We start from the raw sequence: 57039 nt of genomic DNA on the forward strand, positions 1-57039 counted from the left end.
TTCCGCAGATGAACTGCGCGGCATGGGCTTCGACACGCAGGACGGACGCTACACCACCCCGGCGCCCGACGAACACATGCTCGGGGAACTGTTCGGCGACCTGGCCGGCGAAGTCCGCGCCACCTGCATGAAGGAGGGGCGGTTACTGCCCGCCTATGCCACCCAGCGCAAGGTCGCAGCCCGCTTCCCGGGCGACGACGAACGCCAGACCCGGCTGCGGGAAGGGCTCATGGCATTGCTCGACGACGTGCTCTTCATCGAAGACCCGCGCCGCAAGGGCTATTTCCACCCCCGCATCGCCCCCCACTCGACGCACGCCTACCGCCGGCTCGACGGAGAGCGCCGTGCAGCTTTCGACCGGCTCTATACCGACTTCTTCTACCACCGGCACAACCGTTTCTGGCAGGAATCCGCCCTGCGCAAGCTCCCGGTGCTCCTCTCGGCGACCGAGATGCTGACCTGCGGCGAAGACCTGGGCATGATTCCCGACAGCGTCCCCGAGACGATGCACGAACTGCAAATCCTCTCGCTCGAAATCCAGCGCATGCCCAAGACGCCGGGGGAACTCTTCGCCGACCCGGCGCACTACCCCTATTTCTCGGTCTGCACCACTTCGACGCACGACATGAACCCGCTGCGGGCATGGTGGGAGGAAGACCGCGAACTCACGGCGCGCTTCTACCACGAAGCACTCGGCATCGGGGGCGACGTTCCCTATTTCTGCGAGCCGTGGATATGCCGGCGCATCCTCGACATGCACCTCAATTCCCCGGCGATGCTCACCATCCTGCCGTTGCAGGACTGGTTCTCGACCGACGGGGAACTGCGCTACCCCGACCCGGCCAAGGAACGCATCAACGTCCCGGCCGTCGCCCGATACTACTGGCGTTACCGAATGCACCTCCCGCTCGAGGAACTGCTGCACAAGGAGACTTTCAACGAGTCGCTGCACGACATGATCGCCTGCAGCGGGCGCCGCTGACGGGCAGACTGCGGCAGCGCCGACCCCGGCCGCAAAAATAAGGGGCGCCCCGGAATTTCCGGAGCGCCCCTTTTATCATGCCGCCGCGCCATCCTCCCGGGTGCCCCTGCGGAAACCTTCCACGGGAATCCCTTCCTGGGATCTCTCAACCGAAGCCCTCGAAGGACGCCTCCGGAGGAACGCCCGCAGCATGATCCTTCAAAGTGAACTTTCAGTCCTCGGCGGAAAATTCCAGAGGAACTCCTCTGCGGAACTCCCCTCTCCCGCCGGAACCGGAGCCCCCGCCCGCCGCAGGAACGGTAACCCGGAAGGCCGGAGGACAAAACCCGGAAACGGAGGGGGGGGGCCGAAGACCTGCCCGTCGCGACCAAGGCTCAGCCATTCCCCTCCAGCCACTTCAGGAAGTCGTCGACCCGCGACCGGCTCACCACCATCTCGAACTCCGGACGCGGACGTGCCGTGATCTTCAGCCGGTTGCCCAGGTATTTCACGATGCTGACGATCGCCGGCATGGCGATGATGCAGCTGCGCGATATGCGGAAAAACCGCCCGGGATCCAGTTCGTCCGAAAGGACGTCGAGCGACTGATCCATGATGTAGCGGTTGTTGTCGTTCGTGACAAGGTAGGTGTTTTTCTCTTCCGAGTAGAAATAGGCGATGTCGGTGGTCTGCACCGGGACGATCCGGTCGTTGAAACGCACGACATAGCGCTGTTTGTATTCGCGCGGGCTGCGGATTGCGTTCAGCAATACGTCGGGGTCGATGCCCCCGCTCCGCACACGGCAACGTTCCACGGCACGCCGCAGCGCCGCGAGGTCGATCGGTTTGAGCAGGTAGTCGATGCTGTTGACCTCGAACGCCCGCACGGCGTAATTGTCATATGCGGTGGTCATGATGACCCGCGCCGTTACGTCCGCCTGGCGGAATATCTCGAAGCAATCCCCGTCGGAGAGTTCCACGTCCATGAAAATCACATCGGCACTGTTCCCCGGCGTGCGCAGCCAGAGCACCGTTTCCCTGACCGAGCCGGTCGTCCCGACGATCCGTACGTCGGGAAAATGCTGGGTCAGCGCTCGCGCCAGGTTTGCCTGGGCCATCATTTCGTCTTCTACGATCAGTACGTTCATATTACAGCAACGGTAAGGTGACACAATATTCGGTATCGGTACGGCGTATCCCGATCGGGATGCCCGACAGGTCGAGGTACTGCTGGCGGATGTAGTTCAGCCCCACACGGGTCGAGGGGTTGCCGGATACCTTCAACTGAAGGTTATTCGACACCGTCACGGCCTCGGCCTCGGCCTCGGCGACGATGCGGATCACCAGCGGCCGGTCGGCCCCCACCGAGTTATGCTTGATGGCGTTTTCGATCAGCAACTGCACCGAGCAGGGCAGAACATGGCGATTCATGACCTCGTCCGAAATATCGGTCTCCACGCGAAACCCTTCGGGGAAACGCACCTGTAACAGGTCGACGTACATCCCCACGAAGGCCATCTCCTCGCGCAGGCGCACGAGTGTCTCCTCCTCGTTCTGGAGCATGTAACGGTAAATGCCCGCCAGTTTATGGATGTAGGCGCTGGCCTGCTCCGTGCGCTGCTCGCAGACCAGGCAGTCGAGGATATTGAGCGAGTTGAACAGGAAATGGGGGTTGACCTGCTGTTTGAGTTTCATGTAACGGAACTGCGCCTGGTGCGCCTTGCCGCGCTCGGCACGCAGCACGGCACGTGCGACCAGGGCGTAATCGACCATAAATACGACCGAATAGAGGGTCACCTCGACCAGCAGGGTGACGATCCACAGTTGCAGGAACTCCCGTGCGGTGAACGAGCGGTCGAAGGCGAACGGCAGGTGCAGCCCCGTAATGAGCGCCACGCAGGCCGACGTGAGCAGCACGAACAGAAGGAAGGCCGCGATTTCGGCGATCGGGCCGTGTCGGGTTTCACGCCTGCGCGTATGCCGGACATAGATGATATTGACGCACAGCAGGATAATCAGTGCCGCGGAATTGGAAGCCAGCAAGTCGGCCATGTGGTAGAGGCGGTCTGTGGAAAAGGAGGGCGAGGCGAAAAGCTCGACATAGGCCAGCCTCAGCACGAAAATCCCCCCCCACGGCCAGCAGCAGCAACCCGATGCGGGGCGTCCAGGCCGAGGAGCGGCTCGCCGTGTCGTCGCCGCGGCGGAACAACTTGGTGAACCACACGATGCTCCAGCCCAGGATCTCGGTGGTGATGAAGGTCGAGACGGCATGCACCACGGGCGAGGCGTGCAATAACAGCTCGATCAACTGCGCACCGCCCGTACCCAGCAGGTAGCCGATCACGTTGACGACGATCACGCTGGCAGCGGTGAACTCCACGTTCAGTCCCCGTTTGAGGCAGATCAGCACGATCAGCACGATCGTCAGCAGCGTCAGCACCAACTCGTCGTTGATCCCCGCCAGATGGCACGAAAGGGCGACCACGGCATGGAGCACGGCGAACAGGTGGATGATTCCGGACACTTTGAGCGATCGCATATAGGCTGACTGAGGCTGTATTAAAGTATATACGGGTTTCGTTTATTACGAATAAAGGTAGTGTTTTTCCGCGGAAATTCCAAATCGTCCCCCGCGGGCTACCGTTCGTCGCAAAAATCCGCCCGTTCATCCGGCTGAACCTTCCGTTCGTCGCCCTGCGGTTCGCCGTCCGGATTTTTTTATTAAAATTTGTATAACCTGAAAACCAACCGAAAAACCGAAATGACCAAGCCTAAACTCTCATTTTGGCAGATTTGGAACCTCAGCTTCGGCTTCCTCGGCGTGCAGATCGGATATTCGCTCCAGAATTCCAACACGTCGAGCATCTTCGAATCGCTGGGGGCAGATGTCAGCCACCTGAGCTACTTCTGGCTGGCGGCACCGCTGGCCGGCATGATCGTCCAGCCCATCGTGGGGCTTTTTTCCGACGGCACCTGGACGCGCTGGGGCCGCCGCATCCCCTACATCCTGGGCGGGTCGCTGATCTCGGCGCTGGCGCTGGTGCTCATGCCCAACTGCCCCAAACTGCTCGCCTTCGCCCCGCTCGCCATGGGGGCTTTCATCCTGCTGTTCATGGATTTGTCGTTCAACGTCACGATGCAGCCCTTCCGGGCGCTGGTGGCCGACATGCTCGACGATTCGCAGAAGACACAGGGCTACGTGGTACAAACCTTCCTGATAAACCTCGGTGCGGTCGTCGGCGCTATCCTGCCGCTCGTCATGACATGGCTCGGCGTGTCGGACGAGGCCGCTCCGGGGCATGTTTCGCCGCACATCGCCTACTCCTACTATGCCGGGGGCGCGATCCTGCTGCTCACGGTGCTCGTCACCTCGTTCAAGACACGGGAATATCCGCCCGGGGAGTTCGCCCGCTACAACAACCTCTCCGAGGAGGACGCCAAACCGATGAGCTTCGTCGGCCTCATGCGCAACGTCCCCGGCGTGATGGTGCGGCTGGGCGTCACGCAGTTCTTCTCGTGGGCGGCGCTCTTCCTGATGTGGACTTACCTCAAACCCGCCATCACGGGTGTAGTCACCGACCATGCCACGGGCGAAGTGCTCTCGGCCGGCGCCACGCAGACATGGGTCGGCGTGCTCAACGGCACCTACCCCATCCCCGCCTGCATCGCCGCCCTGTTCCTCGGGCGCGTCGCCGCGCGCTACGGCAACAAACCCGTCTACGCTGCCTGCCTGCTCGCCGGGGCGCTGGGCTTCGCGGGGTTGTGCCTGCTGCACGACCAATACGCGCTGATGCTCCCGATGGTAGGGATCGGCATCGCCTGGGCGGGCATCCTCGCCATGCCCTACGCCATCCTGTCGCGCGCGGTCGAACCGCGCCGCATGGGCGTATACATGGGTATCTTCAATTTCACGATCACCGTCCCCCAGATCGTCATCGGACTGACCGGCGGTGCCATCGTCAAGTACTGCTTCGCCTCCGACGCGGCCGACATGCTGGCGCTCGCCGGGGTCTTCATGCTGCTGGCCGCCGTGTCGGTCTTCCTGGTCAAAGAACACAAGGCCGAATGACCTACAATCCATAAAATCAACTTATAAACTAACCAAAATTCTTATGAAACGATTTTTAACTATGTGTGCGGGTATCTTGCTCATATGTCAATTTACCCCCCCCCTCACGCTGGCACAAAACGCTGGTTATGAGGTAAAAGGCGTAGTTGTCGACAAGTCTGGGATGCCGATTTTGGGCGCTACCGTCGTCGAAAAGGGCACGACCAACGGTGTCTCGACGGGCATCAACGGCGACTATGCCATCCGCGCCGCCGGCCCCGAGTCGGTCATCGAGGTCAGCTATGTCGGTTACAAGACCGTCAGCCTGGTGGCCAGTTCGTCGCTGCTGGTGCACCTCACGCTTGAAGAGGATGCCATGGGTATCGACGACGTGGTGGTGATCGGCTACGGTACAATCAAGAAAAACGACATGACCGGTTCGGTCGTGGCGATCAAGGCCGAAGAGTTCAACCGCGGCGCCGTGGTCTCCACACAGGACATGCTCAAGGGTAAGGTTCCGGGCGTGCACATCATCCCCGGCGACGGAGGCCCCGGATCGAGCGCCACCATCCGCGTGCGCGGTGCGGCTTCGCTCAACGCCTCGAACGACCCGCTGATCGTGATCGACGGGGTGCCCATCGCAGTCGACGGCGGCAAGGGTATGGCCAACCCGCTGGAGACGATCAACCCCAACGACATCGAATCCTTCACCGTGCTCAAGGACGCTTCGGCGGCGGCCATCTACGGTTCGCGCGCCTCGAACGGCGTCATCCTTGTCACCACCAAGAAGGGGCGCGGCAACACGCCCCGCGTATCGTACAGCGGCAGCGTGAGCGTCCAGACCAACTCCGACGAGCTGCCCGTGATGTCGCCCGGCGAGTTCCGCACCTACATCGACCAGGTATACCCCGCAGGTACGACCACGGGCGACAAGGTGCAGTCGATGCTCGGCGACAAGAACACCAACTGGCAGGACTTGGTCTTCCGCACCGCCATTTCGCATGACCACAACGTCAGCCTGATCGGCAACATCAACGATAGGATGCCCTACCGCGCATCGGTGGGCTACACCAACCAGCAGGGTACGCTCGAAACATCGAAATACGAACGCGGGACGCTCGACCTGAGCCTCTCGCCCAACTTCTTCGACAAGCACCTCACGGTCAACCTCAACGCCAAGGGCGTCATCACGTCGCAGCGCTACGCCTCGGGCGGCGTGGTGGGTTCGGCGGCCTTCTTCAACCCCACGATCGACCCCTATTTCCGCAACGACGACGGTTCGATCGACTACACGACCACCAACGGATACTGGAACTACGGATCGGGCCGCGGCGAGGACTTCACGCCCAACACCCTGCTGGGCGCAGGCCCGCTCTCGCAGCTCTACGACCGCGACAATACGGCGCGTGCCAAGCGTTTCATCGGCAACGCCCAGATCGACTATAAGGTTCACGGCTTCGAGGCGCTGCGCTTCAACCTCAACCTCGGCCTCGACGTATCGAGCGCCAAGACCTACGACGGCGTGAACCCCGGCTCGTTCCAGGCATACACCGACACCGAGGCCCGCGGCTGGGGACAGTATTCGTGGACGACGAACTTCCGCCGCAACCAGCTGCTCGAATTCTACGCCAACTTCAATAAGGAGTGGGGCATCCACCACCTCGACGTGATGGCCGGTTATTCGTGGCAGCATTTCTACAGCTCCGACCACTCGGTATCCTATTTCAACGAGACGCACGAGCAGAAGGGCGAGGATTCGCGCTACCCGTTCAACCGCCAGGAGAATTATCTGCTCTCGTTCTACGGACGCCTGAACTATTCGATCGCCTCGAAATACCTCTTCTCCTTCACACTGCGTGACGACGCCTCATCGCGTTTCTCGAAGGATACCCGCTGGGGCCTCTTCCCTTCGGGCGCCTTTGCGTGGAACATCGCCGAGGAGAATTTCCTGAAGGATTCGCGTGCCGTCTCGGCCCTCAAGCTGCGCGTCAGCGTGGGGCAGACCGGGCAGCAGGAGATCGGCTCCAATTATCCCTACCTGGCGCGTTACTACATGTCGACCGACGTCTATAAGACCTATTACATGGGCAGCGCCGGGCACATGTTCTACCTCACGCCGGGCGCCTACGACCCCAACATCAAATGGGAGACCACGACGACCTACAACGTCGGCCTCGACTTCGGGTTCCTCGGCGGGCGCATCAACGGCAGCGTCGACTGGTACCTGCGTCAGACGGACGACCTCCTGAACAACGTCATCACCCCCATGGGCTCGAACTTCGGCAACACGGTGCTCACCAACATCGGCTCGATGGAGAACAAGGGCGTGGAGTTCAACCTGAATTTCATCCCCGTGCAGACCAAGGACTGGAACCTCACGGTCGGCTTCAACGGCACGTTCCAGCACACCGAGTTCACCAAGCTCAACAACACCGACGACCCCGACTACGCCATCCAGGTGAGCAGCATCACCAAGGGTACGGGCAACCTGCTCCAGCGCCACATGGTGGGTTATGCACCCTACACCTACTACTGCTTCCAGCAGGTTTACGACCAGGACGGCAAGCCGATCCAGAACGCATTGGTGGATCGCAACAAGAACGGCCAGATCGACCAGGGCGACCGTTACATGACCGACAAGAGCCCCAACCCCGACTTCTTCTACGGCATCAGCCTCAAGCTGAGCTACAAGAACTGGGACTTCGGCTTCAACGGCCACGGTTCGGCGGGCAACTGGGTCTTCAACGACTTCGCCTCGGCCAACTCGACGTCCAACATCGACATCAACGCCGGCAACCTGCCCAACTTCGCACGGCTGGTCAAGAAGACCGGCTTTACGAAGGCCAACAGCGGCGAGCAGTGGTATTCGGACATGTTCCTCGAAAACGCTTCGTTCTTCCGCATGGACGACATCAACCTCGGGTACACGTTCAACAAGATTGGCAACTGGAAGGGCTCGATGCGCGTCGCCTTCGGCGTGCAGAACGCATTCGTCATCACCGATTACAGCGGCGTAGACCCCGAAATACCGGGCGTCAACGGCATCGACGGCTCGATCTGGCCGCGCCCGCGCACCTATTCGCTGCGTCTGAATGTAAACTTCTAAAAACGAACGAACCATGAAAATCGACATAAAACATTTCGCCTTGGCGGCGGCAGGCGCAACGATGCTGCTCACTTCGTGCATCGGGGATCTCGACACCCTGCCCCTCAACCCGTCCGACTCGACCTCGGAGACCGTCTACGGGAAAGACGAGAACGGCTACCTGGCCGGGCTCACCAAACTCTATTTCAATTTCGTCTCGAACGACACCACCGACCTGCAGGTCAGCGACGGCGGCGCCTCGGAGCTCATCCGCGCATTCTGGACGATCCAGGAGGTTACGGCCGACGCCTGCAAATGCGCCTGGGAGAACGACGCCTGGGTTCGCGCCATGAATACCGACACGTGGTCCGACGCCGACAACGACGCGACCTACGCCGTCTACGTACGTACGTTGCAGGGCATCGCCTACGTGAACGAGTACCTGCGCCAGACCGCCTCGGACAAACTCTCCGACCGCGGCGTGAGCAGCGAACTGGCCGCCAGGATCCAGAGCTTCCGTGCCGAGGCCCGTTTCCTGCGCGCCTATTTCTACTGGATCGCCCTCGACGTGTTCGGCGACGTGCCGTTTACGACCGAGACCTCGCCCTTCGGCGGCGGTGTGAACCCCAAACAGGCCTCGCGCAAGGATGTCTTTGACTACTGCATCTCGGAGCTGACCGACCTGGCTTCGGACGAAAGCGCGATGCCTGCCGCACGCTCGAACTACCCGCGTGCCGACAAGGGTGCGGTCAACGGCCTGCTGGCCCGCATGTACCTCAATGCCGAGGTTTATGCCGGCACCCCGATGTGGACGGAGGCCAAATCCGCCTGCGAAGCGATCTTCGGCATGGGCTACTCGCTCTGCCCGGAGTATTCCGACCTCTTCCGCGGCGACAACGGCGAGAACGCCGACGCCCTGAAGGAGATCATCTTCGGCGTGGCATACGACGCCGAGCAGACGCAGTCCTACGGCGGCACGTCGTACCTGACGCTGGCAGCCATCGCCGCCACCGACGTGACGGCCGAACAGAAGATCAACGGCGTGAACAACGGCTGGGCCGGCATCCGCGTACCCTACGAATACGTACAGAAATATTTCAACGCCCGCAACGCGGACTACACCACGGGCGAATATACGGTCAACGACAAACGCGGCGGAATGTTCTACATCAAAGGCCGCCAGGAGTCGATGAACGATGCGCTCTATGTCTTCCTCAACGGGTGGACTTGCCTCAAGTTCAACAACATCCCCCACAACATGACCAACGACGAATTCCTTGCCACGGCTGCATCGAAGGCATACAGCGACATCGACTTCCCGATGATCCGCCTGGGCGAGATCTACCTGATCTACGCCGAGGCCTGCATGAACCTGGGACAGGCCAACACCGCGCTGCCGAAGCTCAAGGAGCTGACCGACCGCGCCGGGGTATCGGCCCCCTCGTCGGTCACGGCCGACTACCTGCTCGAGGAGCGTGCCCGCGAGCTGATGTGGGAGGGGCACCGCCGCACCGACCTGATCCGCTACGGCAAGTTCACCACCCCGTCGTTCCTCTGGACATACAAGGGCGGCACCTTCACCGGACAGGGGTTCGATGATTACATGAAAATCTTTGCCATCCCTTCGTCGGAGCTCGCTTCCAACCCCGAACTGCACCAGAATCCCGGCTACGGAAACGCAACCGATAAATAACCAACCCTAAAAATCGTACGACTATGAAAATTACACGATATGCGATGATGCTGGCGGCTGCGACGGGGCTCCTCTCCGCCTGCCAAAAGCTCGACGAGGTAAAGGCCTACGACCCCGACAAGGTCGTGGCGCCCGTGCTGCATGCGCTGCCCGGGGAGATCGTCATTACGCCCGACAACATGGGCTCGACGCAGACCTTCACCTGGGACGCCGCCGACTTCGGCGTCCGCACCCAGATCAACTACTCGATCGAAGCCTCGTACAACGACGGTGCGAAACTGGTGCTCTTCACGGGAATGAACGGCACCTCGTCGGAACAGACCTATGAAAGCCTCAACAACATCCTTGCGCTGTCCGTGGAAGACGGCGGCCTGGGGGTTCCCTCGGGCGAACCTACGGACGTGGATTTCTACATCAGCGCCACGATCGGCACCGACTTCGAAAAATTCTACTCCGCCCCCGCCACCGTCCGCATGACCGTGACGACGGCCGAGCGTACCTATCCCCAGGTCTGGGTAATCGGCGATTACTGCGGCTGGAATTTCGACAACGCACAGGGACTGTTCTGTTTCTCCGGCGACGAGGTCACCTACGAAGCTATCGTTGACTTGGGCGAAAAAGCCGCCAACGGCTTCAAACTGAGCGGCGAAGCCGGTTGGAACGATGCCTGCAACTGGGGCACCGACGGTGATGCTGCGGCTCCGGAAACGGAAGCCCCGTCGATCACGCTGATCTCCAGCGGCGGTTCCGGAAACATCATGGTCTATTCCAAGCGCTTCTACCGCTTCGTATTCGACCGTTCGACATTAACGTTAAGCAATAAGCTGTCGTTCAACTCGATGGGTATTATCGGCGATGCCACTCCGGGCGGCTGGGACACCGACACGGAGATGAATTTCGACACCCAAAAACAGCGTTTCTGGGTCGACGTCACACTGACCGCCGGGGAATTCAAATTCCGTGCGGACAACGACTGGGCGATAAACTTCGGCGGGGCGGACGGACGCCTTTCGCAGAACGGCGACAACATCAAGGCCACGGCGGGCAACTACCGCGTATACGCAACCCTGAACAACTCTGCGGAGATCACCTACGAACTCAATGCCGGCGACTACGGCACGGGCGGCGGCGAAGAACCCGACCCGGGGCCGGAAAAGGCCGACTGGTACATCCACGGCCAGACCGTCGCAACCCCCGACTGGGGCCCGACGGCCATGGAGAGCGCCAGCTCGAACATCGTGGCCTACAAGGCCGCAGGGGTCGAGGTAGCCGCCAACTCGGAATTCCTCTTCAAGAGCGGCGACGAGTCGCAGTGGATCGGGGCCGACGCCGCATTCGCCGGCAGCAGCCCCTACACCTGCACGATCGGCTCGGCCTTCAAGGTTTCCGCCGACAAGGTCAATGCCGTGATCGCCGAAGCCGGCACGTACGACTACTGGCTGCTGCCCGAGGCGGGACGCGCCTACGTGATGGCCGCAGGCGCCAAGCCCGAGCTGGTCGCCGACACATGGGGACTGGTCGGCAACATCACCGGATGGGGTGACCTGGGCGATTTCTCCATGAGCGAGGAGGGCGCCTACCTCGTTCGCAAAGGCGTAGTCCTGACCACCGCCAGCGAATTCAAGATCCGCTTCAACAACGCCTGGGACGACTCCAAGAACTACGGCACGGCGTCGGGCGGTGCGGTCGACATCAACAAGGCCGTCGACATCATCACCAGCGGCGGTTCGCAGAACATGAAAGTCCAGCTCGACGGCACCTACGACATCTATTTCGACCTCGCGAATTCGCAGATATACATCATGTCCGAGGGCAAGACCCCGGCAGAGGCCGAATAACGGCCACCCTTTCACGGGACGGCACACAGAGATTGCCGTCCCGTTTCTGGCCTGCCGCCCCTGACCGGACAGCAGGCCCCGAAACGAACTTTAACCGAGATTCCGCTATGAAAAAATTTCTTTTCCTGCTGCTGGCACTCGTACTTTCCGTATCCGTGTCGTGCAGCGACGACAAGACCGGCGATACCGGCGGCAGTATGCTCTCCGTGACCCCCACGGAGATAGAATTCGAAGCCGCAGGCGGCAGCCGGCTGCTCGACCTGCGCACCGATGCGGGCGCGTGGTCGCTGACGCAGAGCGACAATACCGCATGGTGCACACCGGCCCTCACATCGGGCAAAACCTCCACGTCGTTCGCGGTCACGGCGACCGCAAACGAGTCGTCGAAACGCTCCGCGACGCTTACCTTCACCGCCCCGGGCTGCGATCCGGTCGTCGTCACCGTGACACAGAGCGGCGATGCCTCCCAGGATTTCGAGGGCGAGCAGGTCGTCGCCCAGCCCGATGCGTGGGACAACCGCAAACGCGCCGACATAAGCTACCAGCTGCTGGTATACAGCTTTGCCGACGGCAACGGCGACAAGGTGGGCGACCTGCCGGGGCTGACCCGGCGGCTCGACTACATCGACGCACTCGGCGCCTCGGCCGTGTGGCTCTCACCGATCCATCCGGCGGCTTCGTACCACGGTTACGACGTGCTCGACTACGAGGCGGTCAACCCCGCCTTCGGGACGGACGCCGACCTGAGGGCATTCATCGACGCGGCCCATGCCCGCGGCATCCGGGTCTACCTGGATTACGTGCTCAACCATACAGGCAAAGACCACCCGTGGTTCAAATCGGCCGCCGCGTCCGAAGGGAGCCCTTACCGTGACCGCTATATCTTCTCCGAAGACCCGCAGGCCGACATCGCGGCCGGGCGGATCGACCAGATCGCCACGGAAGGCGCCGCAGGCTACGATGCCGGACAATGGTTCTCGACCGACACGGGGGCGGGTGCCGCCGGGCGCTTCAAGTTCGTACTCGACTGGACAAATGCCGACAGCCCGACGGTGACCGTTACCGAAACGACCGATGCCGCGGATGCGGACAATACGCAGGGCGGCGCGGACGACAAATACCTCTATTTCGGCAACGGTACGAGCAAACGCTTCTACGCCAGGGGCGGCAACAGTTACGAACTGACGCTCGACTTCGATTCCGACTGGGGATTCCTCGTCCGCACCTCGACCACGTCGTGGGCCGCAGGCACCAAATACGGCGCCCCCGACAACCGGACGATCATCCGGTTCGGGGAGCCCTTCACCCTGATGTCGAACCGCTCGGCCGATCCGGCCAACGTGCAGTTCTCGCTGCCGACGATGTACCATTCGCACTTCTGGACGGCGGCATTCGCCGACCTCAACTACGGCAAGGCCGCCGAGGCCGAGCAGTCCGGGGCGTTCAAGGCCGTCACCGAAGCGGCCGACAAGTGGGTACGCATGGGCGTGGACGGGTTCCGCCTCGATGCCGTGAAGCACATCTACCACAACGCCTACAACGACGAGAACCCCACGTTCCTCAAGAAATTCTACGACCGCATGAACGAGAGCTACAAGGCCGCCGGCGGAGAGGGCGATTTCTACATGGTGGGCGAGATGCTCGACGAAGCGGACAAGGCGGCACCCTATTACCGGGGGCTGCCGGCGCTGTTCGAATTCACGTTCTGGTACAAGCTCAAATGGGCGCTGCAAAACGGCATCGGATGCTATTTCGTCAAGGACATCCTCGACGTGCAGCCCCTCTACGCACAGTACCGCAGCGATTATATCGAAGCCACGAAACTTTCGAACCACGACGAGGATCGCACGGGCTCCGACCTGGGACAGTCCGCCGAAAAGATGAAGGTGGCGGCCGCCGTGCTGCTCACGGCGCAGGGCGCACCCTACATTTACCAGGGCGAAGAGCTCGGGTACTGGGGCACCAAATCCAACGGCGACGAATATGTCCGCACCCCGATCCTGTGGGACAAGGCGGGCAACGAACTGGCTTCGGGAAGCCTCTCGGGCAAGATCGACATGCAGATGCTGACCCCGGCGATCTCGGTCGAGGCACAGGCCGACGACGACGGTTCGCTGCTCAACCTCTACCGCACGTTCGCCCGGCTGCGCAACACCTACCCCGTGCTGGCGCAGGGCAAGATGGTCAAACACCCGGTCTACAACGACGGCAACACCTCGCAGCAATCCATCGCGGCCTGGTACCGCGAGCTGGACGGCGAACGGATGCTCGTCGTGCACAACTTCGGCCGGGAGGAGCAGATACTGACCCTTACCGACCAACCGGACAAGGCCGTAGGCGTCTCAGGTGAAGTGAAACTTCAGCGCGGCGACGCTTCGTCGAAACTGCTCATGGGCGCCTGGTCGTCGGTGGTATTCACGCTCTAAACGACACGCCATGAAACGCTTGCCCGCATTACTTCTCGCAATGGTACTGGTTGCCTGCGGCACACGGCCGCAGCAACCGGCCGCCCACCCCGACTGGAGTTACAACTCGGTCGTCTACGAAATGAACGTGCGCCAGTACACCCCCGAAGGGACGCTGGCGGCGGCCGCACGCCACCTGCCCCGGCTCAGAGAACTGGGCGTGGACGTCGTCTGGCTGATGCCCGTCTACCCCATCGGCGTCAAGGAGCGCAAGGGAACCCTCGGCTCGTACTACGCCATCTCCGACTACGAAGCCGTCAACCCCGAATTCGGCACGCTGGAGGATTTCGACCGGTTCCTGGCCGAAGCCCACAGACTCGGGCTGCGCGTGATCCTGGACTGGGTGGCCAACCACACCTCGCCCGATGCCCGCTGGATCGAGGAGCATCCGGCCGACTGGTATGTGCGCGACTCGCTGGGCAACACCATCGTGCAGTACGACTGGACGGACATCGCCAAGCTCGACTACGGCAACGCGGACATGCGTGCCGCAATGGCGGCCGCCATGCGTTTCTGGCTCAACCGCGGCATCGACGGATTCCGCTGCGATATGGCGTGCGAGGTACCCATCGACTTCTGGCAGCAGACGCTGCCCGCACTGCGGAAGGAGTACCCCGGCATCTACCTGCTCGCCGAGGGCGAAGCCCCCGCATTGCACGACGGGGCGTTCGACGCCTCATATGCGTGGGAACTGCACCACCTGCTGAACGACATCGCACAGGGACGCAAAAGCGCCGCAGACCTGCGTGCCTACGTCGCCAGAGACTCCGCTGCCATGCCGCGCGAGGCGTTCCGCCTGATGTTCACCTCGAACCACGACGAAAACTCGTGGGCCGGGACGGAATTCGAGCGCATGGGCGACGCGGCACGCGTGATGGCGTTGCTGACCTTCACGCTGCCCAACGGGCAGCCGCTCGTCTATACCGGACAGGAGATGGGGTTCGACCACCGCTTCGAGTTCTTCGAGAAAGACCCCGTACCCGCGTGGGAACATAACGGGTTTACGGATTTCTACACCGCACTGATCCGGCTGCGCCACGAGAACCCGGCGCTCGCAGCCGGGGAACGCGGCGGGCAGGCCGCATACCCGCTCGGCGAACGAACACCCGACGGCCTGATGCTGTTTTCCCGTACGGCCGGCGGCAACGAGGTGACAGTCGCTGCGAACCTCAGTGCGGAGGAGGTCGCATTCGACCTGCCGTTCGAGGGCTCGCGCCGCGAGTTCTTCACCGGGAAGGAATACACGGGCGGCACCCGCACCGTGCTTCCCGCATGGCAATGGCTGGTCTTCGCACAAGACAGGAGATAAAAGTTGCGGACATGCGCCGGGGATGCGCGGAAACAGCGACGGGAACCCCGATAGCACCCGACGGGAATAGACAGTAAACCATCCGAAAAGCACGGGGATGCGCATGAGAAGCACAAGGATGCCCCGGGCGAAACGGGAATCGCTGGAAACCGATTTTTTGCTAACTTTACAAACGACGATATTTTGAACCGATTTTTCATGACACTCGCAGCAGCCGGCCTGCTCTCCTGCACAGGGACAGGGCAGTCCGTATTCGACCCCGCCTCGGTGGCAGACGCCTCGGGCGAGGTTACCCGCGTCGAACCCCTCTCGTGGTGGACGGGAATGCAGACCCCGCTCCAGTTGCTCGTCAACGGGGCCGGCATCGCGGCATACGACGTCCGCATCGAAGGCGGACAGGGCGTCGGGGTGAAGGCCCGCCACAAAGCCGACAGTCCCAATTACCTATTCGTGGACGTGAAGGTGAAACCCGACGCGGAACCGGGCACCTACTACCTCGTATTCTCGCAGGGGGAACGGCAGTTCAAGGTTCCCTATGAGATCGCGGCACGCGCCGAAGGCTCGGCCGCACGCAAGAGTTTCACCACGGCCGACATGATCTACCTCCTGATGCCCGACCGCTTCGCCAACGGCGATGCGTCGAACGACTCGACGCCCCACACGCGGGAGCGCGCCGACCGCAGCGCCTTCTTCGGCCGCCACGGGGGCGACCTGCAGGGGATGATCGACCACCTGGATTACATCGCAGGGCTGGGCGCCACGGCCGTATGGCCCACGCCGCTGTTGCTGGACGACGAACCCGAAGGTTCGTACCACGGCTACGCCTGCGGCGACTACTACCGCATAGACCCCCGGTTCGGCTCGAACGAACTGTATAGGGAGTTCGTAGGCAAAGCCCACGAGCACGGGCTGAAGGTGATTATGGACATCGTCACCAACCACTGCGGCACGGGCCACTGGTGGATGAAAGACCTGCCTTTCAGGGACTGGATACACCAGTTCCCCGAATACACCGGGACGAACGTCTGCTTCTCGACGAACATGGATCCCAACGCTTCGCGCTACGACCTTGACCTGCAGGAGAGCGGCTGGTTCGTGCCGTCGATGCCCGACATGAACCTCGACAATCCCTACGTGCTGCAATATTTCAAGCAATGGGCCGTGTGGTGGATCGAGTATGCCGGCCTGGACGGGTTCCGCGTCGACACCTACCCCTACAACGAGAAGGTGCCGATGAGCGAGTGGTGCGCGGCCGTACGCAGGGAATACTCCGATTTCAACATCGTGGGCGAATGCTGGACGTCGTCGATCCCGCAACTGGCATACTGGCAGGGCGGCAATCCCAACAAGGACGGCTTCGACTCGCACCTGCCGTCGATCATGGATTTCCCGCTGCAGGAGGCCATCTGCCGGGCGCTGCCCACCGACTCGCTCCGCTGGGGCGAGGGCATGACGCGCGTCTACGACTGCCTGTCGCACGATTTCGTCTACCATGACCTGTCGAAAATGATGATCTTCGTCGCCAACCACGACACCGACCGCATCGGCGACATCGTACGCGGGAACCCCGACCGGCTGAAACTCTCGATGGCGATGCTGGCCACGATGCGCGGCATCCCGCAGATATTCTCGGGTGACGAGATGATGTTCACCTCGAAAGACCTCTCGCAGGGACACGGCGGGCTGCGCGTGGATTTCCCCGGCGGCTGGGAGGGCGACGCGGTGAACCTTTTCGACCCCGCGCAGCGCGATGCCGTACAGGCGGGGCTCTTCGACTACACGCAGCGGCTCTTCCAATGGCGCAAGTCGAAGCCCGTGATCCACAACGGCCGCACGATGCACTTCCTCTCGCGCGACAACACCTACGCCTATTTCCGTTATGACGACACCGACGCGGTATTCGTCTTCATCAACAACTCGCGGGGCAAGAAACAGGTGCCGTGGTCGCACTATGCCGAGATCGCCTCGGGGCTGAGCGACGGGCGCAACGTCCTGACAGGCGAAGCCACGGAAGTGGACGATACCACCACGGTCGGCCCGCGGCAGGCGCTGATCGTAGAATTCAAACGTAAATAACAAGACCGAACCATGAAGAAAATATTTTTATATATCTCCGCGCTGCTGGCCGGTGCAGCCTGCACGGCACAGGAGACGCTCCTCTCGCCCGACGGCCGCCTCCGCCTGGAGTTCAGCCTGGCGGATGGAGGCCGCCCCACCTATACGCTCGATTACAAGGAGCGCCCCGTGATCCTGCCCAGCGGCATGGGGCTCGAACTGCGCGGCGAAGCCCCAAAGCTGGAATTCGGGGCTGAAATCCGCAAGGGCGAACCAGGGCGCCCGGTATCGCTCTACGACGGGTTCACCCTCGGGCAGGTGGCCCGCAGCGAGTCCGACCAGACATGGCGTCCCGTATGGGGCGAGCAGGCCGAGATCCGCGACCGCTATAACGAAATGGCCGTCACGCTGCGGCAGGCCGCGACAGGCCGCGACATGACGATCCGCTTCCGGCTCTACGACGACGGGCTCGGATTCCGCTACGAATTCCCCGAACAGGAGTCGCTGACCTATTTCGTCATCGGCGAGGAGAAAACACAGTTCGCCATGGCGGGCGACCACACGGCGTTCTGGATCCCGGGCGACTACGACACGCAGGAGTACGACTACACGGAGTCGAAACTCTCGCAGATACGGGAGCTGATGCCCGGCGCCATCACGCCCAACTCGTCGCAGACGCCCTTCTCGCCCACGGGCGTACAGACGGCCCTGCAGATGAAGAGCGACGACGGGCTCTACATCAACATCCACGAAGCGGCGCTGGTCGACTATGCGTGCATGCACCTCGACCTGGACGACCGGAATTTCATCTTCACCTCGCACCTTACGCCCGACGCACAGGGGTGGAAAGGCTACATGCAGGCGCCCTGCCATACCCCGTGGCGCACGGTGACGGTCTCGGACGACGCCCGCGACATCCTCGCCTCGAAGCTGATCCTGAACCTCAACGAGCCGTGCGCCTATGACGACACCTCGTGGATCAAGCCCGTGAAATACATGGGCGTATGGTGGGAAATGATCACCGGCAAGAGCGACTGGGCCTATACGCGCGACGTGCCGTCGGTACAGCTCGGCGTGACGGATTACGCCCGATGCAGGCCCAGCGGCCGCCACGGCGCCGAGAACGAGAACGTGAAGCGGTACATCGACTTCGCGGCGGCACACGGGTTCGACCAGCTGCTCGTCGAAGGCTGGAACGTCGGCTGGGAGGACTGGTTCGGGCACACGAAGGATTACGTCTTCGATTTCGTGACCCCCTACCCCGATTTCGACATCGCCGCACTGAACGAATATGCGCACGGGAAAGGCATCCGGCTGATGATGCACCATGAAACGTCGGCTTCGGTGCGCAACTACGAACGCCACATGGAAGCGGCCTACCGCCTGATGGACAAATACGGGTACAACTCGGTCAAGAGCGGGTACGTGGGCGACATCCTGCCCCGCGGCGAGCACCATTACGGGCAGTGGATGAACAACCACTACCTCTATGCCGTCCGCCGGGCCGCCGACCACAAGATCATGGTCAACGCCCACGAGGCGGTGCGCCCGACGGGCCTCTGCCGCACCTACCCCAACCTGATCGGCAACGAGTCGGCACGCGGCACGGAGTACCAGGCGTTCGGCGGCTCGAAGCCCCACCATGTGACGATCCTGCCCTTCACGCGCCTGCAGGGCGGCCCGATGGACTACACGCCCGGCATCTTCGTGATGGACGTCGCGGAGGTCAACCCCGGCAACCACTCGCACGTCAACGCGACGCTCGCCAACCAGCTGGCGTTGTACGTGACGATGTACTCGCCGCTGCAGATGGCGGCAGACCTGCCCGAGCACTATGAGAAATACATGGATGCGTTCCGTTTCATCGAGGACGTCGCACTGGACTGGGAAGAGAGCCGCTACCTGCTGGCCGAACCGGGCGACTACATCGTCGTGGCGCGCAAGGCCAAAGACACGGGCGAGTGGTTCGTGGGCGGCGTGACGGACGAGAACCGACGTACGGTGACGCTCCCGTTCGACTACCTCGATCCCGGTAAGGAGTACGTGGCGACGCTCTACGCCGATGCCCCCGATGCCGATTACCAGACCAATCCGCAGGCATATGTCATCCGCACCGGGAAGGTCAGACAACGCACGGAACTCGACGTGGAGATGGCGCGCGGCGGAGGCTTTGCAATCTCCATACGCGAGGCAACCGACGCAGACCGCAAACTCTGCAAGCTGAAATAACGGGCGATGCCTGCGGACGGCAATCATGCCGGGGCCCACACAGCCCCCTCAAAAAATCCTTTGCCCCTCGTTCTTTTCAAGAACAGGGGCTTTTTTATGCGTATTTTTAAAACGCAAAAGTTCGCCCCTATATTATTGACTCCAAACCATTTACGCCCACAAATCCAAGATTAACACAACTGCTTGATTTTCAAAACAACATGGAGGTGGTCAATCAAAATTAACGAATCATTATAGCGGGGAAAATAAATTATTTTCCCCGCAACTGTGCTGCATCATCAAGTAGCTTTTTCGCTTTGCGCTCTTTGCTTGCAGCCCGCTCTAGTTGTTCTGCCCGCCGCCTTACGGCTTCTTTGTACCGTTCAACTTGGTTTCGGACGGTATCGCGTATGGCCGTGTGCTGCTCATCCCTGAATATCGTTTCCAACTCCATAAGCTCCTTTTCTTTGATCTCACCACGCATTTTCACGTAGCGGTATTTCAGGTCGTTCGCAGCTAACAGCCGATTATTCTCTGAGATTCGGTAAATGAATGCGCCTTGCAGGAAAATACATCCCAGCATGACGAACATCGTCAAAAATGTTTTCGAAGAACTGATATCGAGCGTATAAGTATGCCGGTGCTCCCGCACTGGCAGGTTTTCGGGCTTTGCCGCTGCTTCGACAGCTTGCCTCACCTGCTCTATCAATGTATGTGTCTGCCTGATCTCTTTGTCGATCACCTCCAGCCTACCCGCTAACTGCGCCAACAGAGCGTTGTATTTGTCGGTAAATTCCCGCTCCTGCTCGGTTTTTACTCCCGGCAAGGCCGTATGCCGTTGCAGTTGTTCGAGCATCTGTGCGACCTGCCCCTGCGAGAGCTCCGTGGCCTCTATCAGCCGCTCGATCCGTTCCAGCTGTGCATTCTCCAGACCCGCGTTGGCTTTGGTGCTTTTGACAGCCTTGACGAGCGTTTCTTTGAGGTCTTCGTACATTTCGATCGAGAGTCCGATCTTATTTTCGTCGTTCATGATTTTTGAGATTTTCTAATTCGGTTACAGTTTTATTTTGGCTCTTCTTTTCTGTTCTTCCATCCTGCGGCGGTGCTCCATCGCAGCGATGGCCATCGCCTCGGCCGCGGCGTTGAGCAGTGCCGTGATTCGTGCTATATACTTTTCGGGGCTTTCTCCCGGCTTGCGCTGTAACTGCTTGGCGGACACTCCGCCGGGCGAATCGGCCGGCGGCAGTGGAATCCCGCCTGCCTTTCCGAGGTTTACCGATGACGGCTCTTCGCGCGTGCCGCTGCTACCCATACCGCCGAACAACCCTGCAAATGCTGAACGGTAATTGCCTGCCGCCGCCGAGAGGTTCCCGAAGAGCGTTGCCCGGTGTTGGGTTTGTTGTTGAATATTGTTGAACCGGTTGTCGAGTTTCGTAAAGTTGAAAGCCCGGTCGATCTTCGATCCGGAGAACTCGAAGCCGTTTTTCGAGAACAAAACCCCTTGTTTGCGGTCAGTCGAACCGCAATACTTGTAACGGATGCCGATGCCCTGTTTTTCCAGTTGCTTCTCCAGCCCTTTCCATCCGGCGCATCGGGGCAGACACCTTTTGATCGCATCGTGGATTTCGTATCTGGTCTTGTCGGGTTCGCGCAGCCGCTCCCGCCGCACGTCGTCCTTTCCCGGTGCGAGATACAATCCGCACTTCTCGGTCAGCTCCCGGCATACCTTGGCGCTGCGGAGCTTGATGTTCTTGTCCGAAATGGTCTGCCCGTTATTCCCGACCCGGTTGTAGACCAGATGGCAGTGCGGATGGGGCTGGTCGAGATGGCGCACCAATAGGTATTGCGTATCGGTGATGCCCATCTTCTGCATGTACTCCTTTGCGATCTGCGTCATCAGGGCGTCGGTCATCCGCGGAGCGTCCTTGGGTGAGAAAGACAGCGAGATATGCCCGACGGTGTTTTTCAGCCGCGGATTCAATAAGGTCTGGTCTTTGAAGTCCTGCACCATGTCCTTCACTTCCGGAGGCGTAATGCCTTCAGCTTCCAGTATCCGGGATTCCTCTTTCATCACGTAGCCTACCGTCCCCGAAAAGGACGAAGCGGATATGACCTTACCGACCATCGCATATCTGCTTCAGGAGTTTTTCGATGGCCGTGACGATCGCCGCATGCCGTACCCTGACAGCCGCCAGACCTTTGGCATTGGCCAGCCGGGTCAGTTGGTTCAGATTTCGGGCGATGCCCTTGAGTTGGGCCATGAAATCCAGCTGTTCACGGGTGATCCGCGCCCTCACCGTTCCTCGGTCGATCAGCTGGCGCAGGACTTCGGCCGGCGGTTGCCCGGCCTCGCGGCAAAGGGCCGAGAATCGGAGTTTCCGTTCGGGGCTGAGTCGTGTGCTGACGACGTATTTGCAGATGCGGCCGATGCCGACTTTCGGCCGACCGCCCTGTTTGCTGTATGTTTTCTTCGGTGTTTCCATGACAGGTTGTTTCGATAGATTGTTCATGCTATATAGGTTGTTCAGACCAGCGGGATTTTACGCCGGCCAGCGGGGAAGGCGCAGTTTTCGTCTACGAAAACACAACCTTGCCTTCCTTAAACCTTTATCCCTTTCCGACGCGGTGGTTCAATTTCCTCCGGTTCCGCTTTCAGGGCTTGCAGATTATTCCGACAAAGGTGACCCTGCCGGTCGGATGTCGTTTTCGGGAGATTCGGCCGGTCTTTTATATGGGCGATCAGATAGTCATTTACGTCCTTGTAAAACTGCTTTGGTCGATTACCTCGCTGCGGGGACAAAGACGGATCAGATCGGCAGTTGCCTTGCGTCCTGCTTCGTCGTTGTCGAAGAAGGTGCGGATCACCGGATGTCGGGAGATAAACGGAACGGCTTTGGGCAGGTTGACGACCGAGTTCAGAACCGCGGCGTCGATGCGCAGTCGTTCGGGGTATTTCAGTGAGAGATAAGCGAGGAAATCCATAAATCCCTCGAAAGCGATTACCGTATCGGAACGGTTGTCGATGGTGGTGATATGTTTGGGCGAGGAGCCGCCTTTGAACCGTGCGGAGCGCAGCTCCCACCCTCCGGCATCGTTGCGGAAACCGACGGCGAAAAAGGCGCGGCCGTTTATCTCGTAACGGACCTCGCGGCAGAATGCCGCGGCGACCGGCGGGACGATGCCGCGCGAGGCGAGATAACCGACCAATGCCGGATGCCGGAGCGAAGCGTCGGAGAGGATGCGGAGCGCGGGGACGGTGGCCGGCCGCACGACCGACAATGCCCCGCCAACGCCAAGAGGCTCACCAATACCCGGTGAGATAGAAGCAATCCCCGTGTCTCCTTTTTCACCGTTTTGCAGCCGTCGGACCGCTTCGCGGCTGTCGCACCGCTCCAACCGCATCACGAGGGTGAGCAATGTACCGCCTTCGCCCAGTCCGAAGTCGTACCAGAGATTTTGCACGTAGTCCACTTTGAAACTCGGCGTGCGTTCTTCCCGCAAGGGTGAAAGATACATACCGTAGCCGTTGCGTTCGTATTTGGGCTGAATCCCGCGCCAGGCGAGAAAATCACGGATGGAAATCCGGTTGCTGTATGGTATGACAGTCATTTTTTCCGTAAATTTGTTGAGAAAAAGTGTAAAATCCAGTGAAAGAAAAGGTTGGCGTCTTACATATCTCTTACACGGCATCCGGCGCTGTAAGTCCGAAAGAACCCGTAAGACTTTGTAAGAGGATTTGTAAGAGATGTAAGATTATGAAAATAAGAAAGCTACTTCCTTTTTTCAACATTCTTACATCGCAGCATCGTCCAGCAATCCGCCGAGTTGTTCCCGCGTGACGGTATAGACCCGTGCCGTCTTGCTGTCCTGCCGCTGCGTTTCGCCGTTGTAGGTAATCGTATAGCGTTGGTAGTAAGTCGGTGGTGCGGGTCGCAGCTGCCAATTTTCGGCAAGAATCCGCCGCACGGTGGGATGGTCAACACGGATGCCGCGTATCTCCAGCATATTGACCATATCGCTCACGTCGAACCGATACTCCGCAAGGTTCTCGGCATCCATGATATCGCGAATAATCGACAGCATTTCGGTTTCGGTCTTGCTGCGGTTGTAGTGTATGATCCGCCGCAAGGCATCGGTGACCAGCAGCCGGGGCGCGAACCACATACGGCTCTCTTCATGTGACGAGAGCATACGTTGTTGCAGATAGAAGAGCAGCCCCGGTATCTCGGCTCGCATTTTGGCCAGCAGGTGTTGATCGTCATACGGGAGCGGCGGCACGCGCCGCACCCAGTAGCGGGTTTCCGCAGCCTCGATCAGGACGGGATTGCGCTCGTTGTTGGAGCAGAGGACGAACTTGCCGAAAAACTCCACCTCCCGGCGGTCGCGGCCTTTCGCCTCAGCCTTGTAGCTGCGTGCAGTCGATAGGTTCTTGATCCTCTCGGAATCTTCGCGGCGGTTGAGCAGCACCTCGTCCACGCAGATCAGCAGTTTGCCCATCCAGTCGTCATTGAATTGCGAACGGAAATCTTCGTTGGTATTGAAGGTAACGTTTCCGCCGAAGATCGACTTTAAGAGATTGAGAAAGGTCGTCTTTCCCGTGTTGCGTTCATCCGACACCAGCAACAATACCGGCAGCCGTTGCAAGGGGCGCAGGTAGAGCAGTTGCAGATAATCGTACCCCAGTTCGACCTGCTCGCCGAAGATATGAGCGAAAAAGTCGTGGATGTGCGGAAAGATGCCATCGGCGGGCTGAAAGGGAATCGGCTCGTAACGGTTCAGGAAACCGTCGATCTCCCGGCGGTAGTTCGTGTGGTCGGGAACCGTGCAAAAGCCGTCGTATTTCGGAATGCAGGCCAGATAGCTTTTCCCGTAGTCCTGACGCAAGGTCTCGACATTCCACGGGATGAGCGTCTCGACGCTCCGGCCGCTGCTCAACGGCTGCCGGACCCGCTTGTAGATGGTCGTTCCCACGCGCAGGTAGGGGCTTTCTCTTTTCACTGTTTTAGCGGGCATAGCTGTCTCCGTTTAGAATCCGTTGCACATCCGCCACGCGATAACGGCGCTGCCCGCCGTACTCCACGGGAACAAGATAACCGCTCTTGGCCCATCGCCACAACGTAGAGGAATCGACACCCAACAACGCGATGGTCTGTTTTCGCGTGTACAATTCGCCCGCGTGTTGCGGAACCGGCATTACGGACGGCGGCGACGCGACTGCCGTCAACTCCTTGTGCCATTGCCGGAGATCTTCCAGACGGACGGTCACATTCACTTCACCGCCCAGCTCACTCAATTGTTTTAAGTCCATAATACGATAATTTAACCGAACCCGAACAGCAGGTCCGGCGACGAAAATAACAGGTGCTTTTCCTGCACCTGTTTTTGCAATCGAATCACCGCATTTGCACCGGCAAACAATTTCAGATATTGCTACTTACCAGCATTTTGCAATTACATGACAACAGAAAGAAAATTCCCTGCACCGACCGGGTGCAGGGAATATCTCATCCTTATACAGCTCTTTATTTTTGGATATATTCTTTCAGATTATCGATCAATCGGATGCGATAACCTCCGTCCGTCGCCCGAAGCTTGGCCCGCAACGTCTTCGTATTGTATTTGGCCAAAGACTCGAAGCTCGCTTTCAGCCATTCCGCCAATTCGGTCTGGTCATAAAAACGATTGGTCGCGCCCTTAAAAGCATTCCAGACGATCCAACCGTAGTGACACAAATCCCCATAGCTCACCCGATCATGCCGAAGCCGAACCTGCGGCACATCATTCGGAACAGGCGCCATACATGCCAAATAAAGCAAACGTCGTCGCAAAATTTGCCGATTCGTCCCGTCAACGGCATCGCCCAAATCCTTATCGGTATATTCGTAGACGGTGGCGAGTGCATTTTCGAGAATCCGATCGTCCGGAACCGGATCGGCAGAAACAACGGCGGATTCCGGCACGATCGCGTCCGGGCTTCTTTCACACCGCTGTTCGGAACCGACTCCTTCTGTCGTTGTTTTCTCTTCGCCTCTCGGCTGACTACACCCAAAACGACGAAAAAAACGCTCCGAAAGATCCGCCGAACTGCCCACGCTGAAAAAGTAAAATCCGGTCACGCCAAGTCCTGCGGGGACAAGCAAAACAAGCGCCAGCCAAAGCGGAAATCCCCGCGAAACCATGGCGCTGAACAAAACGATCAAAGCAAAAATCACGGCGCTTGCCACGATCAGACGAAGACCTTTCTGGAAATAATACTCGGGATTCATAATTCCGATTCGCTGAAAAAATCATCCTCCATTACAACTTTCCGAAACCGATCCCGCAACTCCGCCATCCGCGCGATCAGTCGATCGTATGGCAGCGAATCTCCATAGATGAAATACTCCTGCATCCGCTCATAATCCCTGCGCCATACCTCCGCCAATTTTTCGGGCGGAATAAAATCGATCCGGCTCGGATGGTGCGTCCGATAATCGACTCCGCGAATCGTATTGAATATGCTGCGATGCCTGACAATCTCGACATACATTTTCGGATCGGCCAAGGCTGCCTTTCCGAAATCCGTATCCATCAGCCGCTCCAAATCGTACAGATGGCGTGTCATTCGCTCGACGCGCGGATTCTCTTTCTGAAACTCTTCATGCAGCAAAAACGCTTTCTCCAAAAACGTCCGTGACGGCACGACCGCATAAATCGGGAACACCAATTCTCCGAATACATCGGGATATGCCTCGGCAATCAGCGGACGAATCTCGATCCGCTCACGCGGTTCTTTCATCGACCGGCAGCTGAATTCGATCCGGATTTGCGATTCCACATACTCGATATTCGCATAAATGCTTCGATACGGCAACAGCACCAGCGTCGGATCGGCATCGGAGTCCTGCGCCGGAACGGCACGCAACTCAAAATCGGAAGCCCCATATCCTTCCAGCAATGCCTGCATTTCCGCAACGAGCCGCTGCTCGATATAGGCCCGCGAAAGTTTCCGAATCCGATCGCGCTGCGACTTGTTGTCCCCGGCAATTCTCCAAAAGGACTTGTCGATTGCAATATCGATGTCCTCCGAGAAGCGTTCTATGACATGCCAACCCTTGCTCAACGACGTACCGCCCTTGAAGGTGATGAAGTCCCGGCACGACGATTCGAACAGGGCTTTCAGCGTCATCGTCACCCACCAGTCCTTCTCGACAGCCTGCGGAGGAAGCCCGACACGCTCGCTCGTCTGTGCAACGAACATACTTTTCTGCTCGTCGGAAAACGTCCAAAAATTATTCTTCATAGAACGACATAATGATTTTACGAATCCAGGCCGGCACCAACCGCAGATCGGGCAGAATGCTCGACTTCGGAATCCGGGCGAATATCGTCTTCAGTTGGGCGGTGTGCTCCTCCGTCACCTGCGGCCGACCGATCTCCTTCAGAGCGAACACGGCAAGCATCAGCGTTTTATTCTGATAGGCCAGATTTTTAAGCGCTACACGCTTGAATCGCAATTTGCGACCGTTGAACAAATTAACTGTCCGGGAATTGCCGTCGGTATAAAACACATAGTTCATCGGTACCTGGGCAGACAATCCCAATACATTCAATGCGTGCATACCCGTCGGAACAACTCGGGCTTCGCTCTGCCGAGCTACCTTTTCAGCGATTTCATTGATGGTCGGGTATTGTATGCCCATTCCAAACTTTCTATCGATTTTGGGATAGCAATAGAGGCCCCTTGCAATACGGACCAAACCGCCTTTTCGAGTAAGCCGTTCCAATGCCTTCGCAACCGATACAGCCGATCCGTATACAGCGAAATCGGATGCGGAATACAGCTTACCCCGTCCGCACTTCTTTATCTTATTAAGTATCTTATCCTCTATTGCTTGCATCTATTTACACACATATATCTGTCGTAAATTTATACAAATTTATCGACAAAACAAATTCTACTCCAACACACTCACTGCATCCCGTTTTATATCCATGTCGATATCGCGATAGCGGGCGAACGCCCGGCTGCCGTCCTTATGCCCGGACATCGCTCCCACGATCGCAGGGTCTTTCACGCTTTTATAAACATTCCCGATGAATGTCCGGCGCGCCATGTGCGACGAAGCAAGGTCGCAGATCGGCACCTGAACATTCTGCCGCGTCCGCTGGTCGATCGTCGTCACCATGCGCGTCAGTCCCGCTTTACGGAACGCCGCTTTGATATAGACATTATATTTTTGCTCCGAAATAAATGGAAACAATGTTCCGCGGTTCTCATCGAGGTATTTACGAATCAGTTCTTTCGCAGCACCGATCAGCGGCACCGAGACCGTCACCACTCGGTCGTCTCGCGTCTTGCGGGGAACATATTCGATGCAATCGCCGATGATATTGGCATAGGTCATCTTATAAAGGTCGCTCACCCGGCAGCCGATCATGCATTGGAAAACAAAAATATCTCGTTGCGTTTCCAGTTGCTTGTCATCCCCCATATCCGCTTCGGCCAACTGTTTGCGTTCGTCGGTCGTAATATAGATAGGCGTACCGTAGACAATCTCCGCAATCTTGTACTGCTTGAACGGATCATTGTAGGTATGTCCGTTATCATTTAACCATACATAAAACGACCGTAGACGAATCAACATATCCGAAACGTAATTCATGCCCCGCTCTTTCGGACGGCCGGGAATTACCGTTTCTCCCGCAGCATTGAGGTACGGGCCGCGCTTCACAGGCAGATTCTTCCTCACCTTCGGCCGGGCATACGGCACCTCGTCGTACAACTCCGGATGTTCGTCGAAAATCTCCGGTTCTTTCATCAGAAATGCCCCGAAATCATCAAGTGTCGTCGGAGATACGGTGTGTACGTCCAGCACGAACCGTCGGTTCGACAGTTTACGATACAACTCATACCGCTTCAACGTCCGCACCAAGACATTGAAATGCTTGACACGCGATTCGGACAATTTATGCGTAGCGAGGTATTCATCCGTCAACGGGAAAAAGCCTATTTTCTTTTCCTCAACGGAAGTCGCCGTCTTTGGCCGCAAAGTGCGCCGGATCAACTTTTCGAGCCACTCGCGCGTAACGGTCGATTTATCGTCTGCCGCCTCGACCGAGGTCTCAATTACATCGACCAATTCTTTCAATTTCGCCCGCTTTGCCAACAGCGCATCGCGCTCCTCCCCCGGTATGTTCGGAATATTGATATCGTTTTTCTTTCCCCAACGTTTCCGATCGACCCAAATGCCGGACGGCACACGTACACGCAATTCGCGGGAAACATAGACACGGAAATTAACTTGCGATTCTCCCGCGCTGTTCTCCCCTTGCGCCAAAACATATGTAACTTTTGCCATACATCCTCATTTTATGCTCTACAAAGATATGATTTAGATTCGAATACAGCAATACTTTCATGTCCGCACCGTGTCCGCATTTTTGCAAAACAGCTAAAAACAGACAAAATACATTTCATAGTATATCATTTTAATATACTATATTTCAACATATTATAAATATATTCAAATTTTAGTTATTTGCATATGTTTTCACAAATTAATTCCTGTCCTGGGCACCAAAGGACGCTGATAATCAGCGTCCTTTTTTTTGTGTAGGATAAAATGTAGGATAAATTGAATTACTCTTCCCCTTCAAAATCCTTAAAAAAGGAACTTCCCGCAAGTATAGCAGCATTCTCATCCACCCCCAATCGCAGGTAACGCATTGTCGTAGTAACCTTCTTATGCCCCAAGGCCTTGGAAATCGCAGTAAGCGGAACTTTGGAACGCTGGAGGTGCGTGGCGAAAGATCGGCGAGCAGTATGCGTAGAGATCAAAGTATATTTCTCGACCCTAATCTCTTTTAACTCGCCCCCTCGATGTTCGCAAATTGTCACTTTTTCGTCGATCCCTGCCATTTTCGCCACCACTTTGATATAGACATTCATTTTCTGGTCTGAAATCGTTTTTGACAGGTCAAAATCGCTCTCGAGGATTCTTTGTATCACGGGATGAAGTGGAATCGCAATCGGGGTATCTGTCTTACGGGTACGCATCATAATCATCCCATCAACAATATTTGACTCGCTGAAACGACTAAAGTCAGACACCCTCATGCCCGAAAATGCCCCGATAAGAAACCGGTTCCGTACCAGTTCACATGTAGCTATGCGCTGCCTGACTGCTTTCTCTCCGCACAGATCCGGCCACTCATTCAATACTGTGTTTTTTGTGATTCTCAATCTATACAACTTCATCAGTTCGTCAACCGAAAGATAGACAGGATCACTCTCTTTTGCTACCGTGATAAAATTTTTATGAGCTGTGCCATTCAAATTATGCAGGTGATCCACCTCCCGGGCCTCCCTATAAACCTGTTTGATCACTTTGATAAGACTGCCGAAATAATTATCCGAATATCCCTGCCTATATATCCAGATCCGGAACTGATTATAGAAATTGATATTGATATCTTCAAATTGCAAACGACACCGAATCATCTTTTCATACTGCTTCAGCTTATTCAGGACTGTTCGGTAATGCCGGATCGTTATTATCGACCTCGCATCGGCATAGCGGGCAATATAACGCTCAAAATAATCAGAGTAATAGCCAGAGGGGGACTCCGGAGTATTTATTGACGGAACAGGTCGCTCTAAGGCTTTGTAATACTCTTCATCCACGACCTCGAAAAAGTCTCGCGAAGATGGAATCGTATAACCTTTCTTAAAGTACACTTCAGCTCGTTGGGCAGCTTGGCACCACAGCTCCAACGCATCATTCGTGCAATTCGCCAATCTGTTTTCACGACACACCCGAACCCTCTGTCGCTGGGGGTTCCAGAACTTTACCAAAGTCGACTCTTTTGTCGTGCGTCGATACTGTTTGCCCTTAAATGTTACGGATAAGATAATCGCCGATCTCTCCCGCTGGGGAGTAGCTAAATAGAATTTTATCATTTTGTTCGATATACTATTATGGAGTCCGTGTTTGAAAATTGGATCCCACTACAATATATCAAACACAGAACTACTCTTTAATATGCTCTTTATCAGGATATTCCACGCCAACGCGGGGGGGGGATATTTTTTTCTGGTGTAGTTCCATGAAATGATCGTTTATGAAATTTTGTTGTTGAAGTAATGTTTCAGCCTGAGTTCTAATTATTGTCATAAGCTCAGCTATCATTGAGTCTTTTGCAGTATTCTCCCCACGAATAGACGAAGAATCCAATTCCTGCTCAACAATAACAGCATCGCCAATCCCAGTTAACAGCCAGTGAAGATTAACATCCGGAACAATACACAATATATTTGCTATCGCATTTGAATTCAAAGGTGTATTCTTTGCTTGCCCAGTAAAACTTCCATAAGACATTCCTATCTTCTCACAAAAATTCTTCTTGCCAAATCCTTTTATTTCAGCGAGATACAATATCCTATCCTTAATTGTAGGAAATTTATTTTGCATATTCTTGCTTATCAGTAAATATATTTGCTATATTTGCATTGTGGTACGTGCGTACCGAACTTGCGTACCACAATAAATTGGGTAAAGTTAAGAAATAACATTTGTAAACCAAAGACATGGCTCGAAAAATCACTTTCACTGAAGTGCCGTCTTCTAAAGGGTGGGAACCATTTTTAAAAGGAATGGCGGTAAAAGATCCTGCCATTTTCAAAATTGTAGGGAATGTAGTCACAAATGGCCGACAAGCAATAAAGCGGTATAACAAGAAAATAAAAACAGGGAAGCTCGAGCCACGAAAATTTGAGACCAAAACGTATCCTGACGACAATTTATTTACAATCACGAGAATATCATAAATCGTAATTAGTCATGGAAGACTCTACACATATCGACTCCACCAAGATCAGTCTCTACATTCAACAACTCGAATTCACTGTGAGTAATCTGGAGGCCACGATTACACGGATGAAAAAGGAATGTTTCGACCCTAAAAAATTCTATGGAACCGCGATAACCGTTGACGCTTGTGCCCGAATGCACAGCGTATGCACCGTGACTGTTCGTGAATATGTCCATGCCGGTCTCATTCCCACTCACCCGGACAGCACCTCCCGGAAAATTCTCATATTCACAATAGATGCCTTATTGCTCGACTTCAAACAGCTCAAGCAAAAATATAAAGAATTGAAATTATCAATATAAAGCACAGGAGACTTGAGGGGAGTGGTGATAAGACTGCATCACTGATCCCACGGTAGCAGTTGGCACACCATATCCCCTCTCTCTTGTTTATCCACGATCATGGCAGTACAAACGATATATAGCAACAAAGACTCTCGAGTATACAAAAGCGAGAGCTTGATCGTTCCCCCAACCCTCCCGACTGGCGAAGCACCACTCGAATTAAACCAGCCAAACATGATCTTGGATGCCAAATACAATTACCGGCTGACACAACTATCGGCAATCGTAAAAATCACCAACATTTTACAGCCGATCATCAATCAAAATATAGACGAATACGTCACGCTGTGCCGACGCTTCGGAAACAAAGAGGAACATCCAAAAATTGATTACCTTTTGGGGGAAGAGCGGAACCTCCGATTGCACGCCGAAGATGTTTACTGGAAGATTAACGAGCGGACACTCGAGGTTAGGATACCTTTAGATGCTTTTACGAATATCCGAAGCCATTATAGCCGGATCAGAGCAGCCATCAGCGATCTGATCAGGATACCGGTTAAATTTCCCACATGGTCGGAATTAGCCAAAGAAACACTGACTGACGGATGCCGGCCTTTATGTCAAGGAGTATTTTATAACAATGACAAGTCTCAGAAAAACAAAAGCTATATCCACATTTTCTTCGATGAAGACATAGCCAGATTACTGGTCAATCCCTGTTACGGATACTCACGCCTATTACAAGCTACCGTCGACAACTGCCGTTCGATTTACACCGCGAGGATCTACATGCAGATCTGCCGGCACGCAGATGGGAAGAAATGGGCTATTCCCTACCCTGATCTCCGATTGCTTCTGAATGTCGACTCACCCAAGAAGAAAGGGAGTACAGAATCCAAGCAGCGTATCCGCGCCAACTCAGTCCCGAGGTACCATGAGTTCCGTCGTCGCGTCCTCGATGTCGCACGCGACGAGCTGCTCCTTATGGTGCAAAATAATACGACAAACTATTATTTCACCTATACCGAGGAGTTCCCGAGCAATCGCCATTCCACGCCAAGCCATATTATTTTTAACATATACGAGACACATCCGTCGAAAAAAGATCTCTACGCTTACGAGAACCATCTTTCCCAGATGCGGCATTATGCTGGGCATATTTTAAAAATCGGGCAAGACAGATACAATCGGGTATTCAAAAATATAACCCTAAGAAATTACACATACGTGTTTCAAAGACATCTCGCAGCATGGATTTACATGGAAGATCACGGCGACAAGATCAATAATCGCGACGCATATTACCTCAAATCCATCGAAAACGCGATAAAGGAAGAGAAGATTTCTCACGAACAGGGAGTGATTCAAATGGAACTCAATTTATAATACCAAATACAGTCTGCTACCATGAAAGTTTTAATCTCCATCAACCAAAAGGGCGGTGTCGGGAAAACGACCACCGCAGCAAATGTCGGCTTCCGCCTATCCCAACTCGGAAAGAAAGTCCTCCTGATCGACGGGGACGAACAAGCGAACCTCTCGCTAATCTTCAATGCTACGAAACACAAGGAGACTTTATTCAAACTCTTTATAACAGGCGAGGCCGTAAAACCGTACGAGATCAATCCGAACCTTTACATCATCCCTTCGGATGTCAGGACATCGAATATCAACGTTCAGCTCGCAAACGACGTGAACGCCCCGTTTTTCCTGAAAAAGTACCTGGCAATGCCCGAATACAAAGATTATGATATTGCCATCATCGACTGCGCTCCAGCTCTCGATGCAATCATCATAAATGCAATCACCGCCGGCGATGCCATGCTCATTTCCTTGTCGCCCGGAGAATTCTCCTACGACGGCATGCGACGTATCCTCTCTGCCTCAAACACGATAAAAAAGAATTATGGAGCCAAAATCCAACTCGGAGGCATCATATTAAGCATGATTAACGCCCGGACAAAGGTTTACCAACAAACGGTCGAACTATTACGGGCGGATGATCTTCTCCCTGATGCGTTCAACACGAATATCCGCCTATGCGAAGCCTTCAAACAGGCAGAGGCCGAACATAAAACGATTTTTGAATTCGCACCGAAATCGAAAGGCGCTGACGACATGAGTGCTTTGACAGATGAAATCATTGCTAAACTCCTTCAGTAGACACTCCATATGCCAGCCATAGAAGACCGCCCCTCCTACGACGAGGACATGATGAGCATCGCGTTGGCCGGTATTACGCAGCGCCAGAAAAAGAAGCGTAGCCGGACATATACATTCGTGCAAAAGAGAAGCATCGACTTCACGGAAGAAATATGGTCGATCATCGAGGCGCACCGAAAGTTACCGGGGATACAAGACAATCTCCGGGAAACGATCTACAAGGGGCTGTTGCTCCTCAAGGAAAAAGAAAACTTATAACGACCGGCACCATGATACCCGACGCTGAAATGACGAGCCGCCATAACCGCCGTGCAATACATGAAAGGAGAGTGGGAACTACAAGATATTCTCTCCCCAAACCAATAACAATATGCCGAATATGAAAGTGTATGCCATCACTATCGAGGACGCACATGGCGAATACGGACGCTTATATGCCCTCGCAGACAACGACTCGGACAAACTCCGGCTCGAAGAAATGGCCCAGGCAGAAACTATGGGCGACGACACGGAAGTCTGTGTCCGGGAGATAGAACTCAATATCCCTATTAAAAACTAATTGTCAAGACTATGGAGTGGAATTCAAAAGAGAAAAAAGAGTTGATTAAACTCTATCCAAAGTATACGGCTAAAGAGCTGGAGGTGAAATTCAAACGGAGTTCCAAAGCCATACATCGAATGGCGAACCTATTAGGTATTTACAAAACTGCCAACAAAGTTCCCCCGGGCCTATATGATGTCGGGTTACGTTTTATGATCGTGCATTGCAGAGTTCGGGCAGACAACAAAAAAAATGCAAAATACAGGGCGATAGAGAAAGTCGAACGCAGTATACTGAAGCGTCAATCAATCAAGAATTATGTATTTTTTTCAAAATCGACAGTTGAAAAAATCAAAAAACAATGAGTGAAAATATAGATAAAAAACTCCAGCAGATTATTGATCTGGAAATACGAGAATTATACGATTTAGCCTTTTTCAAGCCCTACCTCGTCAACTACATCGCGGATTTTAAGCCCCAGTTTCACCAGTCTATGTCAGATCGAGAATACCGGGATTACCTCGAGCGCAAAAACGAGGAAGCCATACAGGAGTTTTGCAGGAGCATCAAGGCCGACTGTTCCCGGGACGAGGCGATAACGAATGCCCTGCATGTTCTTCTTGCCGATCTTTTATGAAAAAATGGGCAAGAATATCGCTGTTCCTCCAACTGCTTCCCATAAGTTTATGGGGACAAAATCCATATGCACTCTATACAGCAGGAAATAAGGAAATATTAGATATCATTGCCCAACTCCCGGCAAGAGCGCCGCAGATCCTCGACATCCCATGTATCTCCCCTGTCCAACAACCGAATTTTGACAGGCTGCGAATCTCATCAGGTTACGGTCTGCGCATTCACCCTATCACACAAAAGGTACACCGGCACTCAGGAATAGACATTCCCCCTTCAGGGAATGATACGATCTACGCTACTGCAAACGGGATTCTCGATACAGTCGCCTATAATGATCTTATTGGGTTACACATCAAGATACGACACAAATACGGCTTTAAAACCACATACGGGCACCTGAAACGTACTTTTATCCGGACTCCGCACCAAAAAATACATATCGGAGATCCGATTGGCATAATGGGGACTTCCGGCCGCAGTACGGGAAAGCACTTGCATTATACCGTCCAAAGGAATGGCCAAACACTCTCCCCTCTTCCCTATTGCTATCTTTTTATCAACACAAGAGGGCCTTAAATCAAGCCCTCCTTCTATTATTCCTTATTTTGTCTCTTCCGTAACTTGCCGGCCTGCAACGCTTCGCGTCTGCTGACTTCCATCTTACGCACATGCTCCGGCCGGGGAACAACTTTGAGCTTCCCTTCCTTCTCTGTCTCACGCTTTAAACTCTGGATCGCTGCAATAAATATATCCACATTAGTCATTACTATCCCCTGAGATAAAAGCATTGCATACTTGTAGTCATTAATATACTCCATCGTTTCGATATCAATATCCAGCAGGAGCTTTCTCGTATCCCCGTTTTTCGCCATGTTTTTCTTGTAGAATTCAATTGCACAAATATAATCATTCTTTTTTAGAATCAAACGATTACAAAAATGGAAAGCCCTTCCAAAAGTATCTATAATTTGCTTTGCACCTCACAGAACGGGTACCTTTGCATCGCATAACGTATTACAATCTAATCATGTATAAAAACATTGGTTTGCAAATTACACAACACTCCGGAATGAAAACTACTGGGGCGGACAATTTCTCTTTCCAAGCAGACTGAAGGGATTTAATACATTATGCAAATGCGTCCGCCCCACTTTTTTCACAATATCGTCAATATGAAACACTATCTCCTCATTATCGTATCGCTGTTCACGTTTTCAGTCTCTCACGCCCAGTTCTCGTCCGTCTCGACCAATATCGTCGGATGGGCTGCCGGGAATATAAACGCAGCCGTCGATCTGAACGTGAACTTGCACAATACGATCAACATTCCGGTCTCGGCCAATCCGTTCAAGTTCGGAGACACCCAGTGGAGCCATGTCGTCCTGCAACCGGGATGGCGGCACTGGTTCGTCGAACGATACATCGGACAGTTCGTCTCCCCCTCGCTGTTTTATGCCAACTACACCATAGGTTACGACAAACGCACCTTCAAAGGCAATGCCTACGGCATCGGATGCTCTTGGGGTTACTCGAAACTCCTGAGTACCCGCTGGAACTTCATCGTCGAGATCGGGGCCGGTATCGTCTATACCCCCTACACCGAGAAGCTGCGGCCGAAGCACATCGGGGAGTTCGACGACGAGTATACCTATCGTCACCGCCGGTTCCTGCTCGTCCCGATCAAATGCAACCTGTCATTTTCCTACTTGTTCTAATTCACAGATCCCATGACAACGACTTTCGAAAACTCCAAAGGATATAAAGTACTGACATTATCGGCCGCCGAAATCAAAGTATGGGCTCGGGCCAAAGTCTGCGACCGCTGCGGTCGGAAGATCAGTTCAAGCGGGTTCTATGTAGGAGCCGTCAATCTCATGTATTGTCCCGACTGCTATGAAGAGTGGCATGAAACGGCTCCAGAGAAACAGGAACTTCAGGATCTCAGGGAGAGTAGGCATCTGGGCAAAGCCATCGTGCATATTGCCGAAGCACTATCGGACAAAAAATCAAAATGCAATTTATTATGAACCGTATCTATTTGCGCATATTCGGCCTGACAATTCTGTTGATCCAAATGGCATTGATCGGATATACAGCATTCACTGTAAAGGAATTACCACATCGTTATCAGCAAGAATTTGACAATGCAACGAAACGCCTGGCCATCGAGGAGTGGAGCAATCATAACGCCAAGAAACAAGATCAGCTATCTTCAGAAGATGCTATTCTGGCGAAAGCAAAAGATATTTCAATAGAATCAATAATAACAGCATACGATGCTGAAATCAGCAAATTGTTATCGAAGCAAATCGGTTTATTATTCCTTCTGATACTAACATCTATCGCCTCTTTTGTTCTACCACTTGAAGATTAATTTCAGAAATGAAACCGTATAGAACACTCGTTTACATAGTTCTGACCGTCCTGATGCTCTCTTGCGCCATGACGCACTCCTTGCAGCGCAGCACCCCGACGGCCGACATCCATCTGCCCAGCAATGGCCCCGTGGAGACACCCGAAGTAGAAGACGTCGAACGGGCTGTCACGCAAATGCGAAAAATCTCGATGAACGGCGGCCGTGACAGCGCCTATCTGGCCGAGGTCGAACGCGACTCCACGGGAGAAGTCACCATCAAAGGCGAGAACATTCAGACGGTCTACATCGTTGCCAAGTCGAAAACCGTAGCTGAACGCAACGGGGAGATTGCGATCGACTTCATCGTAGGCATACCCGCTGCTCTCCAGAGCAGCACGTGGGGGTTGTCGCTCACCCCGGTCATAGAGAACAACGGGACTGAAGAGGCGCTGCAACCGCTCTCTATCCGGGGTGAGCTTTTTTCCGACATCCAGAAGCGCCAGTACTGGCAGATGAACAAGTACCTGAACCGCATGCTCGGCGACTCGACGGAGCTTACGTCCACCACCGGCCTGGCCGCGAAGTACTACGAAGCCTACAACCGCTACATCGCCGGCGGCCAGAAGCGCCGGGCCGACAAACTGGAGTCCACCTACAAACAAACGATCTCGTTCCCCTATTTATCCGATCCGCGGCTCGACTCCGTGCTGATCCGCAAAGGGGAGATCCGGTATTACTACACCCAGACCTACCGGCCGACGAAGGATACCAAGCGCCTGCACCTCTTTTTCCGCGGCCGCGTCGACGCCATCGACCGCAGCCGCTACGACCTCTCGAACAGCGACACGCTTACCTACACCGTGACATCCATGCTCTCGCTCCTGGACAACGAGCCGCGGTACATGCTCAAGATCATCGACAAGTACGTCGAGGTACGCGACCGCAACTACATCACCTTCCCGGTCGGCCGTGCCAATGTAATCGACACGATGGGCCAGAACCATGTGCAGCTTGACAAAATCGAGCGCCTGATGGACACGCTTATCAACCAATACGAGTTTTTCGTCGATTCTATCACCATTACCGCTTCATCCTCTCCCGACGGCTCGATGGCGACCAACAACCGTATTGCCGGCGAACGTGCCCGCGCAATAAAGGAGCGCCTGGTGCGCAAGTTCGGCCACGAGGTCGATACGCTCATTCGCACCCGCTCGATCGGTGAGGACTGGACGCTGCTCAAGCGCCTGATCCGACACAACAGCGACGTACCCAACTGGGAGAAGATTACGGACATGATCGATCAAAGCAGTAACCTCGACGTAACGGAGCCGCAAATCCGCCAGCAGTTTCCCAAGGACTATGCCTACATGAAGGAGATCCTCTATCCCCAGTTGCGGGCCGTAGACTTCCGCTATAACCTCCGCCGCGTCGATATGGTCAAGGATACCGTCGTGCTGACCGTACTCGATACGACCTACATGCGCGGCGTACAGCAGCTCCGCGACCGGGATTATGTCGGGGCGCTGCGCACCCTGAACGACTACAAGTGCCAGAACCTTGCGATCGTGCTGCTCTCGCTGAGTTACGACGAGGCGGCTTTCGAGATTCTGGAGCAGCTGCCGCCGGCCGAGAAGAACCCAAGAACCGATTACCTATCTGCAATAGCACTCTCGCGCATGAACCGGCCGCGCGAAGGACTGGAGTATTACCTCAAGGCGATTCAGGCAGATCCGGTGCTGAAGTTCCGCGGTAACCTCGATCCAGAGATCCAAATTTTATACAAACAGAATAACGTAAAAGCATCCTGGTAAGATGGAACTACAAACCATACAAAATAAGATCTACGAGATCCGTGGACAGCAGGTGATGCTCGACTTCGACCTGGCTGCACTCTATCAGGTAGAGACGAAAGTTTTAAAACAGGCTGTCCGCCGAAATATCGAGCGGTTTCCGGAAGATTTTATGTTCGAGATTTCGAACGAAGAGTATAACTCTTTGAAAGACAGTTTGAGATCACAAATTGTGACCTCAAACAAGGGCGGCATTCGGTATATGCCGTTCGCTTTTACCGAAATGGGCGTTGCCATGTTATCGAGTGTGTTGCGCAGCGGGTCTGCGATACAAGTCAATATCGCCATCATGCGGGCATTCGTCGCCATGCGCAACTATCTCACGCAGGCATCGCAGCATTCGGCCGAGCTTGCGGAAATGCGCAGCCGTCTTCAGCTTATCGAACATGAAGTTCGGGAGAACCTGAAAGCCATGAACGACATGAGCGAAGACATCGGCAAGGACATCGACGCAATTTACGAGGCCATAGGGGCACTGTCCGTCAAGCTACCGCAAATTCGGCAGGAACCACAAAAAATCGGATTCAAGAAATAGCAGCATGAAACCTATCCAAATACTGTTCACAGGACTTTTGCTCGCGAGCCTTCTCCCCGGCTGCGAGATCCACGACGACATCGACGTCGATGTGAAGCGCAAGGCCATCGTATACCTGCGCTACAACTACAACGACGGGGAGCACGACACCATGGACGAGGTGCAGACCCTGCGCCTGTTCTTCTTCGACCTGAAGACCGGCAGGCAGTACCGCGACACGACGCTTACGCGCGACGAGTTCCTGACCGATACCGGAGCCATGCAGACCTACATTTCAAATGGAGAATATGGGATTGTGACGCTTGCGAACGTAGGGCATGGCTCCACGGTGTCGGCAGACAACCTCGGCGATGCCGCCATCACCTTCCCGGATACGGGTGCCGACCCGCTTTTCTTCAACCGCATCCAGACGCCGATCCAAAAGGGCGACTCGCTGCGCTTCGACATCGACCTGTTCAAGTCCGTATACAAGGTCAACGTCCGTGTCGAAGGGATGCAGAACATCAACAACCCCGAAGATTTCTATTTCGGGCTGAACAACTACGCCGCTCTGAGTTTTGACAACAAGCCCTGCGGCGGCTTCAGAATGTATCGTCCCCAACTGGCCCGCGACCCGGCGGCCGGCACCATGTCGGGATCGTTTTACACGCCCTACTTTCCTTCGGACTCGCCAATCTCAATCGGCATCTACACCGACGATCCCACCTCGATTTACGGGCATGAACTCTTTGTGGCCACGATACAACGCTACATGGAAATCGCCCCTAATCCGGGACACGACGTCGAGATAGACATCCGCATTCTCCTGAACAGAGCCAATGTGACGGTGATTATCTCCGACTGGGAAGGAACAGTCATTCAAGAAGAACATTTCGGAGCATAGGCTCGAAAATAACTTATTTTCTCACTTAATTTTTTAATCATCCCTCTATGAAAAAATTTTTTATGAAACTGACCGCAATCGCGGTAATGCCGATGCTGCTTGCAGCCTGCACGAAAGACGAAGTTAATCCTACACCGACCAACGGTGGAAAGGAAGGCGAAATCGAACTTATCCTGAAAAATGAAAGTGTAGCTGACGGAACCCGCGCCTTTGGCTCCGGCACTACCGAAAGTTGGGAGAAGTCGATCTCCTCGGCCGTGCTGATCGTCTACAACACCTCGGGCACGCAAATCCTGCGCCGTGTCCTGACCGCCGCCGAAGTGAACGGCTCGACCACGACGCCGATCAAGTTCGTACTTCCGGGCGTGAGCGCCGATGCCTCGTGTGATTTCTATGTCGTCATCAACCGTAACATAGCGGATAATATCACCACCAAAACCGGGCTGCTCGCAGAATTGGAAAGCGACATCGCCTCCTACAACAGCACCTACGCCAACGTCACGACAAAGGCCATGCGCACCGGAGGATTCGTTATGACAGGCTCCGCGAGCGTCAAGATCGCAGCAGGGACGACGGCCGTAACCATGACCGTGAAGCGCGTCGTGGCGAAGGTCGAGATTCAGACCTCCATGACCGACTCGTTCCGTACCAAGTACGGCAACGGCTGCGTCGAGGTCAAGAAGGTAACCTTGAGCCGCGGTGCCGAGAAGTCCTTCCTGATTGACCAGACCACGAGCAAGTACGCCACCGTAAGTTCTTCTTTCACCTCGGCGCAGGACGCCTACTGCGACAAAACCGGAGCGTCGAAAACGAACGCATACAAGTACAACAACCTTTTCTACATCAACGAGAAGGCCGCAGCCGCTACGGGATCGCGAATAAAAGTAGTCCTCAATGCCGTTTATGATGCTGACGGCAACCTCTCGACTACGACCGACCAGCTGGCCGTCACCTACGAAACGGAACTCACGGGAGCAACCGGCGGCAAGATCGCACGAAACGGCTCCTACAAAGTCAATGCGAAGCTCGACGGACTCACAGGACAGGACGTGACTTTGGCCGTGACCGTCGCAAACTGGGATGCCTTGTCCACGCAAGACGTGAACTTGGGGCAGTAAACCCTACCTTTTCCCCAATCATCCCCGGCTGCGGCCGGGGGTGATTCAAGTCGCCGTAGCTCAATCGGAAGAGCGCATGTCCGGTTTCTTTCATACGAATAGATTAGTAAATTGGATCCGGGCATGAGGTTGCGGGTTCGAGTCCCGCCGGCGACACAACTCCAAATATTTTGCGTCATGAAAACTTACAAGACAATTCTCATGCTGCTGCTGGCCGCAACGACGGCGTGCAGCAAAGACTCCGCAGAGCCGGATACTCCCGGCCCGAAACCCTCAATCAGCATGACACTCGATTACCAGAGCCGAGAATACGAGTTAGGCGAAGTAATCGAGGCAACACTGACAATCACCGAAAAGAATCCGGCAGCAGACTATTTCCTGTTGAACACCTCCTGCAACGGAGGTAAGGCCGTGGCAACAGTAGACGGCCATGAACTGCAATGGCAAGCCGAACAGCAGATTCCCTACGAGATCGTCAACGAGGAGTTCTCCTCGAAGGTGCTCCACCTGAAAATTACGCCCCAAGCCGGGGCGACGGCCAAACAGCCGTTCAACTTCGGTATCTATGCAATCTCGGCCGACGGGACAAAGGTCGAAAAAAGAATTTATGCAGTGAGTGTCAATACTGCGGAAATCATAACGAATGCCGAATGTATCACCCCGACAATCAATTTGGAACAGCAGTTTAAATTTATTTTAACAGCAACCAAAGAGAATTATGCCGGTGACTTTTTCGTACAACTGTCAACTGAAGGCAACGGATTTTTCATACTCGAAGACGGCATTGCCGGAAATCGTTTCTACTGTTCTGCAGACTCCCATAATATGCTCTCATACCAGCCCCATGAAACCGGCTTACACAAAATCCACTGCATAGTAAAGGACGACATCTGCGTTTCCGAGGTGGATATCGAAGTCGAAGTCAATGGGATTAACGGCAGCCTCACGAATCCGGAACCCGGCGTGTATATTTACTGCAATTCACTCTATTACCCAAGTTCGGCATGGAACCAAGAATGGGAAGAGCAAGCTGAAGGTGTCGCAATCATCACGGAGGAATGCAGGTTTCTGATGGCCCCGGATCCCGTTATCGGAGATTGGGGCGGTGGTGAGTTCACGAGTGTTTCTGATCTCACGGTCATGCAGGACTGGAGTGAAGCCAAATTCGATTATAACGGCCGAAAAAACACAGAGGCATTACTCAATGCCAAAGACGTTATGCGGAAAATCGAGTTCACCGAAAAATGTTACAACTACGATAAAGATAATCCGGGCAAGTGGTACCAGCCTGCTGCGGGACAAATGTATTTGATACGTCAAAATCTGGACGAAGTACAACGATGTCTGAGCTTGATAGGTGGCAGAAAACTAAAAGCCAACGAGCATTACATATCCTCCACTGCCGCAGATGGATTGCACCTTTGGGCAATCAGTCTCACACAATTCGAACGAATATATTTTTTCCTCTACGAACCCGACAACCGGACATATCCCGTCCGCGACTTGCAGACGGAAGAGCTGTGATAATTCAAACGACTACCCTATGAAACTTTTCAGAACGACACTCCTATACCTCTGGGCCATGGCCGACAGCATGCGGCTGGAGCGAGAGACAGACGAATAGATCTGAGTGTGAATTATGAAAACGGACAAACTGATCTTGGATGCCTGCTGCGGCCCGCGTATGATGTGGTTCGACAAGCGGAACCCGCAGGCTGTGTTCATGGATATTCGGGACGAAGAGCATATACTCTGCGATGGCCGGAGTTTGGAGGTGCATCCGGATGTAATCGGTGACTTTCGAAGTATACCGTTCGAAGATGCAACATTTCGGCTTGTTGTGTTCGATCCTCCGCACCTTGTCCGTCTTGGCGACAATAGCTACATGGCGCACAAATACGGCAAATTGTTATCCACATGGGAAACCGATCTAAAGCAGGGGTTCGACGAATGTATGCGAGTGTTGAAACCGGAAGGGGTTTTAATCTTCAAGTGGTGCGAAGAGCAAATACCCGCAAGCCGAATCATCGAAATTTTCGGAGTGGAGCCGCTGTTCGGCCACAAGAGCGGCAAGAACTCCAAAACGCAGTGGATGTGTTTTATGAAAATCAACAACCCATGACGCACGCTTTTCTACGAATATGAACAACTTACCGCCGTAATTTAAGTTCCACGCCCCAGCCGTCGGAGAGTATATTTTGAAGCTGATGAACGAACCGCACCTGACATACCCGCTCGCCAAGCCTGCCGATGGATATGTAAAACTTATCCACGGCTCGGTCGACATAAAGGTTATCGACGCCGTATTTGACCCAACGCACCGCATTACGGCGCATCCCGAGCCGCTGGAGCATGTCGGTGGACAGGGGTATCGGGTCGATCCGGTCGGCGGGGATGTACGACACCTTGCCGGTGATCCGGTCGGTATGGGCGTTGATCCCCTTGGGGAATACGCTGGTCACGGCAATTACTTTCCCGGCGCACAGAACGTAATTGCCAATTCGCAAAGAGTCGGTTTTCATAGTCACAAACAAAACGAAATAAAACAGCAAAAATTATGACAGACCAAGTAACGAGCGTCGAGCAGTCGAAGCGGCTGATCGAGCTGGGAGTGCCCGCGGAGAAGGCGAGCATGGTATGGCATACGATGCCAGCAGTAATAGGGCGGAGTAAGTTACGAATAGCAGAAGAGGAGCATGTTGGATGGATGTGCAGAAATTTCCCCGGCCAGTACGCCCCCGCCTTCACGGTCGCCGACCAGCAGGAATTACTACCCGTGTTCATTGACGCAAAAGGTACATTTTACCTCAATATCTCCAAATGTTACGAGGGATGGTATGTAAGCTATGAAACTGAAAGCGGAGCAGAATTGATCTCCCACCGGGGGATAAAATTGGTCGATGTACTTATGGATGCTACCGAATGGCTTTTGTCTAACGGCTATAAACTGAACATATGAAAAGCGAAAAAGCAAGACAAGAACTGGAGGACGGTAGCTGGAAAGTAGAAGTCGATTGTGAGGGCGAAGAATTTGACCTGCCATATCATGCCGTGAGAGTAGATGTAGCCCAGTATGCGGTCGAGCATGCCGAGCAGGAGGCAGAGGAGCGGATGCGGAAGAAGGCAATCAAGGCGTTTTGCTATTTTGTTATGGAATATCATTGCAAAGAAGCTATATGCTCTAAACGAAATAAATGCGATGCAAGCTGTGTAATTGCTCAATATTTCATCCAAAAACTGACCGAGAATGAGAACGACGATTAAGGAAAGGGCAAAAGCATTTTGCGAAAAAAATATCTGTGTAGATTGTGGAGACCGCAAGGATTGCGACCGGGGATGTATGGGATGCTGTATTCCTACCTTCTCTGTCCTTGAATGGCTTATCCAGTTCGGAAAATCCGAGCGCGCGGAGCTGACGCGCTGGCACGACCCAAACATTACCCCGGATGACAATAAACCAGTGATAATATGCACTTCCCCGGGAATATATTACATAGCGGCTTACGACAAGCAATTTAACTACTGGTTCACGGGCAACGGCTCGTTTTACCGACACGAAATCCTCGGCTGGCGGGAGATTCATGAATAAGACGGAGATATGGAAACAGAGAAAACAGCGGCCGAAAGGCGAAAGGAATTGGCGACCCTCTTGTTTTGCCAAAGTTATCTATACTATCACGATATGCTGTCCTCGGCCGAATCTAAGAGGGTATGTAAAAGGATATCGGCCTTTCAGGATAAGCACCGAATCGCTATCACGCGGGAGCAGATCGACAGTGTGGAAATTAAATACCAAGATAAACTATGAAAAAACAAGAAAAAACAGGCACAACATGCGAGTATTGCAAACCTGGTATGTGGTGGATAGTTGACCAGGTATCCGAATGCGTTTTGCAAATTGACGGGCAAAGATTAAAGATCACGTACGACGCAGAATGTGACGATGATAGTTTTGCATCAGGAGTGCATATCAAATACTGCCCCATGTGCGGGAGGAAATTATGACACCGCAAGAACTGTACGACTGGGCGGTCGAGAACGGATACGAGGATTACAACATTAAGATTGAGTGGGATGATGAATATTCATACGGCTGGAGTGAGGTATCGAAAGTTGGCTTAATAGTCACCGAGCCGGACAAAACAATAACAATAAACATATGAAACGAGAACTTACACTGACCGACATGGACGGCCACACAGCCGTTCAGACCTGTAAAATATGCGGCTGCACCAAGGACGATCCCTGCGACCATGAAAAGCTGGGAATGTGCTGGTGGGTAAAGGCCGATCTGTGCTCACACTGCGCCATGATCCAGACCGGGGAAATACCCGGAGACAGCGTTACCCATTGTGTGAATTCAAACCCTATTATACAATGAAAAAATATCGTGAAATAATCCTCCCACTTTTACTCTTCGCGGCCGCAGGCTGTGAGAAATCCGAGTACCGGATCACCGAGCCCCGGCCGACGCTCGAAGTGACGGCCTTGCAGGACTCTTACATCATCAACCAGCCGGCGTATCTCCAGCTCAAGGTCTCGCAGCAGGGGTACGACGGGGAATTTCAGCTCTCGGCCGTACTCAACGAAGGGGCCTGCGAGCTCTCGATGCAGGGCAGCGACCTCCCGACCGACGGCACATGGACGTCGATGTCCAACACTACGGAGATCCTGACGCTCACGCCGACGCTGGCCGGGCCGCTGCGCATATCCTTCGAGGTCAAAACCAAAGAGGGCGAGCAGTCCGGCCGCAGTTTCATCAACTTCAATGTCCAGAAGAGTCCCGCCCTCGCGCTGGAGGTCGAGTACCCCGAAACGGCGTCCATCACCGAGCGGATCGAACTGACCATGCTTCTCACCAAAACAGGATGGACTGGAGCAATCCCCGTAACATATACACAACTCACCGGCAACGGCACACTCCAGTACGGGGCCGTGACCATCACCCCGGCCGAAGCGTTCTCCGTGCCGGCAAACATGGAACAGCCGCTTTATTACACCCCGGCCGAGCGGGGCATTCACCGTATTCAGCTCTCGGCAACGGACGGATATACCACCCAATTCAAGACCCTTGAGATCATCGTAACAAACTGACAACACCATGAGAACGACCTTATTTTACGCATTGGCGCTGTTCGTATCGGCCGGATGCTCCTCGTCAAAATACCAGATCGTCGAGCCAACGCCGCAATTATCCCTGTCTACCGTCACAGCGGTCTGTGAACTGGGAGAGACCGTAAACCTCACGCTGACCGTTGCTCAGGAAGGTGTGGACGGGAACTTCTCCCTCTCAGCGTTCATCCGCGAAGGGAAGGCCACGCTCACGCTCGACGGAAGCGACATGGACACGTCCGGCCAATGGGTGCAGCTCGCGGCCAAGCATGCACGCCTTGTAATTACCCCGGCCCAAGCGGGAGATCTGCTCGTAAGTTTTCAGGCCAAGTCCCCTGATGGCGAAGTCAGCGAACAGCAAGACCTGAAGGTGACGGTAACAGCGCCATCAGAAATCACGGCCGAAGCTGTCTGCGAAGCGAAGATCGTAAACCCCGCGGCCGATGCCCGGATTCCGGTGAAGCTACATATCCAAGGTACTCCGGGCGCAGACGGGAAATTCGTCGTAACACCGACCCTCAGTCAGGGCAAAGGCAAAATCTTCCGGAACGGCTATGCCGTGAACGGGCAGGCCTGCCCCGTCGATGCGGATGCGACATTCGAGTATGCACCCGAAGAGATCGGCGAGCAGATCCTCGAATTCGAGGTCACAGCAGGCAAGACATCGGCAAAAGCACGCGCATACATGGACGTCGTGAAGAACATAGTCGTGACCAGCAGCGTCGAGGGTTGTTTCACCATCGAGGGAGCCGGAGAGCACAATACTGAAGGTGAAAAGGTAACGCTCGCACTGGTGAACGAGGAGTTGTTCAACTTCGAACCGGCCGGCTGGTATGACAGCACCGGGCAGCTCCTATCCAACGAGGCGACTTATGCACTCCAGCTCTCGCGCGACTGCATCACGCGGCTTGAAGTCAGACTCAAGCCCCGGACAGTGAACATAACCCGGCAGGGAATCGCCCGGATAGAATTTCAGTATCTCGTCATGGAAGGCGGACGTCCCGTACCGAAGGTAGCCTACGATTACCGCACGCAGTATTCGACCGATTACAAGGCTTCCGAGCCGATAAAGTTCTATTATGAGGAATACCGACTCGATAGGTCGAAGATCCCGCCCGTCGGACTGCGATCGACAGCAATGCCGACGATCACCAAAGGAGCGAGGAACTCGACCTACCTCTGGCGCTGCGACGAAAAATTCTCCGTCTCGATACGCCCCGGCGACAATCCGGGTTTCAAATTCCACTATAACGACAGATACATAGAGTCGCAAACGACGAAATACTACCTGCCTTCAGACGTAACAATGACCAGATAACCACAGATCGGCGTAGTTCAAAAAAACAGAACGGCGCATTCAGTCCATGACAGGGACGTGACTATGGGATTGTGCGGAACGGATGCGCAATGCGGGTGAAAGGCTCGCCGCCGATTAATTTATAACAGCAACACTATGGAACATTTTGCAAATATCGTCTTAACCTCGCTCCTGCTAACAGAATACGAGCAATATTTAAACATTGCATAAATATTATTTATATAATATTTCAAAGGTAGCGGGCTGTTTTTTGCGGCTCCACACAAGAAATAAGTTGAAGGCTTACCTAAAACTATTTTTACACGAGAATACGTTCGCGGCAAGAATTTCGTTATATTTGCAACAAGGAAAACTTTTCGAGTTATGACAACGGTACACATTGAGGATAGCACGCCGGAAGGGCGGTGGCTACTCGACCTTATCAAAGATCACAAGAGCGTGACGGTCGAGCCAGAAAAGAAAGAGGCCAAGACCGTCGGTGCATGGGGCGCAGCCCTTGCCGCGGGTGCCGTGCCCCTCGAAGAGTTCAACGCAAGATTCGACGCCAAAATCCAAGAAGCATACAAGCAATAATGCGCGAGGTTATTGTATCCCCCACAGTATTGGGCAAATTATCCGATTTGGTTTCCTATCTCAGGGATGATATTAAACTCTCTGAAGAAGCGGCGCAGGCTTATCGAGGTCAGTTCGTCCAATTTATCATGACATGCAGCGCCGAGATCAATCACCCTCTATGCCAATTCAAGCGGTGGTGCAAACTGGGCTACCGTTGTGCGGTATTCGAAAAACATTGGGTTTTAGCCTATCAAATACTTGACGAAGGCATCATCATTCAGGACATGTGCCATACTGCCATTTTGAAGGAGTAAGGAAGAGTTTCTCGAATAAATGAACCGGGCCAAAATCATCTCCCAAACTAATTTTTATCTTTGCATCGTAATCCCCTGAAGTCCCTGCTACGGCATACTTCAGGGTTTAGTTTTGCATGACATCCCCCGAGATTTAACTACTATTCCACGCCATTTTTGCCCCACACGGATAAGATTCGCCATCTGAAATCTTATTGACTTTTACCACAAACAAAGTAGATATTAAATCTGCACTCTTCAGATCAAATTTACTTTATCGACAAAAATCACTATCTTTGTGACGCCTTTAGGCATTGAGTGCGCCAGTGTTTTAACCGGGCGGTGGTCATAAGACCATTAAGAACAGTTGTTCTTCATCGGAAGGTTAAAACGAGATCCTCAAAAGTTTTTCGTATGAAACATTATCGAAAAGAGGGGTTGCGCAAAAGGAATGCAAATATTGTAGCGATGTTACAATTACTGATTGCGCTGCTGTCCGTGCTTTTAGATTTGCTGTTCCGATTCGTTTAAGCTTAATTGCTTTTATTAAGCCAGAATTTTGGTCTGCTGGACAGCTACGGGTTGGTCAGAATTTGAAATGGGGGATGGATTAACCATCCCCCTATTTTCTATCTTTACTTTTACAATTTCACATCTACTCTTTTACACAACGGATATTAAATCCATGCGAGAGATTTTCAATTGATTGATTAAGTATTTCAACACTATTACAACCGGCCGAACTCGCGCTAAAATTACTATTGCATCCGGAAGTCCACATAGCCCCCGTTATCGTGCCCATACTTATTCCGCCCGTTAATCCAGCACGACTACCTCCAGCCTGCAGATAGAATATTTTTGTTCTATCCGTCCCTCTTCCATCGTAATACAGGGCCCAACCCGAATTAAATTGACCATAGGTATAATACCCTGACGGTTGAGTTGTTGTTAACGATCCGTTCTTACTCGTAATTCGCAGTAGATCTTGTGGGGCAACTTTATATCCGGCAGGACACGGATCATACACGGTTTTAACCGGGGCTACGTTGTCGTCTATATTATCGCCCCATAATAGTTTGGTAGATTCACTCTTTGCCACCCAAAATGTGTTATAGCCAGTATAATATACCTGAGGATTCCTAATTGCATTTTCGACTGTAAGTCCTGCAACAGCTCTCTCTTGTTGAAAACTCACTTCTCCTCCATTTATATCATACATTTTTCCGTTTTCACTACTTGTTGCTCCAAGAGCTCCGACAAAAGGATCTTTTCGCCCCCACTGGTAGTACAAGCCATAGGATGATTGTACCCCTAAAGCGGAGGTCGTCGCTCCTAAATTCCGATCCATAACGGAATATGAGTTACCGACACTATTCTTTGCAAACTCGCATATTTCGGGCTGGTCTGTACACCAAATATGAAAACTCCACAAGATCTCTCCGGCCTTATTATATATAGCGACCACAGCGTTACCTTTTCCCCCATTGGTATTGACGATCACGGTGTTATCATTGATACTGACCGATCGGACGAGATTCTTCGTATCTTGCCACAACAAGGCGGCCCTCACGGCCTCATATTCGACTCCAGCGTATATATCCGAATAGGTATACGTCAGATTTTTCGATGTGCGGTATGGCGTGACATCGAACGCAACCTGAGAACCTGTACAGATGTAGCAATTTGCCTTACCATAATAAAGCCCTTCGTAAACCGTGACTCTGTTATCAATCTCATTTTCACCTTTGATGTAAAGGTTCATCTCGTGTTTGGTATTCCTTCGTACATCAAAATTTGTAGTACTATTCTCTCCCAGATATACGATATACTCAAGAAGTTTACCCGGCCCATCCGCAAGAATACGCATATACGATGCGCATTTAGGAGCTTTTTCCGGTGATTTATCAGTTTGGTTATAGATACTGTTTACGTTGCCCTGACAGTTCTCAAACATGTAGAAAACATCTGAAAATATCATGTCATTGTCGATCTCTATTGCATTGGCATCATAGAAATCATTTACATCATCCGACGTAGTCCCCGAGCCGAACAGTACCGTAGATTTCGGAAGATTGCAGAATTGCACTGAACGTAATTTTATATTGGAAGCGACAGCATTATCGACCGTAATATTGTACGATATTTTTGCAGCGACACGCTTTACCTGCAATGTCGGGAGCGTCATTGCATTGGTTATATGAATATTCATATTCCCCGTCATGGGAATATCGCTCACCATATCACCGATTATATAATCGCAAGCCAATAATTCGTCCTTGGTCAGCTCTCCCAAATCCTGATGGACATTCGTTACTACATATAACTGATAAGTGCCGGGAAGCATTTGAAAAGTAAAAGAAGGAGCTGTTTCTGCGTAGTAGAAATGGTAACTGATTTTATTCCCGAAAAAATAAATATTAATATCGCTGATCAAATTCTCGTCGATCGCACGGGACGAAACCAGATCTGCCACCTCGACACTTAGAATAACAGGGACTACATCTCCATCAGGATGCGAGGGGGAGGGGAACTCTTCCTCGTTGCAAGAACCAAAGGCCATCCCGATCACAATGGCAGAGATAGCAAGCACATAATTAAAAATCTTTTTCATAATAGTGGATTTACGCAAGTTTTTTATTTGGTTAACAACAATTAATCTTCTTTATTGCCGGTTACAAAGCCAATCGGCTGACGCGATTTCTTGGCTTCCGGTAGTTTCACGGACAACGCTCCGATGGCCTCGAATACTGTATCAAAATCTCTCCGCACGTCTTCGCTCAAGTCGTTCATAGCCTCAAGGTTCTCCCTGACTTCTCGTTCAACAAGCAGGAGCCGGCTGCGGAACTCGGCAAGCTCGGCCGAGTATCGCGCTGACTGCACAATCATGTTCCGCAGTTGAACAAAGGCCCTCATAATCATAATATTTACATGAATAGCAACATCACTGTTCAACAACCCGGATAGCATAGCTAATCCTTGCTCTGTAAAAGCATAAGGGGGTTTGCGAGTACCGCCCCAACTTGATGTAACAATTTGTGATTTCAAGTTGTCGAATTCCCCCTTGGAGAGCTGAAACATAAAATCATCCGGGAACCGCTTGATATTACGTTTTACAGCCTGATTTAACGCACTGGTAGTAACTTGATACAGTGCGGCCAAATCAAAATCCAGCATCACACGCTGACCGCGGATCTCGTAGATCTTATTCTGTATTATTTGAATGTCCATATTATTTAGGGTTAGTTTTCAGCATAATTCTTCATATACTCAGGCCGGCCGATGCTCATATACTGGAGATAGAGTTCATGGCAGCGTTTCCACTGTTCTTCAGGAAGCGCATGCGAATACGCTTTGATTTCATCATGGGTAAGCGTGTTCGGCAACTCTATTCCTGTAACAACGAAATAGGCTCGTCGCCCCGCTTCAGTGCGTGTATATTCTCCCTTCGGCATTTATTACAGTTATTTTTTAGGTTCTGGCAGTACGTCATCAGCGATCTCGTCCAGGATCATGGCACATATCGCCTCTTTCTCTTCATGTTTCAAGGCATAGCTGCTCAGTAATGCCTTCAGATACGGGATCACCCGCCGGACAAATTCCGTATCGGCTTCCGGCTTTATCATTATGCGTCCGCCGCCAAACAACCGGCTGAACATCTGGTTGGCTTTCGTATGCCCCATGTAGAACCCGCGGTGCCTCGCCTCCTCAAGCAATGCCGGATCCGCCTTCAGCGTGGAGAACACCTCTTCGACACGTTGGATCTCGGGAAACGGATAGGCCATCAGGCTCAATCTCAATTTATCTTCAGTCTCCGGCATATTTCACCCAATTTGTTGAGTCGTGAAGGGAAGAAATTGTCTGTTATTCATCTACTTGTTCGGTATCGACTTTCCGCAGCCTCCATGCAACAGCATATCCGGTTTCGATATAAGGATAAACCCAGTTACATACATGGTCGCCTACGATCTCCCGGATCGTCCCGTCTAAAAAAAAGACATCAACAAGGCCGGTCGTCGGAACTGACTTCGTTGTAGGCTCCCAGCCGGCCAATAACTGATGCCGTTCATCAGACCGGGCACGGTCAATAGCCAGATAAGCCGTAGACACATCGACCATGTTATCCCCGTTATTCATTTTGATAGCATCGTTGTCGATAATTTGGTATGCCCAATCCTTATTTTCCATCTTTTTCCCATTGTTCTTCTTGGGTCTGCTCCCAGCCGGCTGTTTTCAAATAGTGCCTCATACGCTCTTCAGGAATAAGTTTCCCATTCTGAAAATTCTTCTTGTCCCGATAGGCATACTGCTTGGTATATCCGCTACCCTTATACCAAAAGGGCTGCGCAATCAACACCGAGAATGCGTCGTTAAGTGTCATATAGTTCGATCTTTTCCGCAAAGGTAGTAAATAAAATCCGAGTAACCAAATATGTTTACCTATTTTATACCTACGAACAAGAAATGCACACTTTTAACCTCGAACTGAATATCACATTGGTCATTTAGAAATAGTATTTCAGCCCGACACCGATAGACAAAATACAACTCTCAAAGTTAGTCGTGGGGATGTACATAAGCCGCGGATCTGCATAAACTGTGAATCGCTTCCCGATTACAACTCCGACAGGAATATTGACCGAAACACCAAACGCAACCCCATTGCTAAAACTCAACATATCGCCTTTGGATGTAGTTTTATCAGCGAACTCTCCCCCGATCAGGCACGACGCCGAGGGGAAGAACCCGAGTCGGCCGAACAATACCGGATACTGATATACGACACCAACAAGAACCTGCTGCGCATTGAAATCTGCATCGTCTGTTGTCGAGAGCTGCTCCCGGTTATATACTACCTCACCCCCTATTGCGGATCTGGGGGTAACCTGATTCATGAACCGCAAGTCCGCCATGACTCCATAATTGGTTTTAGCTACGCCCAAGCTGATCGCGCTCTGGCCCTGGTATCCGACTTGCGCCCGGCAAACGCTACTTATTACCAAGCATAAGCATATTGCTACTATTCTCTTCATAAGGCTCGCATTTAAAATGGCAGATCATCAACATCATCGCAGGGTTCAGCCGGTGCAGCGGGTACAGGTGCAGTGTCTTTCTTGCGATAAATAAGTTCCGGCTTCTCGGATACAAAGACTTTGATCTGAGCTTTGGCCACACCTTCTTCCTTCTTACTGGCATATGGCTCAACAATCATATTCCCCCTGAAGAAGTAACGATCACCGACCCGGTAACGCCCCTTTTCTGAGAGTGCCACATAGCAATTGATCCAGTCGGTCTTGGTTTCAAAGTTTCCTTCTTCAGTCTTCGCGTAAGTTTCCGAACCAACTCGCAGCACCAGCTTATTGGTTTTTTCGTCGATGGCACCGATGATACCGTCAAATTCCAGTTTCCTCATAATAATATTTTTTTATTTTTGGTTTATTTTTTACTTTCCTAAGTACAAAGAACAAGAGCAGGAAAGTAGTTACATGCAACAGAACCGTCCCAATCCACACCAACAGCTCCATGAGGAAATAACCGATCATTTTAAGGATTGACCAGATTGGTTCCATATTCATCTTCATATTCATCAATCAATTGTTTTACAGAATTCAAGTCCATTGCATGATATTGCTCCCGGGCTTTAAGAATCTGCTGAAGCCCTTCATATGAGGTCGTATATACATCACGCAATAGAAGCTGAAATTTCTCCTCGAAAGAAAGAATATCATCTTTCAGTTCAAGCTCGCCCATTCGCCATACAATACGGTATGCTTCCTCCAGCCAGACGAAAAGGTTGATTCGTTTCTGCGGATTTTGCGGTTCAGCAAGGTAGTGCCGCAAACAAAACTCGTCAGTCCCCGTTGTCAGATGAGTCAGAATCTTATATGTATCGGCAATCTCATTCAGCTTCAGAAGCACGTCCGAAACCTCGTTATTTATCTTAATCACGTTCAGACGCAGACGGCGCTTAATCTCCTCATCCGACCAATTCCGGACTTTAGGTATCCAAGGGGTTTCATCGGGAAGATATGACCGTCCATCTCTCTCACATTCATTTTTCGTCCTGTTCTCCAACTCTTCCCGAAGGCGCTGCTCTTTCTCAGGTGTTTCGACGATCACTTTACCATGAAAAACCTTGCATTTGATCTCCTTACCATATTCATCCGCAATGCGCCCTACAAACTCTCCCTGCGACAATTCCTCAATCATGCTCTGAGTAATACGTTCTTCTTTGTGTTCGGCGATAGAAGTTGTCACCTTCCCATCTTCTGTAATGGACTTACTGATTTTCCTTACGGTCTTTTTGCCAAAACTTTCTGCCAGTTCCTTTGCCGTCTTACCTTTGACAGCTCCGACAAAAACATTATTGACCGTGTTGACGATCGCATCGGAAATCTTCTGTCCATAGTCGCGTACCATCTGGCTGAAATCCTGAAAACCCAGAAAAACCGCAATCTTATTGGATCTCGCAGTTGCGATTAAATTATCGAGCCCATTGATATAGGTTGTCACCACTTCATCGGCAAAAAAAGCCGTCGGGTTACGGCCCTTGCGATTGAGCAGATTGGCAATGCGTGTAAGGTATACGGCGTTAGCAAGCCCGAGAACCGCCCCTAACCGTGGATTCGAACCCAGACATAATAACATAGGAGATTCTTTCGACGAGATCGTATCCAAATCGACAGCGATATCCCGAGATTCCTCATCTTCAGTCATAACATAGGCCAATGATGCGTCTGACATTGACCCCAACCCGATTTGGGCCGAGGCCAACTGCCCCTGAAGCTGCGGTAAGGTATTTGTATCGTATGCCTCTTTGAAAGGCGAAAACAGGGTCTTCATATCGGGATACAGCACGGAGATCAGCTTCAGCACCGGGAACAGGACAGACGGCACCTGAGACAGCATAGTGAGCGTATGGGGCAATGACAGGTAACGTCCCCCGAACAATACTCCCAGTGCATATATTACGATCGCGGTATATGATTTCGCACTTTCCGTAAAGAATTCGCCTTGTTTTTCGACAAAGTTCTTATTCAAGGCAGTCAGAATCGTAATGGCAAAGTTGACCGCTTCGGCCGATGTAGATATACCTTTCATCGGATTGCAGCGATAGGTATGGTTGATGTTCACATAGGACAAATACCCGAATCGCAACGTGGAAGCTGGGTGTTCCCGTTTATACGCCACGTAGTACTGATACACCGCATTGCTTAATGTCGGATCTTTATAGTCATAAACAACTGCCGAAAAATGCTTTGCTATGAGCTGCTTCATTGCAGGATCGAGAAACGAATGACTTTTGCCCGTGCCCGGCATTCCGATAACAAACGACGCCCTATACACCGCAAGTTCATTGATATATCCGATGTGAGTTTTACCTTGGTACGAAAACTCATACTTCCAATTGACAGAAGTAGGGGTTTCGATCAATTCAGTGGTCTGCTCAAACCCGTCAGCCAACCGTTCGTTCTCATTCAAAGAGCGATCCGGCGCCAAGTAAAACCTCGTAATCCGGCCACAATAACTGAGGATGCACACGGCACTGATGAGCGACCCGAGAATATTCAATGACTGTCCGACTGCGGTAAGAGGGATAAGTAAGAAAAAACGACAGCAATGAAATACTGCAACAGAAATGCCCAGTCCGGCGAGCTGTCGCCAGAAAGACGTCGGTTTCTCCCCTTTAGATGGAGACGTCAACGAAAACGCAAAAAGGAACAGCACAACATTCCTGACTTTATAGGAGTCCCCCAGCAACAACTTCATCCCCTCTTTCGAGAAAATATGTTTATCCAGAAACGGAATGTCGATATGAAGGCGTTGCACCAAATCGTAATTGGCATAATACAATTGTACCAGCAGCAAGAGAAACCCTATGC

Annotated in this window: 61 protein-coding genes and 1 tRNA gene (1 of these 62 only partly in view); 36 read left to right on the top strand and 26 right to left on the bottom strand. The window is 53.4% G+C overall.

All coding sequences use genetic code 11. The features are described 5' to 3' along the window. A partial coding sequence (locus tag HMPREF9720_RS04265) for a 4-alpha-glucanotransferase (RefSeq protein ID WP_009597074.1) occupies positions 1-982 on the top strand: 982 nt, incomplete at its 5' end. Positions 983-1356: 374 nt separating this feature from the next. On the opposite strand, the gene HMPREF9720_RS04270 is transcribed toward HMPREF9720_RS04265, so the two are convergent. From HMPREF9720_RS04270 to HMPREF9720_RS15810, 3 genes are read right to left on the bottom strand one after another with little or no spacing between them, the layout of a single operon-like run. Next, positions 1357-2109 carry a LytR/AlgR family response regulator transcription factor gene (locus HMPREF9720_RS04270; protein ID WP_009597005.1) on the bottom strand — a complete coding sequence of 251 codons (753 nt, stop codon included), beginning with the start codon at positions 2107-2109 and terminating at the stop codon, positions 1357-1359. 1 nt (position 2110) lies between these two features. Further along, complete coding sequence (locus HMPREF9720_RS15805) at positions 2111-3013, bottom strand: sensor histidine kinase (RefSeq protein ID WP_254654356.1); 903 nt, start codon at positions 3011-3013, stop codon at positions 2111-2113. Beyond that, the gene (locus tag HMPREF9720_RS15810) at positions 2925-3485 is read right to left on the bottom strand and encodes a hypothetical protein (RefSeq protein WP_244264958.1); all 561 of its coding nucleotides are present in this window, start codon (positions 3483-3485) and stop codon (positions 2925-2927) included. The genes HMPREF9720_RS15805 and HMPREF9720_RS15810 overlap by 89 nt, the downstream gene beginning before the upstream one ends. Before the next feature lie 237 nt (positions 3486-3722). On the opposite strand from HMPREF9720_RS15810, the gene HMPREF9720_RS04285 reads away from it, so the two are divergent. The 8 genes from HMPREF9720_RS04285 to HMPREF9720_RS04320 all read left to right on the top strand — a co-directional run bounded on the left by HMPREF9720_RS04285 (position 3723) and on the right by HMPREF9720_RS04320 (position 19683). Then, positions 3723-5030: an MFS transporter gene (locus HMPREF9720_RS04285; protein ID WP_009597071.1), complete on the top strand. Its 1308-nt coding sequence runs from the start codon at positions 3723-3725 to the stop codon at positions 5028-5030. 43 nt (positions 5031-5073) lie between these two features. Beyond that, on the top strand, positions 5074-8115 hold the full coding sequence (locus HMPREF9720_RS04290) for a SusC/RagA family TonB-linked outer membrane protein (protein WP_009597038.1): 3042 nt from the start codon (positions 5074-5076) through the stop codon (positions 8113-8115). A gap of 13 nt (positions 8116-8128) precedes the next feature. Further along, positions 8129-9787: a RagB/SusD family nutrient uptake outer membrane protein gene (locus HMPREF9720_RS04295; protein ID WP_009597014.1), complete on the top strand. Its 1659-nt coding sequence runs from the start codon at positions 8129-8131 to the stop codon at positions 9785-9787. 23 nt (positions 9788-9810) lie between these two features. Continuing rightward, positions 9811-11625, top strand: a complete 1815-nt coding sequence (locus tag HMPREF9720_RS04300) for a SusE domain-containing protein (RefSeq protein WP_009596999.1) — start codon at positions 9811-9813, stop codon at positions 11623-11625. 107 nt (positions 11626-11732) lie between these two features. Continuing rightward, entirely contained in the window at positions 11733-14051 is a 2319-nt protein-coding gene (locus HMPREF9720_RS04305; protein ID WP_009597059.1) for an alpha-amylase family glycosyl hydrolase, read from the top strand. 40 nt (positions 14052-14091) lie between these two features. Next, positions 14092-15399, top strand: a complete 1308-nt coding sequence (locus HMPREF9720_RS04310) for an alpha-amylase family glycosyl hydrolase (protein WP_009597006.1) — start codon at positions 14092-14094, stop codon at positions 15397-15399. A gap of 198 nt (positions 15400-15597) precedes the next feature. Continuing rightward, positions 15598-17475, top strand: coding sequence for a glycoside hydrolase family 13 protein (locus tag HMPREF9720_RS04315; protein ID WP_039939876.1), 1878 nt, complete (start codon positions 15598-15600; stop codon positions 17473-17475). Between the two features lie 12 nt (positions 17476-17487). Beyond that, positions 17488-19683: a glycoside hydrolase family 97 protein gene (locus HMPREF9720_RS04320; RefSeq protein WP_009597069.1), complete on the top strand. Its 2196-nt coding sequence runs from the start codon at positions 17488-17490 to the stop codon at positions 19681-19683. A 250-nt stretch (positions 19684-19933) separates the two neighbouring features. Here the strand turns inward: HMPREF9720_RS04320 and HMPREF9720_RS04325 are convergent, their stop codons facing one another. The 12 genes from HMPREF9720_RS04325 to HMPREF9720_RS14785 form a co-directional block, all read right to left on the bottom strand. Then, the gene (locus HMPREF9720_RS04325) at positions 19934-20692 is read right to left on the bottom strand and encodes a hypothetical protein (protein WP_009597054.1); all 759 of its coding nucleotides are present in this window, start codon (positions 20690-20692) and stop codon (positions 19934-19936) included. 24 nt (positions 20693-20716) lie between these two features. Next, the gene (locus tag HMPREF9720_RS04330; RefSeq protein ID WP_009597064.1) at positions 20717-21787 is read right to left on the bottom strand and encodes a relaxase/mobilization nuclease domain-containing protein; all 1071 of its coding nucleotides are present in this window, start codon (positions 21785-21787) and stop codon (positions 20717-20719) included. Beyond that, complete coding sequence (locus tag HMPREF9720_RS04335) at positions 21777-22145, bottom strand: MobC family plasmid mobilization relaxosome protein (protein WP_009597001.1); 369 nt, start codon at positions 22143-22145, stop codon at positions 21777-21779. The genes HMPREF9720_RS04330 and HMPREF9720_RS04335 overlap by 11 nt, the downstream gene beginning before the upstream one ends. Before the next feature lie 268 nt (positions 22146-22413). Then, positions 22414-23271: a toprim domain-containing protein gene (locus HMPREF9720_RS04340; RefSeq protein ID WP_009597029.1), complete on the bottom strand. Its 858-nt coding sequence runs from the start codon at positions 23269-23271 to the stop codon at positions 22414-22416. A 183-nt stretch (positions 23272-23454) separates the two neighbouring features. Further along, positions 23455-24675, bottom strand: a complete 1221-nt coding sequence (locus HMPREF9720_RS04345) for a primase-helicase family protein (RefSeq protein ID WP_009597055.1) — start codon at positions 24673-24675, stop codon at positions 23455-23457. Then, entirely contained in the window at positions 24665-24970 is a 306-nt protein-coding gene (locus HMPREF9720_RS04350) for a helix-turn-helix domain-containing protein (protein WP_014775640.1), read from the bottom strand. The genes HMPREF9720_RS04345 and HMPREF9720_RS04350 overlap by 11 nt, the downstream gene beginning before the upstream one ends. Positions 24971-25184: 214 nt before the next feature. Continuing rightward, a complete protein-coding gene (locus HMPREF9720_RS04355) occupies positions 25185-25928 on the bottom strand; it encodes a hypothetical protein (RefSeq protein ID WP_009596998.1) in 744 nt (247 codons plus the stop codon). Then, the gene (locus tag HMPREF9720_RS04360; protein ID WP_229104391.1) at positions 25925-26830 is read right to left on the bottom strand and encodes a nucleotidyl transferase AbiEii/AbiGii toxin family protein; all 906 of its coding nucleotides are present in this window, start codon (positions 26828-26830) and stop codon (positions 25925-25927) included. Before HMPREF9720_RS04360 ends, HMPREF9720_RS04355 begins: the two co-directional genes overlap by 4 nt. Before the next feature lie 103 nt (positions 26831-26933). Next, positions 26934-27542 carry a DUF6088 family protein gene (locus HMPREF9720_RS04365; protein ID WP_009597008.1) on the bottom strand — a complete coding sequence of 203 codons (609 nt, stop codon included), beginning with the start codon at positions 27540-27542 and terminating at the stop codon, positions 26934-26936. Positions 27543-27599: 57 nt separating this feature from the next. Beyond that, positions 27600-29003 carry a site-specific integrase gene (locus HMPREF9720_RS04370; RefSeq protein WP_039939816.1) on the bottom strand — a complete coding sequence of 468 codons (1404 nt, stop codon included), beginning with the start codon at positions 29001-29003 and terminating at the stop codon, positions 27600-27602. 281 nt (positions 29004-29284) lie between these two features. Further along, entirely contained in the window at positions 29285-30604 is a 1320-nt protein-coding gene (locus tag HMPREF9720_RS04375) for a site-specific integrase (protein ID WP_009597053.1), read from the bottom strand. Positions 30605-30674: 70 nt separating this feature from the next. Beyond that, complete coding sequence (locus HMPREF9720_RS14785; RefSeq protein WP_050805077.1) at positions 30675-31115, bottom strand: hypothetical protein; 441 nt, start codon at positions 31113-31115, stop codon at positions 30675-30677. A gap of 116 nt (positions 31116-31231) precedes the next feature. On the opposite strand from HMPREF9720_RS14785, the gene HMPREF9720_RS15360 reads away from it, so the two are divergent. The 9 genes from HMPREF9720_RS15360 to HMPREF9720_RS15990 all read left to right on the top strand — a co-directional run bounded on the left by HMPREF9720_RS15360 (position 31232) and on the right by HMPREF9720_RS15990 (position 35715). Beyond that, positions 31232-31471, top strand: a complete 240-nt coding sequence (locus HMPREF9720_RS15360; RefSeq protein ID WP_139022451.1) for a hypothetical protein — start codon at positions 31232-31234, stop codon at positions 31469-31471. A gap of 13 nt (positions 31472-31484) precedes the next feature. Then, positions 31485-31817 (top strand): hypothetical protein, encoded by a 333-nt coding sequence (locus HMPREF9720_RS04385; protein ID WP_039939818.1) that lies wholly within the window; start codon positions 31485-31487, stop codon positions 31815-31817. A gap of 99 nt (positions 31818-31916) precedes the next feature. Further along, positions 31917-33185 carry a replication initiation protein gene (locus HMPREF9720_RS04395; RefSeq protein ID WP_009597039.1) on the top strand — a complete coding sequence of 423 codons (1269 nt, stop codon included), beginning with the start codon at positions 31917-31919 and terminating at the stop codon, positions 33183-33185. 21 nt (positions 33186-33206) lie between these two features. Beyond that, complete coding sequence (locus tag HMPREF9720_RS04400; RefSeq protein WP_009597011.1) at positions 33207-33962, top strand: ParA family protein; 756 nt, start codon at positions 33207-33209, stop codon at positions 33960-33962. A 9-nt stretch (positions 33963-33971) separates the two neighbouring features. Then, complete coding sequence (locus HMPREF9720_RS04405; protein WP_009597056.1) at positions 33972-34220, top strand: hypothetical protein; 249 nt, start codon at positions 33972-33974, stop codon at positions 34218-34220. A gap of 121 nt (positions 34221-34341) precedes the next feature. Then, a complete protein-coding gene (locus HMPREF9720_RS04410) occupies positions 34342-34521 on the top strand; it encodes a hypothetical protein (RefSeq protein WP_039939825.1) in 180 nt (59 codons plus the stop codon). Between the two features lie 11 nt (positions 34522-34532). Next, positions 34533-34868, top strand: a complete 336-nt coding sequence (locus tag HMPREF9720_RS04415; RefSeq protein WP_039939826.1) for a hypothetical protein — start codon at positions 34533-34535, stop codon at positions 34866-34868. Continuing rightward, complete coding sequence (locus HMPREF9720_RS04420) at positions 34865-35140, top strand: hypothetical protein (protein ID WP_039939828.1); 276 nt, start codon at positions 34865-34867, stop codon at positions 35138-35140. The genes HMPREF9720_RS04415 and HMPREF9720_RS04420 overlap by 4 nt, the downstream gene beginning before the upstream one ends. Further along, positions 35137-35715, top strand: a complete 579-nt coding sequence (locus HMPREF9720_RS15990; RefSeq protein WP_083817603.1) for a M23 family metallopeptidase — start codon at positions 35137-35139, stop codon at positions 35713-35715. Before HMPREF9720_RS04420 ends, HMPREF9720_RS15990 begins: the two co-directional genes overlap by 4 nt. Positions 35716-35732: 17 nt before the next feature. Here HMPREF9720_RS15990 and HMPREF9720_RS04425 read toward each other — a convergent pair whose 3' ends face one another. Then, positions 35733-36011, bottom strand: a complete 279-nt coding sequence (locus tag HMPREF9720_RS04425; protein ID WP_050805080.1) for a hypothetical protein — start codon at positions 36009-36011, stop codon at positions 35733-35735. 300 nt (positions 36012-36311) lie between these two features. Here HMPREF9720_RS04425 and HMPREF9720_RS04430 point away from each other — a divergent pair, with 300 nt between their 5' ends. The 10 genes from HMPREF9720_RS04430 (at position 36312) to HMPREF9720_RS04465 (ending at position 44003) form a co-directional block, all read left to right on the top strand. Beyond that, entirely contained in the window at positions 36312-36854 is a 543-nt protein-coding gene (locus HMPREF9720_RS04430; RefSeq protein ID WP_039939880.1) for a DUF3575 domain-containing protein, read from the top strand. A gap of 12 nt (positions 36855-36866) precedes the next feature. After that, the gene (locus tag HMPREF9720_RS14975) at positions 36867-37166 is read left to right on the top strand and encodes a zinc finger domain-containing protein (protein WP_083817604.1); all 300 of its coding nucleotides are present in this window, start codon (positions 36867-36869) and stop codon (positions 37164-37166) included. Beyond that, positions 37163-37513, top strand: coding sequence for a hypothetical protein (locus tag HMPREF9720_RS04435; RefSeq protein WP_009597047.1), 351 nt, complete (start codon positions 37163-37165; stop codon positions 37511-37513). The genes HMPREF9720_RS14975 and HMPREF9720_RS04435 overlap by 4 nt, the downstream gene beginning before the upstream one ends. Positions 37514-37521: 8 nt before the next feature. Continuing rightward, the gene (locus tag HMPREF9720_RS04440; protein ID WP_039939832.1) at positions 37522-39306 is read left to right on the top strand and encodes a tetratricopeptide repeat protein; all 1785 of its coding nucleotides are present in this window, start codon (positions 37522-37524) and stop codon (positions 39304-39306) included. Position 39307: 1 nt separating this feature from the next. After that, a complete protein-coding gene (locus tag HMPREF9720_RS04445; protein WP_009597046.1) occupies positions 39308-39880 on the top strand; it encodes an ORF6N domain-containing protein in 573 nt (190 codons plus the stop codon). A gap of 4 nt (positions 39881-39884) precedes the next feature. Then, positions 39885-40763 (top strand): FimB/Mfa2 family fimbrial subunit, encoded by an 879-nt coding sequence (locus HMPREF9720_RS04450; RefSeq protein ID WP_009597025.1) that lies wholly within the window; start codon positions 39885-39887, stop codon positions 40761-40763. A gap of 62 nt (positions 40764-40825) precedes the next feature. Next, positions 40826-41881, top strand: a complete 1056-nt coding sequence (locus HMPREF9720_RS04455; RefSeq protein WP_050805081.1) for a DUF4906 domain-containing protein — start codon at positions 40826-40828, stop codon at positions 41879-41881. A gap of 49 nt (positions 41882-41930) precedes the next feature. Beyond that, positions 41931-42037, top strand: a tRNA-OTHER gene (locus HMPREF9720_RS15595). A 21-nt stretch (positions 42038-42058) separates the two neighbouring features. Further along, the gene (locus tag HMPREF9720_RS04460; RefSeq protein WP_009597030.1) at positions 42059-43405 is read left to right on the top strand and encodes a hypothetical protein; all 1347 of its coding nucleotides are present in this window, start codon (positions 42059-42061) and stop codon (positions 43403-43405) included. A gap of 115 nt (positions 43406-43520) precedes the next feature. Next, a complete protein-coding gene (locus HMPREF9720_RS04465; RefSeq protein ID WP_009597033.1) occupies positions 43521-44003 on the top strand; it encodes a class I SAM-dependent methyltransferase in 483 nt (160 codons plus the stop codon). A 28-nt stretch (positions 44004-44031) separates the two neighbouring features. On the opposite strand, the gene HMPREF9720_RS04470 is transcribed toward HMPREF9720_RS04465, so the two are convergent. Further along, positions 44032-44388, bottom strand: a complete 357-nt coding sequence (locus tag HMPREF9720_RS04470; RefSeq protein WP_139022453.1) for a hypothetical protein — start codon at positions 44386-44388, stop codon at positions 44032-44034. A 50-nt stretch (positions 44389-44438) separates the two neighbouring features. Here HMPREF9720_RS04470 and HMPREF9720_RS04475 point away from each other — a divergent pair, with 50 nt between their 5' ends. From HMPREF9720_RS04475 to HMPREF9720_RS04510, 8 genes are all read left to right on the top strand, one after another. Continuing rightward, a complete protein-coding gene (locus tag HMPREF9720_RS04475; RefSeq protein WP_039939836.1) occupies positions 44439-44840 on the top strand; it encodes a hypothetical protein in 402 nt (133 codons plus the stop codon). Further along, complete coding sequence (locus HMPREF9720_RS04480; RefSeq protein WP_039939838.1) at positions 44837-45145, top strand: hypothetical protein; 309 nt, start codon at positions 44837-44839, stop codon at positions 45143-45145. The genes HMPREF9720_RS04475 and HMPREF9720_RS04480 overlap by 4 nt, the downstream gene beginning before the upstream one ends. Next, complete coding sequence (locus tag HMPREF9720_RS04485; protein ID WP_139022454.1) at positions 45129-45470, top strand: hypothetical protein; 342 nt, start codon at positions 45129-45131, stop codon at positions 45468-45470. Before HMPREF9720_RS04480 ends, HMPREF9720_RS04485 begins: the two co-directional genes overlap by 17 nt. 570 nt (positions 45471-46040) lie before the next feature. Further along, positions 46041-46262, top strand: a complete 222-nt coding sequence (locus HMPREF9720_RS14980; RefSeq protein ID WP_009597067.1) for a hypothetical protein — start codon at positions 46041-46043, stop codon at positions 46260-46262. Further along, complete coding sequence (locus HMPREF9720_RS04495) at positions 46259-46975, top strand: hypothetical protein (RefSeq protein WP_009597031.1); 717 nt, start codon at positions 46259-46261, stop codon at positions 46973-46975. Before HMPREF9720_RS14980 ends, HMPREF9720_RS04495 begins: the two co-directional genes overlap by 4 nt. A 7-nt stretch (positions 46976-46982) precedes the next feature. Then, on the top strand, positions 46983-48311 hold the full coding sequence (locus HMPREF9720_RS04500; protein ID WP_009597035.1) for a hypothetical protein: 1329 nt from the start codon (positions 46983-46985) through the stop codon (positions 48309-48311). A gap of 363 nt (positions 48312-48674) precedes the next feature. Then, a complete protein-coding gene (locus HMPREF9720_RS04505) occupies positions 48675-48884 on the top strand; it encodes a hypothetical protein (protein ID WP_039939844.1) in 210 nt (69 codons plus the stop codon). Then, positions 48884-49180: a hypothetical protein gene (locus tag HMPREF9720_RS04510; protein ID WP_039939846.1), complete on the top strand. Its 297-nt coding sequence runs from the start codon at positions 48884-48886 to the stop codon at positions 49178-49180. The genes HMPREF9720_RS04505 and HMPREF9720_RS04510 overlap by 1 nt, the downstream gene beginning before the upstream one ends. Before the next feature lie 634 nt (positions 49181-49814). On the opposite strand, the gene HMPREF9720_RS04515 is transcribed toward HMPREF9720_RS04510, so the two are convergent. The 9 genes from HMPREF9720_RS04515 to HMPREF9720_RS04555 form a co-directional block, all read right to left on the bottom strand. After that, positions 49815-51770, bottom strand: a complete 1956-nt coding sequence (locus tag HMPREF9720_RS04515; RefSeq protein WP_009597043.1) for a DUF4906 domain-containing protein — start codon at positions 51768-51770, stop codon at positions 49815-49817. A 41-nt stretch (positions 51771-51811) separates the two neighbouring features. Next, on the bottom strand, positions 51812-52387 hold the full coding sequence (locus HMPREF9720_RS04520; protein ID WP_009597042.1) for an ORF6N domain-containing protein: 576 nt from the start codon (positions 52385-52387) through the stop codon (positions 51812-51814). Positions 52388-52398: 11 nt separating this feature from the next. Further along, entirely contained in the window at positions 52399-52611 is a 213-nt protein-coding gene (locus HMPREF9720_RS14985; protein WP_014775609.1) for a hypothetical protein, read from the bottom strand. A 9-nt stretch (positions 52612-52620) separates the two neighbouring features. Next, a complete protein-coding gene (locus HMPREF9720_RS04525) occupies positions 52621-52977 on the bottom strand; it encodes a hypothetical protein (RefSeq protein ID WP_039939848.1) in 357 nt (118 codons plus the stop codon). Positions 52978-53020: 43 nt separating this feature from the next. Next, entirely contained in the window at positions 53021-53344 is a 324-nt protein-coding gene (locus HMPREF9720_RS04530; protein ID WP_039939850.1) for a hypothetical protein, read from the bottom strand. Next, positions 53334-53537, bottom strand: coding sequence for a hypothetical protein (locus tag HMPREF9720_RS04535; RefSeq protein ID WP_009597000.1), 204 nt, complete (start codon positions 53535-53537; stop codon positions 53334-53336). Before HMPREF9720_RS04535 ends, HMPREF9720_RS04530 begins: the two co-directional genes overlap by 11 nt. 124 nt (positions 53538-53661) lie before the next feature. Next, a complete protein-coding gene (locus HMPREF9720_RS04540) occupies positions 53662-54189 on the bottom strand; it encodes a hypothetical protein (RefSeq protein WP_039939852.1) in 528 nt (175 codons plus the stop codon). 11 nt (positions 54190-54200) lie between these two features. Next, complete coding sequence (locus HMPREF9720_RS04545; protein ID WP_039939854.1) at positions 54201-54569, bottom strand: hypothetical protein; 369 nt, start codon at positions 54567-54569, stop codon at positions 54201-54203. Positions 54570-54700: 131 nt separating this feature from the next. Next, positions 54701-57039: the 3' portion of a TraM recognition domain-containing protein gene (locus tag HMPREF9720_RS04555; RefSeq protein ID WP_009597013.1), read on the bottom strand. 70 nt of this gene lie beyond the right edge of the window; the window shows 2339 of its 2409 coding nt (coding positions 71-2409); its start codon lies beyond the right edge, outside the window; the stop codon is at positions 54701-54703.

The sequence above is a fragment of the Alistipes sp. HGB5 genome (assembly GCF_000183485.2).
Classification (GTDB): domain Bacteria; phylum Bacteroidota; class Bacteroidia; order Bacteroidales; family Rikenellaceae; genus Alistipes; species Alistipes finegoldii.

Bases quoted from the DNA above. Each gene is read 5' to 3' on its own strand.
- HMPREF9720_RS04295 (WP_009597014.1), top strand. From the start codon at position 8,129: ATGAAAATCGACATAAAACATTTCGCCTTGGCGGCGGCAGGCGCAACG.
- HMPREF9720_RS04360 (WP_229104391.1), bottom strand. From the start codon at position 26,830: ATGACGCTGAAAGCCCTGTTCGAATCGTCGTGCCGGGACTTCATCACC.
- HMPREF9720_RS04420 (WP_039939828.1), top strand. From the start codon at position 34,865: ATGAGTGAAAATATAGATAAAAAACTCCAGCAGATTATTGATCTGGAA.
- HMPREF9720_RS15805 (WP_254654356.1), bottom strand. From the start codon at position 3,013: ATGGCCGACTTGCTGGCTTCCAATTCCGCGGCACTGATTATCCTGCTG.
- HMPREF9720_RS04450 (WP_009597025.1), top strand. From the start codon at position 39,885: ATGAAACCTATCCAAATACTGTTCACAGGACTTTTGCTCGCGAGCCTT.
- HMPREF9720_RS04400 (WP_009597011.1), top strand. From the start codon at position 33,207: ATGAAAGTTTTAATCTCCATCAACCAAAAGGGCGGTGTCGGGAAAACG.
- HMPREF9720_RS04535 (WP_009597000.1), bottom strand. From the start codon at position 53,537: ATGACACTTAACGACGCATTCTCGGTGTTGATTGCGCAGCCCTTTTGG.
- HMPREF9720_RS04355 (WP_009596998.1), bottom strand. From the start codon at position 25,928: ATGAATCCCGAGTATTATTTCCAGAAAGGTCTTCGTCTGATCGTGGCA.
- HMPREF9720_RS04335 (WP_009597001.1), bottom strand. From the start codon at position 22,145: ATGGAAACACCGAAGAAAACATACAGCAAACAGGGCGGTCGGCCGAAA.
- HMPREF9720_RS04475 (WP_039939836.1), top strand. From the start codon at position 44,439: ATGACAGACCAAGTAACGAGCGTCGAGCAGTCGAAGCGGCTGATCGAG.
- HMPREF9720_RS04365 (WP_009597008.1), bottom strand. From the start codon at position 27,542: ATGCAAGCAATAGAGGATAAGATACTTAATAAGATAAAGAAGTGCGGA.
- HMPREF9720_RS04425 (WP_050805080.1), bottom strand. From the start codon at position 36,011: ATGGCGAAAAACGGGGATACGAGAAAGCTCCTGCTGGATATTGATATC.
- HMPREF9720_RS04465 (WP_009597033.1), top strand. From the start codon at position 43,521: ATGAAAACGGACAAACTGATCTTGGATGCCTGCTGCGGCCCGCGTATG.
- HMPREF9720_RS04485 (WP_139022454.1), top strand. From the start codon at position 45,129: ATGAGAACGACGATTAAGGAAAGGGCAAAAGCATTTTGCGAAAAAAAT.
- HMPREF9720_RS04405 (WP_009597056.1), top strand. From the start codon at position 33,972: ATGCCAGCCATAGAAGACCGCCCCTCCTACGACGAGGACATGATGAGC.
- HMPREF9720_RS04270 (WP_009597005.1), bottom strand. From the start codon at position 2,109: ATGAACGTACTGATCGTAGAAGACGAAATGATGGCCCAGGCAAACCTG.
- HMPREF9720_RS04520 (WP_009597042.1), bottom strand. From the start codon at position 52,387: ATGGACATTCAAATAATACAGAATAAGATCTACGAGATCCGCGGTCAG.
- HMPREF9720_RS04540 (WP_039939852.1), bottom strand. From the start codon at position 54,189: ATGAAGAGAATAGTAGCAATATGCTTATGCTTGGTAATAAGTAGCGTT.
- HMPREF9720_RS14985 (WP_014775609.1), bottom strand. From the start codon at position 52,611: ATGCCGAAGGGAGAATATACACGCACTGAAGCGGGGCGACGAGCCTAT.
- HMPREF9720_RS04290 (WP_009597038.1), top strand. From the start codon at position 5,074: ATGAAACGATTTTTAACTATGTGTGCGGGTATCTTGCTCATATGTCAA.
- HMPREF9720_RS04370 (WP_039939816.1), bottom strand. From the start codon at position 29,003: ATGGCAAAAGTTACATATGTTTTGGCGCAAGGGGAGAACAGCGCGGGA.
- HMPREF9720_RS04340 (WP_009597029.1), bottom strand. From the start codon at position 23,271: ATGACTGTCATACCATACAGCAACCGGATTTCCATCCGTGATTTTCTC.
- HMPREF9720_RS04505 (WP_039939844.1), top strand. From the start codon at position 48,675: ATGACAACGGTACACATTGAGGATAGCACGCCGGAAGGGCGGTGGCTA.
- HMPREF9720_RS04525 (WP_039939848.1), bottom strand. From the start codon at position 52,977: ATGCCGGAGACTGAAGATAAATTGAGATTGAGCCTGATGGCCTATCCG.
- HMPREF9720_RS04310 (WP_009597006.1), top strand. From the start codon at position 14,092: ATGGTACTGGTTGCCTGCGGCACACGGCCGCAGCAACCGGCCGCCCAC.
- HMPREF9720_RS04320 (WP_009597069.1), top strand. From the start codon at position 17,488: ATGAAGAAAATATTTTTATATATCTCCGCGCTGCTGGCCGGTGCAGCC.
- HMPREF9720_RS04445 (WP_009597046.1), top strand. From the start codon at position 39,308: ATGGAACTACAAACCATACAAAATAAGATCTACGAGATCCGTGGACAG.
- HMPREF9720_RS04385 (WP_039939818.1), top strand. From the start codon at position 31,485: ATGGAAGACTCTACACATATCGACTCCACCAAGATCAGTCTCTACATT.
- HMPREF9720_RS04315 (WP_039939876.1), top strand. From the start codon at position 15,598: ATGACACTCGCAGCAGCCGGCCTGCTCTCCTGCACAGGGACAGGGCAG.
- HMPREF9720_RS04325 (WP_009597054.1), bottom strand. From the start codon at position 20,692: ATGAACGACGAAAATAAGATCGGACTCTCGATCGAAATGTACGAAGAC.
- HMPREF9720_RS04350 (WP_014775640.1), bottom strand. From the start codon at position 24,970: ATGGACTTAAAACAATTGAGTGAGCTGGGCGGTGAAGTGAATGTGACC.
- HMPREF9720_RS14980 (WP_009597067.1), top strand. From the start codon at position 46,041: ATGAAACGAGAACTTACACTGACCGACATGGACGGCCACACAGCCGTT.
- HMPREF9720_RS04300 (WP_009596999.1), top strand. From the start codon at position 9,811: ATGAAAATTACACGATATGCGATGATGCTGGCGGCTGCGACGGGGCTC.
- HMPREF9720_RS14975 (WP_083817604.1), top strand. From the start codon at position 36,867: ATGACAACGACTTTCGAAAACTCCAAAGGATATAAAGTACTGACATTA.
- HMPREF9720_RS15990 (WP_083817603.1), top strand. From the start codon at position 35,137: ATGAAAAAATGGGCAAGAATATCGCTGTTCCTCCAACTGCTTCCCATA.
- HMPREF9720_RS04430 (WP_039939880.1), top strand. From the start codon at position 36,312: ATGAAACACTATCTCCTCATTATCGTATCGCTGTTCACGTTTTCAGTC.
- HMPREF9720_RS04530 (WP_039939850.1), bottom strand. From the start codon at position 53,344: ATGGAAAATAAGGATTGGGCATACCAAATTATCGACAACGATGCTATC.
- HMPREF9720_RS04495 (WP_009597031.1), top strand. From the start codon at position 46,259: ATGAAAAAATATCGTGAAATAATCCTCCCACTTTTACTCTTCGCGGCC.
- HMPREF9720_RS04410 (WP_039939825.1), top strand. From the start codon at position 34,342: ATGAAAGTGTATGCCATCACTATCGAGGACGCACATGGCGAATACGGA.
- HMPREF9720_RS04440 (WP_039939832.1), top strand. From the start codon at position 37,522: ATGAAACCGTATAGAACACTCGTTTACATAGTTCTGACCGTCCTGATG.
- HMPREF9720_RS04305 (WP_009597059.1), top strand. From the start codon at position 11,733: ATGAAAAAATTTCTTTTCCTGCTGCTGGCACTCGTACTTTCCGTATCC.
- HMPREF9720_RS04515 (WP_009597043.1), bottom strand. From the start codon at position 51,770: ATGAAAAAGATTTTTAATTATGTGCTTGCTATCTCTGCCATTGTGATC.
- HMPREF9720_RS04395 (WP_009597039.1), top strand. From the start codon at position 31,917: ATGGCAGTACAAACGATATATAGCAACAAAGACTCTCGAGTATACAAA.
- HMPREF9720_RS04330 (WP_009597064.1), bottom strand. From the start codon at position 21,787: ATGGTCGGTAAGGTCATATCCGCTTCGTCCTTTTCGGGGACGGTAGGC.
- HMPREF9720_RS04500 (WP_009597035.1), top strand. From the start codon at position 46,983: ATGAGAACGACCTTATTTTACGCATTGGCGCTGTTCGTATCGGCCGGA.
- HMPREF9720_RS04435 (WP_009597047.1), top strand. From the start codon at position 37,163: ATGAACCGTATCTATTTGCGCATATTCGGCCTGACAATTCTGTTGATC.
- HMPREF9720_RS14785 (WP_050805077.1), bottom strand. From the start codon at position 31,115: ATGCAAAATAAATTTCCTACAATTAAGGATAGGATATTGTATCTCGCT.
- HMPREF9720_RS04510 (WP_039939846.1), top strand. From the start codon at position 48,884: ATGCGCGAGGTTATTGTATCCCCCACAGTATTGGGCAAATTATCCGAT.
- HMPREF9720_RS04415 (WP_039939826.1), top strand. From the start codon at position 34,533: ATGGAGTGGAATTCAAAAGAGAAAAAAGAGTTGATTAAACTCTATCCA.
- HMPREF9720_RS04285 (WP_009597071.1), top strand. From the start codon at position 3,723: ATGACCAAGCCTAAACTCTCATTTTGGCAGATTTGGAACCTCAGCTTC.
- HMPREF9720_RS04545 (WP_039939854.1), bottom strand. From the start codon at position 54,569: ATGAGGAAACTGGAATTTGACGGTATCATCGGTGCCATCGACGAAAAA.
- HMPREF9720_RS04460 (WP_009597030.1), top strand. From the start codon at position 42,059: ATGAAAACTTACAAGACAATTCTCATGCTGCTGCTGGCCGCAACGACG.
- HMPREF9720_RS04375 (WP_009597053.1), bottom strand. From the start codon at position 30,604: ATGATAAAATTCTATTTAGCTACTCCCCAGCGGGAGAGATCGGCGATT.
- HMPREF9720_RS04455 (WP_050805081.1), top strand. From the start codon at position 40,826: ATGAAACTGACCGCAATCGCGGTAATGCCGATGCTGCTTGCAGCCTGC.
- HMPREF9720_RS15360 (WP_139022451.1), top strand. From the start codon at position 31,232: ATGGCTCGAAAAATCACTTTCACTGAAGTGCCGTCTTCTAAAGGGTGG.
- HMPREF9720_RS04345 (WP_009597055.1), bottom strand. From the start codon at position 24,675: ATGCCCGCTAAAACAGTGAAAAGAGAAAGCCCCTACCTGCGCGTGGGA.
- HMPREF9720_RS04480 (WP_039939838.1), top strand. From the start codon at position 44,837: ATGAAAAGCGAAAAAGCAAGACAAGAACTGGAGGACGGTAGCTGGAAA.